Annotated in this window: 56 protein-coding genes (1 of these 56 running past the window's edge); 25 read left to right on the forward strand and 31 right to left on the reverse strand. The window is 63.6% G+C overall.

Annotated features, from left to right (window positions below; all coding sequences use genetic code 11):
* Positions 1–414: the end of a tyrosyl-DNA phosphodiesterase gene (locus tag EAO78_RS09475; RefSeq protein ID WP_203227858.1), read on the forward strand. It extends 1890 nt beyond the left edge of the window; only the last 414 of its 2304 coding nucleotides appear in the window; its start codon lies off the left edge, out of view; the stop codon is at positions 412–414.
* A 174-nt stretch (positions 415–588) separates the two neighbouring features.
* A complete protein-coding gene (locus EAO78_RS09480) occupies positions 589–1587 on the forward strand; it encodes a tyrosine-type recombinase/integrase (RefSeq protein ID WP_122105605.1) in 999 nt (332 codons plus the stop codon).
* Between the two features lie 30 nt (positions 1588–1617).
* Here the strand turns inward: EAO78_RS09480 and EAO78_RS09485 are convergent, their stop codons facing one another.
* Together EAO78_RS09485 and EAO78_RS09490 are read right to left on the reverse strand one after the other, a co-directional pair.
* Positions 1618–2055, reverse strand: a complete 438-nt coding sequence (locus tag EAO78_RS09485; RefSeq protein ID WP_004594159.1) for a hypothetical protein — start codon at positions 2053–2055, stop codon at positions 1618–1620.
* Entirely contained in the window at positions 2048–2623 is a 576-nt protein-coding gene (locus EAO78_RS09490; protein ID WP_004594158.1) for a DUF7342 family protein, read from the reverse strand. Before EAO78_RS09490 ends, EAO78_RS09485 begins: the two co-directional genes overlap by 8 nt.
* A 156-nt stretch (positions 2624–2779) precedes the next feature.
* Here EAO78_RS09490 and EAO78_RS09495 point away from each other — a divergent pair, with 156 nt between their 5' ends.
* Together EAO78_RS09495 and EAO78_RS09500 are read left to right on the forward strand one after the other, a co-directional pair.
* The gene (locus tag EAO78_RS09495) at positions 2780–3730 is read left to right on the forward strand and encodes a helix-turn-helix transcriptional regulator (RefSeq protein WP_122105606.1); all 951 of its coding nucleotides are present in this window, start codon (positions 2780–2782) and stop codon (positions 3728–3730) included.
* A complete protein-coding gene (locus EAO78_RS09500) occupies positions 3727–4563 on the forward strand; it encodes a DUF6036 family nucleotidyltransferase (protein ID WP_122105607.1) in 837 nt (278 codons plus the stop codon). The genes EAO78_RS09495 and EAO78_RS09500 overlap by 4 nt, the downstream gene beginning before the upstream one ends.
* A gap of 2 nt (positions 4564–4565) precedes the next feature.
* Here the strand turns inward: EAO78_RS09500 and EAO78_RS09505 are convergent, their stop codons facing one another.
* Together EAO78_RS09505 and EAO78_RS09510 are read right to left on the reverse strand one after the other, a co-directional pair.
* Positions 4566–4913 carry a hypothetical protein gene (locus EAO78_RS09505; RefSeq protein WP_122105608.1) on the reverse strand — a complete coding sequence of 116 codons (348 nt, stop codon included), beginning with the start codon at positions 4911–4913 and terminating at the stop codon, positions 4566–4568.
* Between the two features lie 26 nt (positions 4914–4939).
* A complete protein-coding gene (locus EAO78_RS09510) occupies positions 4940–5557 on the reverse strand; it encodes a tyrosine-type recombinase/integrase (RefSeq protein ID WP_122105609.1) in 618 nt (205 codons plus the stop codon).
* 965 nt (positions 5558–6522) lie between these two features.
* Here EAO78_RS09510 and EAO78_RS09515 point away from each other — a divergent pair.
* Positions 6523–7797 carry an IS4 family transposase gene (locus EAO78_RS09515; RefSeq protein ID WP_122105738.1) on the forward strand — a complete coding sequence of 425 codons (1275 nt, stop codon included), beginning with the start codon at positions 6523–6525 and terminating at the stop codon, positions 7795–7797.
* On the opposite strand, the gene EAO78_RS09520 is transcribed toward EAO78_RS09515, so the two are convergent.
* The 4 genes from EAO78_RS09520 to EAO78_RS09535 all read right to left on the reverse strand — a co-directional run bounded on the left by EAO78_RS09520 (position 7750) and on the right by EAO78_RS09535 (position 11169).
* Positions 7750–8445, reverse strand: coding sequence for a GNAT family N-acetyltransferase (locus EAO78_RS09520; RefSeq protein ID WP_162498060.1), 696 nt, complete (start codon positions 8443–8445; stop codon positions 7750–7752). The two genes, EAO78_RS09515 and EAO78_RS09520, sit on opposite strands and share 48 nt — an antisense overlap.
* A gap of 212 nt (positions 8446–8657) precedes the next feature.
* Positions 8658–9401, reverse strand: a complete 744-nt coding sequence (locus EAO78_RS09525; RefSeq protein WP_161607607.1) for a site-specific integrase — start codon at positions 9399–9401, stop codon at positions 8658–8660.
* A gap of 47 nt (positions 9402–9448) precedes the next feature.
* A complete protein-coding gene (locus EAO78_RS09530) occupies positions 9449–9655 on the reverse strand; it encodes a hypothetical protein (protein WP_004594151.1) in 207 nt (68 codons plus the stop codon).
* A 176-nt stretch (positions 9656–9831) separates the two neighbouring features.
* Complete coding sequence (locus EAO78_RS09535; protein ID WP_122105611.1) at positions 9832–11169, reverse strand: IS4 family transposase; 1338 nt, start codon at positions 11167–11169, stop codon at positions 9832–9834.
* A gap of 200 nt (positions 11170–11369) precedes the next feature.
* Here EAO78_RS09535 and EAO78_RS17715 point away from each other — a divergent pair, with 200 nt between their 5' ends.
* The 5 genes from EAO78_RS17715 to EAO78_RS17890 all read left to right on the forward strand — a co-directional run bounded on the left by EAO78_RS17715 (position 11370) and on the right by EAO78_RS17890 (position 15021).
* Positions 11370–11741, forward strand: coding sequence for a hypothetical protein (locus tag EAO78_RS17715; RefSeq protein ID WP_136516503.1), 372 nt, complete (start codon positions 11370–11372; stop codon positions 11739–11741).
* A 180-nt stretch (positions 11742–11921) separates the two neighbouring features.
* On the forward strand, positions 11922–12575 hold the full coding sequence (locus EAO78_RS18730) for a site-specific integrase (protein WP_162498061.1): 654 nt from the start codon (positions 11922–11924) through the stop codon (positions 12573–12575).
* 325 nt (positions 12576–12900) lie between these two features.
* Complete coding sequence (locus tag EAO78_RS09545; protein WP_122105613.1) at positions 12901–13545, forward strand: DNA-directed RNA polymerase subunit epsilon; 645 nt, start codon at positions 12901–12903, stop codon at positions 13543–13545.
* Positions 13546–14452: 907 nt separating this feature from the next.
* Positions 14453–14755 carry a hypothetical protein gene (locus tag EAO78_RS09550; RefSeq protein WP_122105614.1) on the forward strand — a complete coding sequence of 101 codons (303 nt, stop codon included), beginning with the start codon at positions 14453–14455 and terminating at the stop codon, positions 14753–14755.
* A 95-nt stretch (positions 14756–14850) separates the two neighbouring features.
* On the forward strand, positions 14851–15021 hold the full coding sequence (locus EAO78_RS17890; protein ID WP_162498062.1) for a hypothetical protein: 171 nt from the start codon (positions 14851–14853) through the stop codon (positions 15019–15021).
* Between the two features lie 6 nt (positions 15022–15027).
* Here EAO78_RS17890 and EAO78_RS09560 read toward each other — a convergent pair whose 3' ends face one another.
* The 4 genes from EAO78_RS09560 to EAO78_RS09575 all read right to left on the reverse strand — a co-directional run bounded on the left by EAO78_RS09560 (position 15028) and on the right by EAO78_RS09575 (position 22568).
* Positions 15028–16332, reverse strand: coding sequence for a tyrosine-type recombinase/integrase (locus EAO78_RS09560; RefSeq protein WP_122105616.1), 1305 nt, complete (start codon positions 16330–16332; stop codon positions 15028–15030).
* 269 nt (positions 16333–16601) lie between these two features.
* Positions 16602–19490 (reverse strand): UvrD-helicase domain-containing protein, encoded by a 2889-nt coding sequence (locus tag EAO78_RS09565; protein ID WP_122105617.1) that lies wholly within the window; start codon positions 19488–19490, stop codon positions 16602–16604.
* On the reverse strand, positions 19483–22071 hold the full coding sequence (locus tag EAO78_RS09570; protein ID WP_122105618.1) for a PD-(D/E)XK nuclease family protein: 2589 nt from the start codon (positions 22069–22071) through the stop codon (positions 19483–19485). The genes EAO78_RS09565 and EAO78_RS09570 overlap by 8 nt, the downstream gene beginning before the upstream one ends.
* A gap of 140 nt (positions 22072–22211) precedes the next feature.
* Entirely contained in the window at positions 22212–22568 is a 357-nt protein-coding gene (locus EAO78_RS09575; protein ID WP_122105619.1) for a DsrE family protein, read from the reverse strand.
* Positions 22569–22727: 159 nt separating this feature from the next.
* Between EAO78_RS09575 and EAO78_RS18610 the strand changes: the two genes are divergently transcribed.
* The 4 genes from EAO78_RS18610 to EAO78_RS09590 all read left to right on the forward strand — a co-directional run bounded on the left by EAO78_RS18610 (position 22728) and on the right by EAO78_RS09590 (position 24939).
* Complete coding sequence (locus tag EAO78_RS18610; RefSeq protein WP_275263161.1) at positions 22728–22862, forward strand: hypothetical protein; 135 nt, start codon at positions 22728–22730, stop codon at positions 22860–22862.
* Complete coding sequence (locus EAO78_RS09580; RefSeq protein WP_122105620.1) at positions 22859–23698, forward strand: cobalt-precorrin-7 (C(5))-methyltransferase; 840 nt, start codon at positions 22859–22861, stop codon at positions 23696–23698. Before EAO78_RS18610 ends, EAO78_RS09580 begins: the two co-directional genes overlap by 4 nt.
* A 119-nt stretch (positions 23699–23817) precedes the next feature.
* Positions 23818–24645: a hypothetical protein gene (locus tag EAO78_RS09585; RefSeq protein WP_122105621.1), complete on the forward strand. Its 828-nt coding sequence runs from the start codon at positions 23818–23820 to the stop codon at positions 24643–24645.
* 87 nt (positions 24646–24732) lie between these two features.
* Positions 24733–24939, forward strand: a complete 207-nt coding sequence (locus EAO78_RS09590) for a hypothetical protein (RefSeq protein WP_122105622.1) — start codon at positions 24733–24735, stop codon at positions 24937–24939.
* Between the two features lie 59 nt (positions 24940–24998).
* Here the strand turns inward: EAO78_RS09590 and EAO78_RS18165 are convergent, their stop codons facing one another.
* Positions 24999–25157: a hypothetical protein gene (locus EAO78_RS18165; protein WP_203227859.1), complete on the reverse strand. Its 159-nt coding sequence runs from the start codon at positions 25155–25157 to the stop codon at positions 24999–25001.
* 146 nt (positions 25158–25303) lie between these two features.
* Here EAO78_RS18165 and EAO78_RS09595 point away from each other — a divergent pair, with 146 nt between their 5' ends.
* From EAO78_RS09595 to EAO78_RS09605, 3 genes are all read left to right on the forward strand, one after another.
* Entirely contained in the window at positions 25304–25918 is a 615-nt protein-coding gene (locus tag EAO78_RS09595; protein WP_122105623.1) for a VOC family protein, read from the forward strand.
* A complete protein-coding gene (locus tag EAO78_RS09600; RefSeq protein ID WP_122105624.1) occupies positions 25915–26595 on the forward strand; it encodes an alpha/beta hydrolase in 681 nt (226 codons plus the stop codon). The genes EAO78_RS09595 and EAO78_RS09600 overlap by 4 nt, the downstream gene beginning before the upstream one ends.
* An 81-nt stretch (positions 26596–26676) precedes the next feature.
* Positions 26677–27366, forward strand: a complete 690-nt coding sequence (locus EAO78_RS09605) for a DUF1028 domain-containing protein (protein ID WP_122105625.1) — start codon at positions 26677–26679, stop codon at positions 27364–27366.
* A 42-nt stretch (positions 27367–27408) separates the two neighbouring features.
* Here the strand turns inward: EAO78_RS09605 and EAO78_RS09610 are convergent, their stop codons facing one another.
* Positions 27409–28374 carry an endonuclease/exonuclease/phosphatase family protein gene (locus EAO78_RS09610; protein ID WP_122105626.1) on the reverse strand — a complete coding sequence of 322 codons (966 nt, stop codon included), beginning with the start codon at positions 28372–28374 and terminating at the stop codon, positions 27409–27411.
* A 103-nt stretch (positions 28375–28477) separates the two neighbouring features.
* Positions 28478–30172: an HVO_2922 family protein gene (locus EAO78_RS09615; RefSeq protein WP_122105627.1), complete on the reverse strand. Its 1695-nt coding sequence runs from the start codon at positions 30170–30172 to the stop codon at positions 28478–28480.
* Between the two features lie 205 nt (positions 30173–30377).
* Between EAO78_RS09615 and ligA the strand changes: the two genes are divergently transcribed.
* The 4 genes from ligA (at position 30378) to EAO78_RS09635 (ending at position 35720) form a co-directional block, all read left to right on the forward strand.
* The gene (gene ligA / locus EAO78_RS09620; RefSeq protein WP_122105628.1) at positions 30378–32531 is read left to right on the forward strand and encodes an NAD-dependent DNA ligase LigA; all 2154 of its coding nucleotides are present in this window, start codon (positions 30378–30380) and stop codon (positions 32529–32531) included.
* A 78-nt stretch (positions 32532–32609) separates the two neighbouring features.
* Positions 32610–33590, forward strand: coding sequence for an ABC transporter ATP-binding protein (locus EAO78_RS09625; RefSeq protein ID WP_122105629.1), 981 nt, complete (start codon positions 32610–32612; stop codon positions 33588–33590).
* A complete protein-coding gene (locus EAO78_RS09630) occupies positions 33587–34402 on the forward strand; it encodes an ABC transporter permease subunit (RefSeq protein WP_122105630.1) in 816 nt (271 codons plus the stop codon). The genes EAO78_RS09625 and EAO78_RS09630 overlap by 4 nt, the downstream gene beginning before the upstream one ends.
* Positions 34403–34541: 139 nt before the next feature.
* The gene (locus EAO78_RS09635; protein WP_122105631.1) at positions 34542–35720 is read left to right on the forward strand and encodes a PQQ-dependent sugar dehydrogenase; all 1179 of its coding nucleotides are present in this window, start codon (positions 34542–34544) and stop codon (positions 35718–35720) included.
* A 25-nt stretch (positions 35721–35745) separates the two neighbouring features.
* Here EAO78_RS09635 and EAO78_RS09640 read toward each other — a convergent pair whose 3' ends face one another.
* Complete coding sequence (locus EAO78_RS09640) at positions 35746–37050, reverse strand: O-acetylhomoserine aminocarboxypropyltransferase/cysteine synthase family protein (protein WP_122105632.1); 1305 nt, start codon at positions 37048–37050, stop codon at positions 35746–35748.
* A gap of 117 nt (positions 37051–37167) precedes the next feature.
* Positions 37168–37929, reverse strand: coding sequence for a hypothetical protein (locus tag EAO78_RS09645; RefSeq protein ID WP_122105633.1), 762 nt, complete (start codon positions 37927–37929; stop codon positions 37168–37170).
* A 210-nt stretch (positions 37930–38139) separates the two neighbouring features.
* Between EAO78_RS09645 and EAO78_RS09650 the strand changes: the two genes are divergently transcribed.
* The gene (locus EAO78_RS09650; RefSeq protein ID WP_122105634.1) at positions 38140–39384 is read left to right on the forward strand and encodes an SPFH domain-containing protein; all 1245 of its coding nucleotides are present in this window, start codon (positions 38140–38142) and stop codon (positions 39382–39384) included.
* A 45-nt stretch (positions 39385–39429) separates the two neighbouring features.
* Here the strand turns inward: EAO78_RS09650 and EAO78_RS09655 are convergent, their stop codons facing one another.
* The 7 genes from EAO78_RS09655 to EAO78_RS09685 form a co-directional block, all read right to left on the reverse strand.
* Positions 39430–40422 carry a ribonucleotide-diphosphate reductase subunit beta gene (locus tag EAO78_RS09655; RefSeq protein ID WP_122105635.1) on the reverse strand — a complete coding sequence of 331 codons (993 nt, stop codon included), beginning with the start codon at positions 40420–40422 and terminating at the stop codon, positions 39430–39432.
* Positions 40423–40479: 57 nt separating this feature from the next.
* Positions 40480–43068: a ribonucleoside-diphosphate reductase subunit alpha gene (locus EAO78_RS09660; RefSeq protein WP_122105636.1), complete on the reverse strand. Its 2589-nt coding sequence runs from the start codon at positions 43066–43068 to the stop codon at positions 40480–40482.
* Positions 43069–43348: 280 nt separating this feature from the next.
* Positions 43349–43930 (reverse strand): hypothetical protein, encoded by a 582-nt coding sequence (locus EAO78_RS09665; protein WP_122105637.1) that lies wholly within the window; start codon positions 43928–43930, stop codon positions 43349–43351.
* 83 nt (positions 43931–44013) lie between these two features.
* Positions 44014–44541, reverse strand: a complete 528-nt coding sequence (locus tag EAO78_RS09670; protein ID WP_122105638.1) for a hypothetical protein — start codon at positions 44539–44541, stop codon at positions 44014–44016.
* A gap of 96 nt (positions 44542–44637) precedes the next feature.
* Positions 44638–44877 carry a DUF2061 domain-containing protein gene (locus EAO78_RS09675; protein WP_122105639.1) on the reverse strand — a complete coding sequence of 80 codons (240 nt, stop codon included), beginning with the start codon at positions 44875–44877 and terminating at the stop codon, positions 44638–44640.
* Positions 44878–45032: 155 nt separating this feature from the next.
* Positions 45033–47087 carry an excinuclease ABC subunit UvrB gene (uvrB, locus tag EAO78_RS09680; RefSeq protein ID WP_122105640.1) on the reverse strand — a complete coding sequence of 685 codons (2055 nt, stop codon included), beginning with the start codon at positions 47085–47087 and terminating at the stop codon, positions 45033–45035.
* 75 nt (positions 47088–47162) lie between these two features.
* Positions 47163–47390: a hypothetical protein gene (locus EAO78_RS09685; protein ID WP_122105641.1), complete on the reverse strand. Its 228-nt coding sequence runs from the start codon at positions 47388–47390 to the stop codon at positions 47163–47165.
* Between the two features lie 125 nt (positions 47391–47515).
* Here EAO78_RS09685 and EAO78_RS09690 point away from each other — a divergent pair, with 125 nt between their 5' ends.
* Positions 47516–47923, forward strand: a complete 408-nt coding sequence (locus EAO78_RS09690) for a hypothetical protein (RefSeq protein WP_122105642.1) — start codon at positions 47516–47518, stop codon at positions 47921–47923.
* A 66-nt stretch (positions 47924–47989) separates the two neighbouring features.
* On the opposite strand, the gene EAO78_RS17895 is transcribed toward EAO78_RS09690, so the two are convergent.
* Entirely contained in the window at positions 47990–48130 is a 141-nt protein-coding gene (locus EAO78_RS17895; protein ID WP_162498063.1) for a hypothetical protein, read from the reverse strand.
* Positions 48131–48216: 86 nt separating this feature from the next.
* Here EAO78_RS17895 and hisG point away from each other — a divergent pair, with 86 nt between their 5' ends.
* Complete coding sequence (gene hisG, locus EAO78_RS09695) at positions 48217–49107, forward strand: ATP phosphoribosyltransferase (protein WP_122105643.1); 891 nt, start codon at positions 48217–48219, stop codon at positions 49105–49107.
* 8 nt (positions 49108–49115) lie between these two features.
* On the opposite strand, the gene EAO78_RS09700 is transcribed toward hisG, so the two are convergent.
* The gene (locus EAO78_RS09700; RefSeq protein WP_122105644.1) at positions 49116–49364 is read right to left on the reverse strand and encodes a GIY-YIG nuclease family protein; all 249 of its coding nucleotides are present in this window, start codon (positions 49362–49364) and stop codon (positions 49116–49118) included.
* A 6-nt stretch (positions 49365–49370) separates the two neighbouring features.
* Positions 49371–50252: a nickel pincer cofactor biosynthesis protein LarB gene (larB, locus tag EAO78_RS09705; RefSeq protein ID WP_122105645.1), complete on the reverse strand. Its 882-nt coding sequence runs from the start codon at positions 50250–50252 to the stop codon at positions 49371–49373.
* A 182-nt stretch (positions 50253–50434) separates the two neighbouring features.
* Between larB and EAO78_RS09710 the strand changes: the two genes are divergently transcribed.
* Positions 50435–50602, forward strand: coding sequence for a DUF1931 family protein (locus EAO78_RS09710; protein WP_004267503.1), 168 nt, complete (start codon positions 50435–50437; stop codon positions 50600–50602).
* A gap of 93 nt (positions 50603–50695) precedes the next feature.
* Here EAO78_RS09710 and rpiA read toward each other — a convergent pair whose 3' ends face one another.
* The 4 genes from rpiA to EAO78_RS09730 form a co-directional block, all read right to left on the reverse strand.
* A complete protein-coding gene (gene rpiA / locus EAO78_RS09715) occupies positions 50696–51397 on the reverse strand; it encodes a ribose-5-phosphate isomerase RpiA (protein ID WP_122105646.1) in 702 nt (233 codons plus the stop codon).
* Between the two features lie 54 nt (positions 51398–51451).
* A complete protein-coding gene (locus EAO78_RS09720; RefSeq protein WP_122105647.1) occupies positions 51452–52573 on the reverse strand; it encodes an ORC1-type DNA replication protein in 1122 nt (373 codons plus the stop codon).
* 143 nt (positions 52574–52716) lie between these two features.
* Positions 52717–53796: a TIGR01177 family methyltransferase gene (locus EAO78_RS09725; RefSeq protein WP_379747648.1), complete on the reverse strand. Its 1080-nt coding sequence runs from the start codon at positions 53794–53796 to the stop codon at positions 52717–52719.
* Positions 53797–54422: 626 nt separating this feature from the next.
* The gene (locus EAO78_RS09730) at positions 54423–55202 is read right to left on the reverse strand and encodes a fumarylacetoacetate hydrolase family protein (protein ID WP_122105648.1); all 780 of its coding nucleotides are present in this window, start codon (positions 55200–55202) and stop codon (positions 54423–54425) included.
* Between the last annotated feature and the right edge of the window lie 311 nt (positions 55203–55513).

The raw sequence follows: 55513 nt of genomic DNA on the forward strand, positions 1-55513 counted from the left end.
GCACGTGCCGTGATGCTGGAGTTCTACGAGTATGCTGGTCGTGACGTACCGGAGTGGTTCCCACGACGCCCCGCCGAACAAGAGCATGATGCGGGTCGTGACCGCTGGTTCGATCTGCTCAAGCGAGAGGATATTACGACGGAAGACCAAGGCGATCGGCTTCGTGTATCGTTCCCTGAAGAGATGTCGACGGATACCTACACGTATGCGCGGGATCCGCCCACCGTTGCGCGTGTTGAACGCCGTGGACGCGATCTGCTGATCAAATCACCTGCCGAGTTCCTCGACTGGTTGGGAGAGCCGCCAGCTGGCGCTGAATTGGATGGACGGGTGAGTGAAGGAACAGGAGCGGAAACAAGTGAGTCAGAGAGTAGTGGCGGGGTGATTGGCCGCGTCCGAGGATTGTTCAGCTGATACTCCTACAATGACGGATTGCTCCCTCTTTGAGACGGTTATCGCTGTAGGTCGACGTTGAGAATCAGTTTCGCCTATATCTGGGGAAGAATTCGATTGTAGCGCCCTGAACTGTCGAACACGAGAAAGGTATTCACCGCGCGCGTTATCTCCATAGATACCTTCACGAGCGGTATGCCTACGATGGATTATGAGGCAGCGGTGAATCGAACATTAGCGTATATCGAGTCGGCCACCCACATCCACCCCGAAAATAAGCAGCTCATAGCCGAGTATCACCGGGATATGGTTCTTGCAGATATTAGTTCGGCGCAACAGCAGAAGGTGCTTGCCCATTTCAAGATCATCACAGATCACGTGGGGCAAACACGGTTCGTGGATCTGGACAAAGAGGCGATCGTTGATTTAGTCGCGTGGTTGTACACACGTGGAACGTCTTCCTCTACTGTCGTTGATTACAAGCAAGCGATCAAGCAGTTCTGGAAGTGGTTGAATGATGGAGAAGACCCTGAGGAGACGAAGTGGATTCGACGGGGCCCCGTAGAACAAAAACGGATTTTGCCCCAGAGTCTGCTCACTCCAGCAGATGTTCAAGCCCTATTGGAAGCGTGTCATAACGACCGTGATCGTGCATTTGTAGCCGTCTTATGGGAAACCGGAGCGCGGATCGGAGAACTCATCGACCTAGAAGTTGGGCATATCGAACAGACGGGACTCGGAAAACAGATGGTTGTCTCGGGGAAAACCGGGTCGCGCCGACTCTTGCTCCTCGAATCTGAATCGTATCTTGAGTCATGGCTAACAGCACACCCGAACCAACGCCCTGACGCGCCACTCTGGTGTAAAATCGACACGAAGCAAGGGTCTCCAGATGAGACAATCAGTTACCAGTACATTCGTTTGCGGATTTTAGATCGTGCTAGCGAACAAGCCGGGATTCAGAAACCGGTGAATCCGCATCACTTCAGACATAGCCGAGCGACGTACCTGGCGAATTACCTCACTGAAGCGCAGATGTGCGCGTGGTTCGGATGGGTTCCAGGCTCCCGAGTCCCAGGACGATATGTACACCTGTCTGGCCGGGATATTGACCAGGCGTATGTATCGATGCTTGAGAACCCTGGCTATACGCGTCTTCCAGAAGCAGACGGGTCAATAGCGCCGAGTGCTTGATGCGCTGTAGGCGTTTCCCCCGTCGGATCGTCACTCGTCCCAGAAGGCTTTGATTCGGTCATCGAGATCGGTAAGAACGGTTGCGAGTATATCTCGCCAGTCGTCGGGATAGTCGGCATCCTCTCCGGGTGTCGACGCATCTGGGGGTTGATGGAAGTGCTCGCGGGTGTTATGGTCATTGGGGTGCCGATCCCATCGGCACTCCCACTCGTTACCGGTCTGGTATTGCTCCGAATAATGGATGCTGAAGTCGTCGGTCTCGAACCAGCGGATTCGTAGATACGCACGGGTGACGCCGCCTGGAAAGTATCCGAGATCGTAGTCAGCGACGACTGCGTTCGGCGCGTATTCCGGTCGTGTCTGGATGTCGTCGAACCGATCACTACGGGCGAGGTGGGCAGCAATCCGATCGAGGATTTCTGCATCGATGGGGCCGCGACTGGGTGGGTCTGCCGTGTCCTCAGGCATCGACTGGACCGGGCTTGCTACCGGCGACTGGATTGTTTCCGCGTGCTTCGTCGAGGAGCGCGGCTCGCTGTTCGAGTGTCTCCCACTCGGAGAGCGCTTCCCAAGCTGCTTCGGTGGATAGATTCTGCTCCTGGGTGGCGTCGACGAGGGACACATCGTCCGGGTGCGTTGCATCGAACTGCGCTCTGTAGTCTTCGATCTGGGTGAGCGTGTCGTCGAGGGCGTCAACGATCTCCTGCTCGGAGTATTCCTCGCGGATCCGGTCGATGCGTCGCCACTGGAAGTACGCGTCGTTGCGTTCGTACCGGACTGGACGACCGTCGTGTCGCTGTACCATCCCCATCTCGTCGAACCACTCTAGGTAGTCCCGGGCTGTCTCGGTGTCACAATCGGCACGATCGGCGATCGTCGAGACCTTCGTCGGCGTCCGCAGTCCGATGACAACGTCGAGGAGCCGCTCTCGGATTGATCCACCTTTGAGAAGCGAGTCAGGCGATTCTAATGCGTCGAGATCAGGCGGTGACTCCTCGCCGTCGTATGCATCACCGGGGATGTCTGTGAGATCCATGTGTGGGGGTCCGTTGCTGTAGCTACTTGCTCTGGCGATATATATCTATGGAACGCTGAATTATTTCTGCTTTAGCTGGGTTCACGACATCGCTGGATAGACCGTATCTCAAAACAAGCAAGATATTTATATATAGGTTTCGTGATTTGAGACAAGATGATCTCTGAACCGGAACTCACCGTCCTCTCATACCTCAGTACCGAGGGAGTGGATGGCGTGGTACAGCGGGAGTTAGCTGATGCGCTTGAGTGGGATCCGAGTCACACGTCTCGCGTGGTCTCGACCCTTGCCGAGCTCGGGCTGATTACCAGAGAGCAGCAACACGGTCGATACCGCGTTTCGTTGTCGAACGCTGAACCGGCTGAACGGTTTGCAGACCTCGCACGTGAATTCCCGCACGTCGATTTCGCTGGCCTGATTGCTGGGTCGACCATCCAACTCCTGTACCATTTGGATACTGAACGAACGGCTGCGGAACTCACGGATTGGACTGATGTGAGTCGTGCAACGGTCTACCGGCGACTCAAACAGTTACGAAACGTCGGTATTGTCACGAAACGCGATAGCCGATTTGCACTGACGAGTCAGTTCCAGGGATTGGCTGCGTTTGCACGGTCGCTGGTACGCCATATGCATCGACAGGAAGCACGCGACCACGCTACTGGTGTCCGTCTCATCTGGATGGATGTTGATGAGTACCTGTTCAGTTGCCGGACGGACGTGACTGCGTCACTCTTTCATCGGACTGGTCCGGATGCACTCGAACAATACGGAATCCCGCTGTTAACGCGGGAAGAGCAGTACTATTTCCGCTCCGAGGATCGAACCGAACTCACTCCGGAAGACCTTGTCTGTCACTTGCTCCTCATTGATGATGGCGCACGGTACAGATCATACTGTCTATTACTGATCACAGCCAGTGAGATTGGTGCAGAGGCACTCACGGAGACTGCAGCCCGGTACGATCGAGAATCCGACCTCAACCTCACTGAAACCGTTCAGGCGCTCTGTACGTACCTCGAAACCAGCGGTGATGTGGCTGGGGAGAAGCTTCCTGAATGGGACACGTTCAAATCGAACGCGGCTGATTACGACATATCTGTATGACGCCTCGCCCCCAGTTCGATGCCGCGTATATCGAGGCCGAACTGCAGGAACTTGGAGCGGCTCTGAACACCGAGGTTACAGCCTTTCTCATCGGTGGCGGGGCGATGGCGTTCCGAGGACTGAAGGACACGACCAAGGACATCGACTTGGTCGTCACGACCGAGGTGGAGTTCGACCGATTACTCGCCGCATTAGATAACCAGGGATACGAGGAAGTCTCAGACCTTGACGAAACGTACCAGCAGTTGGGGGCGAGGTTGTGTGTCGAGAACGACGATGGGTGTCGGATAGATGTGTTCAATCGGCAGGTTGCCAACAAACTCATCTTCAGCGATGGGATGCAACACCGGAGCGAGGACCATCTCTCATCTGGGCAGTTGTCCGTCCGGTTAACGGCGCTGGAAGACATCTTCCTATTCAAAGCAGTCGCAAAGCGCCCTGACGACATCGATGACATGAATACACTGGTACAAACGAATCTCGACTTCGACGCCATCGAGCATGAAACCGCAGCACAGATCGAGTTGCTGAATGGGAAGCAATTTACGACCCATATCCGTGAATCGCTGGATGAATTATACGACCAGTACGAGGTTCAAACACCGCTTGAAGAGGTCATTGATGAGTACTACGCGCAGTATATGGATGAGTTAGAAGTCAGACTCGTGTTGAGTGAAGACGAGCCGATGTCCGTTGAGGCGATTGCAGAGGAACGTGGCCTCGATCTGGATCACGTCGTCGAGCAGTTGGATCAACTCGAAGCCTACGGGTATGTCGAGCAGAGTGATTCAGGCTTTGTTGATACGGGCAAGCGAGATGCGTTCACCGAATGACGTTATGAATTGTCAGATGACCCTTTCTCTTGGTGGAGTTCTCTGAGATAGGCGATTGCGGCGACACCGACGTTGATCCCCCAGACGTAGTCATCCTCACCGAAGGCGGCCGTCCCGGCCATGCGGTGCGTGTAGCCGTCGACGAGGGTATGCCGGATACAGCTCGCCACGTCGTCCTCTCCGAATTGGGTGATGGCGTTGGAGATGTACTGGTCGAAATGAGCGTCTGGATGGTTGCGGGGCCGTGGATCAGCAGCTCGTTCGACCGCGAGGTCGATGACTGCGTCAATCGATGGATGCGATGTCTTTCCGGTGTTTTCTCGAACCTGGTATTCCCCGTCTGTACACATATGTCTACGTTGATTTCGTAGGTGAATCAGACTTTCAGTAGGTGGTCGTAGATTCGCTCAGTCGTTTGAATGCTTCCGTGGCGCAGTCGGTTCCGAACATCATAGAGCGTGTTCCCCTTTTCGTCGTTCATCATTCGATATGCCACGCTGTGTCGCAGAGCGTGTGGGGTTACGTCACTGGCGTCGCCCCGACTACCATCGACCTTGTAGGGTTGGACACCGGCCTCGTCAGCAACCTTGTGTAGCATATTCCGCACGCCTTGTTCGGAGATCCGATCCGCAGAACGGGACGGGAAGAGACCCGGTGAATCCTTCCACCGGGTATTGAGGTAAGCTGAAAGGAGTCTCGTGGTATCGTTTGAGAGGGTGAGTGTTACTGGTGGGGGCGAGTTCTCGTTCGGGTAGTCTTTCTGAATCTCCGTAGGAAGATAGAGCTCCTTATTTCCGTTCCGTAGCAGGCTCACGTCGACTTGAACGAGTTCCCCGACCCGCAGCCCAGTATCGTACATAAACGCGATGATGGCCTCGTTCCGTTGCTGTAGATATTCTGCTCCAGTCCGATAGGATGCCGAGCGGAGTGTCTCGACTTGGTCTGGTGTCATCCAGACTTTGGCCCGAACTTTGGAGTTTGCAGATTCACTCATTCTGGTAGCACCTCTTTATATACTGTTATGCGTCTCGACCACCTTAACTTTGGAGTCCATAAATAAACTCCAAAGTTCATATGACTGGTGTGAACTGAACGGTGTCTCCCACCCTTTACGAATGACTATTTCACCGGTCGACTGTGGAATTGACCGGCCGTCCATCCAGCGCAATCCGTAGCGCTTTGGACGATTCGGAATAGATAATCAGCACTCAATCTATCTGCTGGTGGCCTATCATTAGACCAATAAACTATACAAAACCCTTCTTCGAATATATATTGGTTATTTGATTAATCCCGTGTTGTCTACAAGAGAGAAAAATGAATAATTTGGGAGATAGCGCCCCTATTGTTGTTTATAATTCGATAATATAGGAGAATACAAAACTGATTTGGGTCGGCCTCTTCGGGCAGTTTTTGCATTTCTCTATATTATGAGTGACCACGTAAACACGTCATTCGGCCGGTTGCAATATATGACAGAATGTCCTAATGTATTCTTATTTTAACTTCCGCTAATCCATTCGTATTAAACTCTGAGCGTTCCTGATGATGACCCACTTTCTCTGCTACTGGACAGCCTGATGGTGAGGGTGCCATAGAGATCTTTCAACGGTTTGGGTTCAATAGTTCAGTCTGTACTAGGTGACTGATTTTTCCATTCATCAGGCACATCAAACCAGTGGCCTGTAATGTCGCATCTATGGAACTCCATTCCTTCCTCGGTGACCTCAATTGCGCCGATGCTTCGTAGCAGCCGGAACATATTGGCATTCGGATTATTGACGTTGAACCGTGCATCCGAATTGGCGATGTCGTCCAGCCACGCTTCAACGAATGCAGATCCGACATCCGTCTTCAGTTAAGCAAGAAACCCCGTGACTGCGACGACTTATCGAGACATCTTTCGGAAGGAATGAGGAAGCCGAGTCTGTGCACGACAACGGCTCCTCATCTCGAATTATGCGTCGGCTCACTACACTGTTTCCCTCCGAGTTCCTCGAAGAGCACGCCGAGGAACTCGGCGTGGTCGAACGTGATCGGAAGCTTCAGATCCCTGCCTTCGTCTGGACGTTCGTGTTCGGCTTCGCCGCAGGCGAAAGCCGAACACTCGCCGGCTTCAGACGATCTTACAACTCTACTGCCGATGAGACCATCTCGCCGAGCGGGTTCTATCAGCGGTTGACTCCGACGCTTGCGAAGTACCTCCGCGACCTCGTCGAGCATGGTCTCGACGAGGTCGCTGTTCCTGACACGACAGCTGCTGATATCGACCGGTTCAGAGATGTGATGATCGCTGATGGAACGGTGTTGCGGTTACACGAATTTCTTTCAGATCAGTTCGAAGCCCGCCACGAGGAGCAGGCTGGAGCGAAGCTCCACCTGCTCCACAATGCCACAGAGCAGACGATTGAACGGATCGATACTGCTGACGAGAAAGCACACGACAGCACGCTGTTCAAGACAGGATCGTGGCTTGAAAACCGCCTCGTGTTGTTCGATCTTGCGTACTTCAAGTACCGCCGGTTTGCGCGGATCGACGAGAACGGCGGTTACTTCGTGAGCCGGCTGAAACAGAACGCAAATCCGGTGATTACGGCCGAATTACGGGAATGGCGCGGCCGCGCCATTCCCTTAGAGGGCAAGCAGCTCCGAGCTGTTCTCGACGATCTTGACCGGAAGTACCTCGATGTGGAGGTCGAAGTCGAGTTCAAACGGGGGCCGTACAATGGGACGCGGTCGCTGGATACGAAGCGATTTCGCGTCGTCGGCGTCCGCAACGAGGACGCCGACGACTACCATCTGTACGTGACGAATTTGGCGAGGAAGGAGTTCTTCCCGGCGGATTTAGCGCAGATCTACCGATGTCGGTGGGAAGTTGAGTTGTTGTTCCGTGAGTTGAAGACGCAGTACAACTTGGATGAGTTCGACACGAGCGACGAACACGTGGTGAAGATCTTACTGTACGCAGCGCTGCTTTCGCTACTTGTAAGCCGCGATTTATTGGATCTGGTCACTGAGCAGGCGGATGAGGAGCTCGTGTTTCCGACAGAGCGCTGGGCGGCGACCTTCCGGTCGCACGCCCAGCTTTTCCTCCATAAACTCGGTGAGTACCTCGGCTATTCACCACCGCCGCTGCTTGAACGACTGATCGAAGACGCTCAAAAGATCCACAAGCAGCGACCGGTCTTACAAGAGACGCTCGTTACCGCTACACAACCGAGGTGTGAGTCTTAACTGAAGACGGATGGCAGATCCGATACCCTGTCCACGGAACTCCGGTAAGATGTATAACTGCCCGAGTTCCGGTTGGTCGCTATCGTAGTTCCATGTGATGTAGCCGATACAGTATTCCCCATTGAAACACAAATGTGCGTTTGTCTCCCCAGGGACGTAGGCGTGAAAGCTGGAATCGTTCGCCTTCGCTTCGGCATTCAGGACTTTCGTTGCAAATTCCTCTCGTGCAGTTCGGGGGCGCGTCATCCACACCCCGTCGGTGACATCTGTTCCTGGATCATCCGGCAGCTGGCCAGTCAACACCCAGTCTGTTTGTAATAATTGCTCTGGTGGCTGTGGCCCGTTGTCGGTTTCGATGGCGATGTTTTTCGTACAGTGGTGGCAATGATACGCGTCCCACTCGCCAATGGTGCATCGATGTTCTTGGATAAACGAGATTACTTCCCCGCAATCTGCACACTCTACCGCTGAGCACGTTTCCGAACGATGATCGGTGGCATAGAACGCGGCGTCACAGGCATCGCACGTCACATCGCCGACCGTTTGCGCAAAGACGGTTTCGCCACAGTTTGAGCAGGTGACGGCAGCATCCTGAACAGTTGTCGGTTCGCCAGAGCCCCAGCGCGTCGCTCCTTCCAGTATAGTCATCATTCTAGAGGCCTGCGGGACCGGCGGTAAACCTTCCGCCCACACGGTTTCTAACGCCAGATCGCGGTGTTGAGTAGTTCCTAACCTGGTAACAAGATCCGGTCGTTCTGTTCCCACTTCTGTGCGGTCATTCTGAGTTTGATCTACGGAGACAAGTCTGTCGGGGTTTTGTTGGGAGTAGATTCCCGGTGACGTTACTCAGGAAAAGGAAATCAGAGGAACTCTTCCAACGAGTGGTCCCCATCGCTTTCTTCCGTCTCCAGCTCTTCAGATCCGACCTCTATAGTGTCTGCTGCTAAGGTTCGGTCAAGAGTATCAATTCGATTTTCCAGCTCGTTCATCTTGCTGAGTACTTTTTCGAAGTCAGACTGATGGTCAGTCTCGATGTCGAGCACTCCTTTCTGGGCCAGGTGTCGTTCGATAACGTCATCGAAGTAGGGGTCCAGATACTCTTCTTTCATATAATCTGGATCTTCCCACCCGCCGAGTGCTGCGATGAATTCGATATTGATCCCCTTTCTGTAGAAAAGGTTGGTTGCAAAGTATCGCCGGAAGTCATGGAACGTCACTTCGAGGAAATCATCATCACCGGTTTTGTTGGCTGCCAGTTCCCGTGCATCCACCATATCGTTTTGAAGAGTTCCTTTGGAGTTCGGATAGAGAGGAGATGACGGTCTAATGTTTTTCCGTTTGCTGTACCGTTCGATGTCCCCACGTAATGAGTTGGGGACCCAGGGTTTCCGTGGCTTCTTGCTATTTTCTTTCCGTGTTTCCTTTCCCCATACGCGCATAAAGAAAATCTCTACACCGGGGCTTCGGGATTTCTGAATCTTATCAAGCGTTACCTCAAGAACCTCTTTCTTTCTCAGGGAGCATTCTCCACCTAGTCGAAAGGCGATCTCCGCTCGATCACGGGATGCGCATTCGATGATTGTCTCATATTCATGCGGCTCCATAAAGACTCGATAGCCGTCTGAGTTGGAGTGGGGGGCCAACCTCATCTTTACTGAACCTCTTCCAACTCTTTGATTCGCTCCAAATCTTTCGTGATGGACTCTACTGATGCATCCTCTCCGTATTCGACGAATGCCGCTATCGCTAACGCCCGAACGAAATCGTTGTTACTGTGTTTGATCAACCGTTCGAGTTGTTCTTTGTTTTCTCGTACGTATTCACCCGGTGAGAGGCTGCTGTCCTCGTATTCGGTCATACTCTAATTAGGAGAGGTGTAGTATTCTGAGTTATCAGAAAGAAGTGACTTCACCAAAGTAATGTATTTATGTTTGAGATAAAAACACGACAGAGAACCTCTCTAACCACAGAATATGCCCCGGTGAATTTATGATATTCCCAAGTATTTCTAGGGGCCGTACCATCCGTTCTAGTTTAGTGACGGTCAAAGGCGAACTCACCCGATTGAACCTGTTCGCGTAACCGTTCCCTGTGTGGATTTGGTTTCTGCGACACCCACAGCAACAGCTCATCCAAATCCGGCAGTTCGTAGCCCAACTCGATCATCAGATACAACTGAATCAGATGCGCGTGGCGTTCGACCGCCAGTGAACAGCGACGACGGGAAAGCCGCGACGCCGACGAGTCGGCGTCTGCGGCGTCTTCCTCACGTCGGTTCGCTTCGAGCATCCGCAACTCGTCAACGATGACGCGGCTCATCAGCAACGAAATCGCCGCCATGATAATCAGCGCCTCGATGATGTAGGCGTCGGTCGTGTTGATCTCGTCCAAGCCGAACCGCGATTTCAGTTCCTTGAACAGCAGTTCCACCTCCCAGCGCGCCCGATAGAGCTGTGCGATATCGGGCGCGCGGTACTCCTCACGCGACAGATTCGTCAGGTACAGATGGTACTCGCCGGTCTCTGCGTTACGGAGCCCTACCAGTCGAAACGTCCGGGTCGCGCTAGCGCCCGACCCTCGCTTGCGCTCGAACGAGAGCGTGATGCGCACATCGATTTCCTGTCGCTGCAGGTCGTCGAGGACGTCCTGCAGCGACTCCCCCTCCAGCGGAATACTGTTTCCCCGCCATGTCCGCAACTCTTCGACGATCTCGAAGTTCGCGTTCTCCTTGACGCGGGAGACGAACCAGCCACCGTTCTGGTCGATGCGGTCGAACAACCAAAAGTCGTAGAAGCCTAAATCCAGCAGGATGAGGGCGTCAGCTACCCACTCGCCGGTGGGTAGCTGACTCCGGTCGTGGGTCGTCCCGTCGGTTGTTCGGAATCGTGTCGGGAGGCCAGTTGAGAGTGATTCGGTGAGGTGGAGCTTCAGTTCGGCTTGGTCGTCGCCGGTTGCTGCGTAGACATCAGCGGCGTCTTGATAGAGCGAGACGATGGTTGCGTCGGCAATGAGGACGTCTCGAAAGCGTTCGAGACGGCCGTTCAAGTCGGCTCGGCCGGTGTCGAGATTCTCGATGGCGTCATCGAGAATCTCTCGAAGGAGCGCAACGAAGCCCGGTTCGAACCAATCGTGGAAGGATGCGTAGGTGAGTTCGTCACAGTCAGCCATCTCGACGTAGCGTTCGAGAAACGCCTGAAGAGAGCGGTCTGACCCGGCAGCAAAGCCAAAGGTGAGTGTGTAGAACAGTGCGACGATGTCGAACTTCCGCTCTCGCTCAACGAGATTCGTTGCGCGAGCGCGCTCGCGCAACTCATCGGAGGGAAACGCTCTTTGAATCCGGTCAACAACTACCGAGTCCGGTGGAGAGTACACACTTCCCCACCGGGTTCCTCAACCAGGTAGTTGCGACGATATCGAATCAACAGATAGCGGTCGATTGTCGCGTTAAACTAGAACGTATGGGGGCCGTACAGGATCGTCTTTGGACTCACCAATCCCACATCTGGCTAGCTTATTTACGTATAGACTTGATAAATTGAATTATAATGGACAATAGTGGGTTCGAGAAAGTAATGGAGTACAAATACGCACAGGTCGTGCTGAAAGTATTGCTGAATGCAGAAGATCACAGTTGCGCGTTTAATCAACTACGAGACGAAGTCAATGCGATCACTGCAGATGACTCATACGGTGCCGAGGAAATAATTGAAGGCGGAGAGTATTCTACTGCATCCTTGAGTTCGCTACTTTCAGCAGCAGAAGATGCAGGCATCGTTAATCACAAGCTCGATAATGAGGGAAATAAACGATGGGAACTGTGTACTTCATCGCTGTCTCAATTTCAGAAAAATAGAATCCGAGACAGAAACAGTCCAGATGTATCACATGCCGATACAGCAAATGTTGACCATTACGTGCCAAATACCGATTCTAAGTCCTCATAATGTCCATTACCTGGCGAATGACTCGTATATTGATGCTTTTTATCACTGAAAGATGACACGGCGACCCGTGTGTTTTTAATTGTTTTGTTGCTGAAGTGATTTCACTCACGAATTGGGAATTATCCCCCGGGTCGAATGATAGGGTGCGTTATGACAGAACCGAATGACGACCAGGGGACTATGGTCCGCTGGGAAGACCACATCGCACCGATCCTCGAACATCCGGACATCCACATCCGGAATAAAGCGCTCGTAGCAGTCGCGTGGGAGTCGCACGCACGACCATCTGAGCTTCACCGGCTCACCTTCGGTGACGTGGAAGACAGAGGCGACCACGTTGCCATATTGATTACTCGTCGAGATGGTCAGAAACGATTACTCACTCTCGACGAATCGATGCCGTACTTCAAACAGTGGGTACAAGCAGAACATCCAGTAACTGAATGGCTTGCTCCGGATGCCGACCCACTAGAGGATGCTTCCTCGGAGATGCCAATCTGGACACAAATCGATTCAAACAAACGTATTCCCTATATGATGTTATATGACATTACGAATCGTGCCTGTGAACGCTCTGATGTCCCGACAAAGTTCACGTTGCATGATATTCGTCGATCACGAGCGAAACTGCTGATCGCCCAATCGGGTCTGAGAGCTCACCGCCTTCGGGAGCTATTCGGATGGGGACCCCAGGTGCCAAAGGAGCTCATAGAAACAGCCGAAGATGGTGACCTCGATGAAGACAGTAGACCCCAACTCTGTATCAGGTGTCCAAATTGTGGAGTATGGACTCTACGAAACCGACCCTGTATCTGGTGTGGGCTTAGTCGCTGATAAGCCGTTTTCTGCAGCGAACTGGCGAACCAAGTTTCAGTTTCTCTATATTTCGATGCCTAACAGCAAGCAGTAGTCAATCGCGTTCCGGACCAGAGTGATCGTTGTCGATTACTCAGTCGCTTCTACAACAGGGCCAATTTCTCCAAGACCCTCGAATCACAAGCATCTGTGATAGAGTAGATGATTAACATCCCTTCTGCAGTCCTGAAGTCCTTGCAAGGTAGCTAACCGGTTGAAGCACTCAAATATACCATTTATATAATAGCTATGGCCAAAATTAAGCTGACTGCCTTAGTTCCCAACAGAAAGTACGGAAATTCCGATGACTCGTGAACACGTACAGGCTAATGAACAGACGAGCGAGACTGACCAAGAGATCGATGAAAAACCGGAGATGGTTCCGTCAGCACAGCAACTGCGTGACCATCAACCCGATGCCTACACGACTGGATATGATCCCTTTGGGGAAACACGAGTCGGAATCGGCACAGCCAACGGAGACATTGAACGACTCGTCAGACTGAACGAGGGTCGACACCACAGTGATGGAGACCACAGTGCGCGTGAAGCCGCACGTGATAAGAAACGCATCACCGAATCACTCAGTTCAACCCTTGATGTTCCAACCTATCAGAAACGTCGGGCTGTCTCTGCGATGAGCCAGATGAATCTCGACCGCTTCGGCCAGCAGAAGCAGATTGAGAAAGTGGCCCTCTGTACAATCGGGATCGTCGTTGATCGTGAGCGTAGGCGCTACTTCTTGCAAGGAAACGACCCAACCGAAGTCGATCTCTCCGAGGTGGGCCAGCAGGAGTTTCCGAAAAGATTCAGCCAGGAGAAAGACTTCCAAGACCTTTGCACACAGTATGGGGTCTCCGGTGACGACCACTACAGTGTGACCCAACTTGTGAAAGCGGAACTCAAGCGAATCGGGTATTTCGAACGGGAGAACCAGCCCCTTCGGTAGTTCTCATATGATTGCTCGACCTGTCCTTTTCGAGGGGGTGTTGGTATTTCTTTAAGTATTTCTTGCGACAATATGCGTGATTGAGGCGGTTCGGTCAGAGTGGTTCCCCGATAGGGGAAGTCTCTGGCCGGCCTTTATCGCGGCCGAAATGGCCAACCCCTTTGAAGCCTTACGGCTTCAAGAAATTCACCTGTTGAGTCTACCACTTAACACGGTTGAATACGCCCGCACGAAAGTCCTGTTCAAGGGGGTTCGGCGAGTCAGCAACTATCCGCGAATTGTACTTGTGAACACGCGCGCCTGATTCCCGCGCGATGTACCCCCTAAGTGTTCAACGGTCGATACTCAGCACCGTCCTCATCCCGAAGAGCCGTGACTAACCTGACGACCAACAGTCGTCGATAGCGATTGTTCTCTCCGACTTTAGTCTTCACGCCCAGTGGCGACGCTGTCCAGCGATCCCGCGATAACTGGCTGAGTACCCCCGTTGAAGCACAGGGAATCTTCATCCACCGATGTTTGACCCAAACCACTACGTACACGACCAGTCGTACGTACCGCCTATCAATCGCCCGCACGCCATCGACCAGTGGAACGACCGTACGCCCGCTGAACTCCCGCTTGTGGAAGCCTGGAAGTCGGCTGTCCCGGTACATGCTCCCGAGTGCGACGCCGATAGCACACGTCTGTATGTCCCTTACGATGCGCTCCTCGTTGAACGAGCAGGAGTCCTTCGAACCGTGCTGCACAATGACGGCCGTATCGATCTGAACGGCCTCTCGACCTGTCCGAGCTGTGAGGGACTCTACGACCCGCTCCGTTCGAGCGGCACCTGCCGATGGTGCGACGCACCGCTCCCGACTCGACAAACAACAGGTGGGGTGACGCTGGTCAGAGGTGGAGAGCGATGAGTGGGCCCCCGTTCGTAGAACTTGGTGACCTCGACGGCACGAACGGTTGGGTGACGACGAAAGGGTTCGTCAACTGGTTCGAAGATGTCGCGTCCCATCAGCCGTACCAGCGTGTGAGGCTTAGTGACGATACAACACGGGAACCAGTAGTCTGCACGGTCTGGACTGCAGACATTGAGCTTGAGAAGGGTGTCGGCTACTACTTCGGTGGGATTGACGAGACCTACGAGAAGCGCGAGGAGATCCAACTCAAACTGGTCGAGAAGTCTTGGGCGAACGAGTTTTGGCGGCCAGAGTAAGCGACCAACATCAACTAGACACTATGCATCACGACAATACGGATGCGAACGGCTGGGGATACCGAGGCGGCGACGGACACATCATCGGTGAGTCGATGCCCGGAACGTTCGGGGATGCAGAACGGGCCTTGCACGACCGACAGGGGCAGACACCTGTCGTGAACGAAGATGTCGAGGTTCCGGGAACCGAGATGGAAAGAGGAACTGAGTCGGTCGACACCGGTGATGTTGAGGTGGGGGACCTCGTAAAGCGACTGAAAGAGTAGATCGACTTAGCTTCCCTCAGTTGCTTCGACGAATTGTCTGGCAGTATCGATGACCTGTGCATCTCCACCTAAGGACTCTATCAGGGGCTCAAGCTCCTCTACCGCCTCTAACAGCTCGGGGTTCTCTTTGGCGATTCGGAGTAACTCCCGGCGTTGCTCGGATTCTTCCTTTTCGAGTTCCTCTACGGCCTCGGGTTCCATCGCTTGGTGGCACCAGACGCAGAACGGCTCATCGCGGGGAGTCTCCTTGTCGCACCGGGGGCAGGTGATCGGTGTCCGGTCTTCCGTCTTTTCCGTCTCGACATCAAGCCCTTGGAGCTCCGCGTACTGGTTGTTCTCGTTTTCGGGGCCGAACTCTGCGATGTATCGTCGCGCGTGATCGGAAGTCGGCTTTCGGCCTTGGCGATCGTTGATGAATGACTCGTTCGCTCCTTGCTTGGCGAGCCAATACGTATTCGACTTCCTGAAGTTCGTTGGCGTGACAGGTTTGTCGATGTCTGCCCGTCGTCCCGCTTCTTTGAACCGTTCGAGGAAGGTCTGATAACTCGCGTTATCGTACGGATCGTTGAGGTTGCACCAGAGGTAGGCTTCGTCGTCATCTGGAGCAGGATGATCGTTGAGCCACTGTTGCAGGTAGGGGACGCTGTTGATTAGGGTAACCGAGTGTTCCCCTTGTTTCCCGTCGAGACTGATTTGTATCCCATGGTCTGCATCGGTCACTTGCCCAATCCGGACCCCGTGCATCTCTTCCCCTCTGGGGCCGAGTTCGTGGGAAACCGTTATGAGTGCCTTGTCCCGCGAGTTCTCTGTGCCCTCAATAGACATCCCCTTTGCTTCATCCCAGTCAAGCATATCCGATCGACTGGGTGAGGGATCGTACGAACTGCTCGTGCCTGTCGGGACCCACGCTAACGAGTCCGGCACCTCGTCGTCGGCCATCTTGAGGGTTCGCTTCCCGAAGATTCGTAGTGCGACACGGTAATCTTGATTCGTCTCTTCGCTGTATTCCGGAACACCTCGTTCTCTATTGATCCACACGACGACTTCTTCGGCAGCGTCTCGACTTTCTAATGCGTCCGCCAGTCCACCCACTTGTTCTGCCATGATGACGCAGTGGCGGAGAAGTTTGAGATGCCGGTAATCGGTGTACTTCGAACTGAGCAGGTCGAGCTGTCGACTGAATTCGAGAAGCACTTCTGCGTCGTCCTCTGAGATCGATGGTGCGTTCTCGTCATCAGGCTCCTCGTCGGACAGACCTGATCGTTTCTTGACTCGTTCTTGTAGGTTCTCGATTTGATCTCTTGTCCCCATCTGTGTTTATATAGTATATACGCAGGGCTTTAGGGCTTAGCCTTAAAGCCGGCCCTTGGCTTACTTCTGATCGTTTCACGGCCCGAGGCGACTGTCGCTTGGTGTTTTCTCGTCCCAACCGCTCGTATCCGTCTCAGGTGACGTTTCGCCTCTTCGTGTTTGTCACGTCGGGGTTCGAGTCGGTACTACCTGGGGGATTCCTCGTGATGGGACCGAGGTGGACCGTCGTTTGATTTGACGTTTTGCAGGCGGTGAACGAGGAGGGTAGTTCACCCGTCCGACTTCGGGGTTGAGCGTCGGACGAGTCGCTTCAACTCCTCTAAGGGAAGCGGATCGACTCGCTCGCGGCTTCCGTCGTTCGTATAGAACAGAGTCGCGGTGACGTCCTTGTCCCCGAACCACTCGGAGAGGACGTGATAGTACACGCTAAGCTGTTTTCGGTACTCCGGCTGTGCGTGTCGCGTACCGTCTGTCTTGTAGTCGATGATGTCAGCCCGGTCGGCCGTCACGTGAACGAGATCGACGATCCCGGAGATGGTAACTCGATGACCATCGACCTCTATCGGGAGCGTGACCGGCTCCTCGATGTGTAGCTCACCGGAGAGATCACCGACGAAGTCGACGATCCGTCTCTCGTGGGAGTTCGACGGCGTCACTTCCTCGCCGAGCACGTACGCCTCGGCGAAATCGTGGACTCGTGAACCGAAGTCCACTCCCCGGGTTTCCGGTTCCGTCTCGAGGGTCGATCCCGTCCGTGCGCCGATCTCTTCGAAGACGGTCTCGTCCATCAGCGAATGCGGCGTGTGACTGATCGGCCCCCGCGGAGTCGGTACTGTGAACGGTAGCTCCGCGTCAGCGAACTCCTCGCGACTGAGTGGCTCGACACTCGGGTCGATCGCCCGGGGATCGGCTGGGAGCTCTTCGAAGAACGTGTTCGGTTCCGCTCCGGCCGCGAAGACGAGGTGGCTCTCCGCGCGTGTGACGGCGACGTAGAGTAATCTGCGCTCCTCGTCGTACTCTCGTGGCAGGCAGCGCCGGAGTACGTCGGATCGCCAGTTGTCGTAGATATGGGGATGGAAACGTTCCTCCGAGTAGACCTTCCGCTGCCGGAGTCCTACCGGATCCTGATACTGAATCACGCTCGAACCGGTCGACCGTGGCGGGAAGCTCCCGTCGTTCATGTTCGCGAGAATGACGATCGGATATTCGAGTCCCTTCGCGGTGTGGATCGTCTGAACGGTCACGGAGTCGTCTCCCGCGCTCGCGCGGACGTCTACTGTCGTCCCGTTCTCGATGCCGCGTTCGATGAGTCGGATCAGTTCGCCCCGAGTGAGCGTCGTCGAATCGTAGACCGATCGGATCGTGTGGAGAAGCACGTCCGCTGTGTCGTCCGTGTATCCGTAGCGATCGAGAACCCGACGAGCGACCGCGCCGATCGACTCCAGCCCACGGAGCTCATCGCGGAACGCGGCCGGGTCGGGCGGATACGTGCCTGTCTCCAGAATGTGCTCGAGTTCGTCGTACGTGTACCCGATCCGTTCGAGGACGACCGCCCAGCCGCGATCGGCGTCCGAGTCGAGGATTCGGAGCCACGCGAGAAGCAGCTTCGCCGGATCGGTCCGGAAGAGTTCGATCCCGCCGTCGTACGTCATCGGGAAGTCGTACTCGTCGGCGACTTCGAGTAGCTCCCGACCGTAGTCTCGAGTCCGCGTGAACACCGCGACGTCGCGGTACTCCGGCGGGCGTGGGTCGCCACCGTCTCCTTTGACGGCGTAGTCGTCGTTACCGACGATCTCTTGAATCGTCGAGAGCACGGCCTCGTGTTCGTCTTCGTGCCGGATCCCCTCGATGGCCGTGTCGTCGAAGGCGGCGTTCGAGGAGAGTTCGACGACGTCGTCCAGGGGGGTATCGACCTCCTCACCGCTCGTGGCCGGCGTCACGATCGCCTGCTCGGAGAGATCGATGATAGACTCCGTCGAGCGGTAGTTCTCCTGCAGTTCGATCCGGGTGAGCTCGCTCGCGTCGAAGGCGACTCGCTCGACGTCGTCGTTGAGGTCCGTGGTGAACCGCGCCAGTCGCTCCTCGAAGTCGAGGATGTTCCGGACGTCCGCGTACTGGAAGGAGTAGATGCTCTGTTTCCAGTCTCCGACGGCACAGAAGTTGTCCGTGCCGGACGACAGCAGTGCGAGTTTGAACTGGATCTCGCTTGTGTCCTGGAACTCGTCGACCATCACGTACTCGAACTGCGCTAGCCGTCGGACGCGTCGATCCTCACGGAGCAGGACGAACGCGAACAGCTGGAGGAAGCCGAAGTTGAGATAGTTACGGCGCAACGCGAATCGGAGGTACTCGACGTAGACGTCGCGAACGAACGATTTGAGGTCCTCACGATCCTCGTAGAAGACGTCGGCAGCGACGTCGTCGCCCAACCGTTTCGTCCCACGCCCGCCGCGTAGTTCGGATCTCGACGGCGCGTCCGAGAGGTAGGTCTCGTTGCGGCCGAAGCGACTCAGATCATCGCGCAACACCGACTGCTTTCGACCGTCGTTTCGCGGTTCGTTCACCGCATCGAATCGTTCTTTGAACGCCCCGAAGTCGCCGTCGAGGTGTGATTCGCCGTCGCGATACCAGCCCTCGGTAGTGGGGAAGACGCCTTTCGCGGCGAGTTCCTTGATCAGACCGAGTAGCTCGCCCGGATTCGAGAGTACTCGATAGAACTCGGCGTACTCCGGACGGTCGTCACGGAACTCGCCGAAGAACTCGCGGAACAGTTCGGCTTCGATCAGTTCGTCGTCGATGAGCTGCGTCGAATCGGTGATCCGTTCGTCGAGCCCGAGATGCGTCGGGGCAGCGTAGCCGTGCTCTCGGAGGAGGTCGTGACAATGCGAATGGAACGTCCGGATCGGGGCATCGGCCAGCTCTCTGAGCCCGTACGTGCTGTGTTCGACGATCCGTTCTTTCATCTCCGTCGCGGCGCTCCGCGTAAAGGTCACAAGCAGGACGTCCTCGGGTTCGACGTCGGGCTGATCGACGATCGTTCCGTAGCGGCGAGTGATGGCGAACGTCTTTCCCGTCCCGGGTCCAGCGTCGACGAGGTACGGCCCGCGCGTGTTCTCGATGAGCTCGCGCTGTCCGTCGTTCGGCGTCGGGTCAGTCATCTCTCTCCTCCGCTAACAGCAGATCGCGGTTATCTACACGACGGTAGTTGGGCTCGCCGGCGAGGCCGTCGACGGGGAAGCGTTCCTCTCCAGCTCGCCTGTCGTTGAGCTCCTCGAGGCGCTCGTCCACGAACGTTTCGAACGCGTCCAGATCCTCGCGGAAGAACGTCCGCTTGCGGACGCCGTTGAGTTCGCGGATAGCCTGATCTGCGCCCTTTTCCGCGTCGACGTCATCGGACGTTCCGCCGTCGATGGCGGCCGTGAACTCCTCGGCGAACTCGGAGGCACGCAGCTCGTTCCGGTCCGTGGTCTCGGGGAACGTCAGTTGCCCCATAACGTCGCAATACGCCGAATAGCCGAGGTCGTCGAACGTCTCTCGGCAGTCGTTGTAGCCGTCGAGAAGCGTTTCGTACGCGTCTCGAGAGCCGACGTACTCGTCGAACGTGAACGGATAGTACGTGACGGTCGTGAGCGCGTCGCCGAGGTCGGCTTCGCCCGCGATGACGTCGTCCATCGGTTCGAGGAAGTGGAAGAAGGTGAACTCCAGTTGCTCGTTCGGCTGGACCGTTCGATAGTAGGTCAGATACAGCGCCGCCTGGAAGTTCGGTGTGTCCGCCGGCGGATCGATCGCCGCACGCTTGACGATCTGGGAGGTGCGCTTCTTCCCTCCACTCTTGTAATCGAGGAGGTGATCCGGGGCTTTCACGAGGTCTATCTTCCCCTTGACGCCGAGGCCGTGATCCTCGAACCATCGTTCGGTGAGCGGCGAATCGATCGCTTCGTCGAAGTACACTGCGAAGAAGTTGTCACCCCATCCGGACGTCCCCGTGAGGAAGGCGTCCGACTCCGGGCCGTCGTCGTCCAAGTACTCCGTGATCAGCCCCAGTCCGATCCGGTACTTTCGTCGACGGAGCGTCTCATCTGCACTCGAAACGAAGGGCTTCGCCTCCTCGAGCATCGCGTCGATCAGTTCTCCGATGTCCGTGTCCGCGATAACGTCGGGGTGGTCGACGTAGAACTCCGCGAAGTCGTGGAAGAGGTTCCCTTCGACGAACCGTTCCTGATCGGGTGCATCGAGGAGGTTTCCGAAGAGGTAGTCCCGCGGGCTGTTGACGTAGCTGTTGAGACCGGATTGGCTGATCGTCTCGACCGTCTCGGGATCGACGTCGGGCGGTCGCCGGTCGAAGCCGACGCCCGTCGATCGTGGTCGTCGTCGGTGTTGGACCGACTCGAGATCGCTGAACCGTTCGAACTCCTCGTCGATGAGGTCGCCGAAGTACAGACAGGGCGTAACCGGGTCGCCGCCGGCCGTGTCCTGGACGAGGTAGTACTGCCGATCACCGCTCTGAAGCAACCGTTGGAAGTTGCCGACGTAGCGCTCGAACTGCGCCTCAGTATCCACCCACGGCCGCTGTGGTGCCGAGTGCGTCCACTCCCGCCCCATCCCGAGGTGGAAAACCACGGGGCGGTCGACGTAGGCGGAGGACTTCGCATCGGCAAGGAGAACGCCCTCGTTGTCCCTGTCGACGGGGACCTCGTACGTTTGTACGTAGTATGAAAGGCGATCGACGCCGCCGCTGGTCACGGGTTCGTCGGCGATGCCGAGCGTTCGCAGTTCCTCATCGAAGCGTGCGAGTTCGACGCCGGCTTTCCTCGCGTACGTACCGAGCGCCTCCGAAAACGTCCGCTCCTCGACGGACAGACGGAACTCCCGTATCCATTCGAGCTCCGGTCTCTCTACCGCATCCAGTCGCTTTTGATGGTCGTCGATCGAGACGTCACTACCCATCCCCGCGAGTATCGGCCGACAGTCTCCGACCGTCGTCTCCGTGCCTCGGAACCCGATGCGAAGAAGACGGATGAACGCTCTATGGTGTGGATCGTCGATGAACCCCGGTCCGCCGTAAAACGGAATCCCTGCCGCTTCAAATGCGGATTCGACGAGCGAGGAATACCGGCTCCCGCCGTCGAGAACGACGGCGACACGCTCGGCGTTCCGGTCCGTGATCGTATCCAGGAGCGCGGAGACGATGTCGGTTGCCGACTCGAAGACGTGGAACCGTGGATACTCGAACTCTCCATCCGTGAATAACTCGACGCGGTCGAACGTCTCAGGGAGGATGCTACGCTCCAGCTCGGTCAACTGGTCGTATCCGACGACGGCGATGGATCGATCGTCGTCGATGACGGTCTCGGTGAGCCGTTTCGAGGTCGTCCGGATCGTTCGCATCATCTCGACGACGTCGCGGGTCGTCCCGTCGCTGTAGCCGTCGTACTCGAGGATCGCATCGAGACTGCCCCGGTGTTCCCAGCACTGGAGGGCGTTCCCGACCGCATGGGCGACGGCCCGCCAATCGTGATCCGACCGGTCGATGATCTCGAGGAACGCGAGGCGGTCTTCGGCCTGCTCACGTCGACCGGCGGCGAGACGCCGTGGCGTGACCGCGAAGCTTCCGAAACGGGGCCGATCGAGACGTCGATCGAGCGCACTCGCGAACGGAGCGTCGGGGACGACGACGAGGTCGTAGCCTGCTACCTCGTCGTAGAGGGAATCGAGGTCCTTCGTTCGTCGGATGGGCACGCCCCGACATGACTTGGCCGGTTACAAAAAGGTATAGCGCCCGATCCGGTTGCCGACATTCGATGCCACACGACTCGAGCAACCGTCGTCCCTCGTCGTGTGAGAACCGCCGACCGGGCCGTGATGAACGGCGTGTCCGATCAGAACGTGATGACCTCGTAGTCGTCGTCGACGAGCGAGCGGATGCTCGGGTGACCGTCGTGATCGTCGAGCGTGACGAGACCGGAATCGGCGACCGCATCGTCGACGCCGAACGCGCCGGAACAGTAGTCACAGACCGCGGCGTCGTCGCGGACCGTCCGGTACAGTTCGTGGTAGTCGCTCCCCTCGTCTTCCAGCTCCGGGATCCACTGGGTTCCCGCACCGTCGAAGATCAGCTCGAGTTCGTCGCCGTCGGTCTCGGCGAACTCCTTTGCGGCCTCCAACGCGTTCGCGAGGCGGCCGTAGTCGGCGTGTGATTCGTTGCCGGCGAGGATCACGATCGCTGCTTTCGTCATCGTCCCCGTCATAACTCGGCCTCGTACTAAACGCGTCCGCGGCTGTGTGTCGGCGGCGCCGATTCGTCGTGTGTTGACACACCGTCTCTGGCCCGAACGTTCACCCGCGGCTTCGATCGAACCGGAGCGATCTTATTGGGTCGACTCATCCCTTCGGCCATGAGCGAGACCACGGCGTCTCTCGCGGGCGTCTCCGGGATCGATCCGTTGAGCGCGTTGAGCGTGATGACGGCCCCGACCCGTCGCCCGCCACGCGCGATCGCCGCCGTCTCGGCCGGGGGCGTCGGGCGATGACCGACGAACCGGGATCCGGCCACGCCGACGCCGCTTCGTCCGGAGACGCGTCCGACGTCGATCCCGATCCGGCAGCGTATGCGGCCCGAGATCCGGAGACCTCGTCCGCGGACCCGTCGCTCGGCGAGGCGAGTTCCGTGGTCCACGCCGTCGGGATCGGGCCCGGGAACCTCGAGTACCTCGTTCCCCGTGGCGAGCGGGCGATCCGTGAGGCTGACGTCGTCGTCGGGTTCGAGACGGTCGTCGACTTCGTCCGCGACCGTACCGATGCGGACCTCCTGACGTGCGGCTATCGCGACGAGGCCGAGACGCTGACCGCGTTTGCCGATCGCGTCGCCGACGGCGACCGCGGCGTCGCGGTCCTGATGGGTGACCCGAACCACTCCGGCTATCAGTTCCTCGGCAAGGTCGAACGCGCCGTCGACGAGGCGGCAGCCGACGCCGCCGAGGGGGTCGACGTCCGCGTCGTCCCCGGCGTCTCCTCGATACAGATCGCGGCGAGCAGAGCGCGAACGCCGATGGAGGACGCGACGTTCGTCACGCTCCACAAGCGCGGCGACTTGACGGCCGACCTCGAGCGACTCCACCGGGACGCGGGTCGCCGGCACCTGCTCGTCCTGCCCCGGCCGTTCGACTGGATGCCCGGGGACGTCGCCGCCGACCTCCTCGACCACGGTGCTCGACCGGACGCGACCGCGCTCGTCTGTGAACGGCTCACCCACGACGACGAGACGATAACGCGGACGACGCTCGGTGATCTCTCCGCGCATGCGGGCGGGACCGATCGCGAGGACACGCCGTTCTCGGACCTCTCCGTCCTCGTCGTTCGGCGGTAGATCCCGTTCGTCCTTCGACGGTAGCTTCCGTTCGTCGTTCGGCCGTAGCCCCCGCCAGCCACCCGTCGGATCGCTACTCGTTAGTAACCGTTATACACGGGGTGACCCACATTCGAACCATGCAACGACGCGCTGTCGCGGTGTACGTCGCGTTCTTCTTGCTCGTCGGGAGCGCGACCGGGGTGATCGTGACGACGGCTCAGACGCCCGGGATATCCTTCGAGAACCCGGACCACGAGCTGTCGTCGGGTGACACGTTCGAAGTGGACGGGAACGAATACACCGTCGCGGAGATCGGTGAGGACGGCGACGGCAACCTCCTCGGTCAGGTCGAACGGAACCGTACCGCCGAGCAGTCGGAGTCGTGGTCGAACGGATCGACCGTCGAGGTCGACGGCGGCGAGTGGACCGTCCGGATCGAGGGCGACGACCCCAGCTCGTTCACGCTGGTCGAGGAACTCGACCGGACGGCGATACTCGAGGACGATCCGAACGCCGACAACGAGACCTATGAACGCAACGGCGAGGAACAGGTCGCCGTCACGGACGAGAACGGCGAGACGCGGCTCGTCCCGGCGGACGAGTACTTCCCCGCGCCGGAGGAGCGCTCGTACGCGGTCGGCGACGAGTTCGCGTACGGCGACCGGACGGCGGCCGTCGACGCGGTCTCGGCGGACGCGGCCACGCTCGTCTGGACCGCCACGGAGACCGTCTCGACCGAGATCGAACAGGACTCGCGGGTGACGCTCGGCGACACGGAGTTCGTCGCCCACTTCCAGGACAGCTCGACGCTCGTCCTCTCGACGAATTTCGAGTCGTACGAGGCACAGCTCGCCGAGATCGACCGCCACGAGACCAACAGCGACGGGCTGTGGCGCGTGATGATCGTCAGCCTGCTGTCGTCGGGGCTGTTCCTCGCGATGGCGTTCATGCCCTCGCGGTACTGAATCCCGGCGGGTCGTTTTCCCGTTCCTCCGCTCGCATCGCTCTCTCCGGACCGACATCCACTAGCGCTCCGAACCGGTAGCGGAACCGTGAACCATCTCGCCGAAACGGTGCGACAGCTCGCGCCCCACTGGGGCGTCATGTTCGTCGCGATGCTGGTCGCGCTCGCGGCCGCGGAGCGCCTCGTCGACGGCGTCCCGCTCTGGGGCTCGCTGCTGCTCGTGCTCGTCGTCGCCGTCGGCTACCCGCCGGTCGTCCGCGCGGTCGGCGTCGCTCCGGACGTGTGGGAACGATAGGAGGGGCGTTCGACTGCGATCGCGGTCGACGTGGTCGCGATCGCCCGCGACGCTTCGCGTTACTCCTCGTCGGGGCTCGTGTCGGCGCCCCGGTCGGCTCCGCGGACGCCGAGTCCGTACGCGCCGACGCCGATGCCGAGTACGAAGGAGGTGACGGCCGAGACGGCGATCCACAGCATTTCAGGGTGTTCGTGGCCGGTGTGTAACAGGATCTCCATGCCGGGTCCTCATCGTCACGACGCTAAAAGCCACCCATTCCGCGTGGCTCCGATCTCGTCCGTTTCACCCTCCCGATAACACTCGCGTCAGCCGATCACCGTTCGGTCTCTCCCGGCTTTATTCCGGTGGGACCCCAAGGAGGGGTATGGAAAACGACAGCGAGGCTCCGGTGACGCCGGAGCGACCCGACGCGCCGTTTCACACGACCGGTACCGACCACGTCACGGTCTGGGGGAGCAACGAGGCGGATACGATCGCGTTCTACCGCGACCTGCTCGGCATGCCGCTCGTCCTCCGTCAGCCCAACCTCGACGATCCCTCACAGACGCACCTGTTCTTCGACACCGGCGACGGCCGGATCCTCACCTTCTTCGTGAGCGACGACCGGCCGTCCGCGCGCGGCCAGCGGCCGGGCACCGGCGGCGTCCACCACCTCTGTTTCAGCGTCGATCCCGACGAGTACGAGGACATCATGCGCGCACTCGAAGAGGCGGGGAAGGGATACAACGTCTTCGACCGGGGGATCTTCCACTCCATCTACACCCAGGACAACAACGGGCTCGTGATCGAGCTCTCCTCGGACAAGTACGAGATCCCGGACGACCGTAAGGGCGAGGTGCTCGCGACCGCCCAGCGGCTCCGGGAGGAGGACGGCGCGGACTTCGCACAGGACCGCCACATGGAGGCGGCCTTGGAGGAGCTCGGGCTCCCCGTGAACAAGCACGACCTTCCGGACGCCGACGCCGGCGTGGGCGTATGAGCCGGCGGGATCCACACGCGGGAGCGGACCCCCACGGCGACGAGGAGCTGGTGACGGCCGGCACGCCCGTGGACGAAGCCGACGCCGCGGTCGTCCTCGTCCACGGGCGGGGCGCGACCGCCCGGAGCATCGTCGGGTTCGGCGAGGAGGTGTCGCCCGCGGACGGGAACGTCGCGCTCCTCGCCCCGCAGGCGGCCGCGAACACCTGGTACCCGAACTCGTTTCTCGCGCCCGTCGACGACAACGAGCCGGGGCGGAGCTCGGGACTTCGGGCGGTCGGAAACGCCGTCGAGACGGCGACCGACGCCGGGATCGCCCCCGATCGCGTCCTCCTGGCCGGGTTCTCACAGGGCGCGTGTCTCGCGAGCGAGTTCGTCGCGCGGACGCCGCGCGAGTACGGCGGGCTCGCGGTCCTGAGCGGCGGGTTGATCGGCGAGTCGATCGACGTCGACGACTACGCGGGCGGCGTTCCCGCCGACGCCCTCGGCGGAACTCCCGCGTTCCTCGGCTGTAGCGACGTCGACCCGCACATCCCCGAGGAGCGCGTCCACGCGACCGCCGAGGTGCTGGAGGCGCTCGGCGGCGACGTCGAGACGCGCATTTACGAGGGGATGGGTCACGGGATCAACGCCGACGAGACCGAACGCGTCTCGGCGATGGTCGCGGCGCTGGCGTAGTCGCTTCGGCGGAAGGGAAGGGGAAGAACCGTCGTCCCGACGTGCCGCAGGTTTTCCCATCGGCGGTTCGGAGTACGCGACGTGACCTTCAGCATCTGCGTTCGCGAGCGGTACACCGACGACGCGGGAGACGACCGGGTCCGGTTCGGCGTGGCCGTCACGACCCGACTGCCGGGCGTCGGCGCGCTGTGTCCGTTCGCCTCGGAACACGGCGCGGTGGCGACGCAGTCACACACCAACGTCAAGCTCGGTCGCGAGGGGATCACGTACCTCGCGGACGGGCTGGCGGTCGAGGACGCGCTCGACGCGTTGTTGGCGGCCGACGAGGGCCGCGAGCGGCGACAGCTCCACGGCGTCGACGCCGACGGGACCTTCGCCTTCTCCGGGGACGAGTGCGGGGAGTGGTACGGCCACCGCGTCGGGCAGAACTACACCGTCGCCGGCAACCTCCTCGTCGGGCCGGAGGTCGTCGAGGACGTCGCGGCCGCCTACGAGTCGACCGCACACGGGGAGGCCCCGCTCGCCGAGCGACTGATCGACGCGCTCGCGGCGGGTCACGAGGCGGGCGGCGACAAGCGCGAGGACCTCCCCGTCCAGTCGGCGGCGCTCCGGGTGACGAACACGGAGGAGGGCGACCGGGCCGAGCCCTCCTACGACGACCTCCGCGTCGACGCCACCGAGACGCCGATCGCCGACCTCCGGGAGACGTTCGAGACCGCCGTCCGCGGCTACGAGGACGCGCTGGCTCGGTACGCGGACGAGGAGGAATGAAACGGAGGGGACGGAGGTGATCCCCCGACCGCTATCCGAACGTCACAGTCGCAGGCGGGCGAGCACCGGCAGGTGATCGGACGGGTATCGACCCCGGTCGTCGCGGTCGGCGAGCGTCGCGAACGCCTCCGCGTCGACGTTCGACGAGACGAGTACGTGGTCGATCCGCCGGTCGTCGATCACCCGCGAGAAGTCGGTGAGGCTCGTCCGTGGCCCGTGTCGGACGTCGGCAGTCGCCGCCGCGTCCCGGAGCGTATCGTCCGCGCGCTCGTCCGGCGCGTCGGCCGTGGCGTCGCCGTGTTCGTCGGACGTCCCGTCGCCGGGCTCGTCGCCCGTATCATCGGCCGACTCGCGGTCCATCCGTGGCTCGGCTCCCGTCAGGATCCGGTGCGGATCCGACCCGGCCGTACAGTTGAAGTCGCCGACGAGGACCTGCGGGACTCGCCCGGCTCCCTCGCCCGGACCCGCGACGGCGTCCGTGGCTCGATCCGTTCCCCCCGCCGCGGCGAGTTCGGGGATCCGCTCACGGAGCAGTCGGGCGGACTCGCGGCGTGCGCGCGCGCTCACGTGATCGAAGTGCGTGTTGACGACGAGAAACGGCGAATCGGCGGGCGCGACCGAGCCGTCGGTTCCCTCTCGCGGTCGGATCCGGACCCAGCTGGCGATCCGCGGGTGTGCGGCGTCCCAGTCGGTCGAGGGCTCCGCCGGCGTCTCCGAGAGCCAGAAGGTCCCGTCGTCGATCACCCGCCAGCGGTCGGTTCGGACGCCGATCGGACAGCCCTCGCCGCCGTCGTCGCGCTTCCGCCCCCGCCCGAGGAGGTCGTACTCGGGAAGTCGTTCGCGGAGGTCGGCCCGCTGGTCGGGGAGCGGCTCCTGAAACGCGACCACGTCGGGACGATGAAACCGGACCACGTCGGCGACCCCGTCCCGGCGGGCGTACCAGGCGTCGTGGCCGTCGTGTCGGTTGTCGTACCGGACGTTGTAGCTCAGAACCCGGATCCGGTTCATGATCGATCCCTCGTAAGCGAACCGACGTAAATCGCGCGACGCGCGCGAGCGGGGTGACGAGCGGACGAGCAGGCGCGCGCTCCCGTCGGCCGGCGGCTCCGGCTCACTCGACGGTTCGCTCCTCGGCGCCCGGCGCGTTCCGCTTCACGCCCGTGACGGCCTCGACCGCGTTCGACCGGGAGGCGTAGCCCTCGCCGGAGTCGGCGACGATGTTCCCGTTGCGGTGGCGAAGTCGCCAGCGCCACTCCTCGGCGGCGTCCTCGTAGATCTCGAAGGCCGCGCTTCCGACCTCCAGTACGTCGGCGTCGGGAGCGTACTCGCGGATGCGCTCGATCGCCTCCTCCGCCCCGCCCTTCGAGGCGTAGCCCTCACCCGAATCGCCGATGATGTTTCCGTTGCGGTGGCGGAGCCGCCAGCGGAACTCCCCGGCGTTGTCCTCGTACAGCTCTATGGTCGCCTTCGATCCGCCGTCGCCGCCGGCTCCCTCGTCGTCGCCCGCCTCGGCGTCGAGGTCCTCGAGAACGGCGTCCCTGACGTTCGACCGGACGCTCTCGAGTCCCTGTCGGGCCTTCGACCGGCTGCTGTATCCCTGCCCGGAGTCGGCGAGGATGTTGCCGTTCTCGTGGATCAGCCGCCAACGCCACTTGCCGGCCTTGTCGCTGTACACCTCGAAGGCCGCGGGATCGACGCGGAGGTAGTCCGCGGCGGCGACGTGCTCGCGGACCCGCGAGAGCGCGCGCTTCGCGTTCGACTTCGAGGCGTAGCCCTCGCCCGAATCGCCGATGACGTTGCCGTTGTCGTGACGGAGGCTCCAGCGCCACTCGTCGGCGTCGTCCTCGAACAGCTCGAAGGTCGCCTCGCTCGGGATCTCCTCGTCCTCGCTCGGAACGGCCACGTCCGGCTCGTCGGCGTCCGCGGGCTCGGGTCCGTCGTCGTCGGCGATCGCCTCGGCCTCCTCGACGGCAGTCTCGATGCGCAACAGCCCGGCCCCGAGCGCGTTCCGCTTGACGCCGTGGAGTCCCTTCTGTGCCTTGCCCCGGCTGCTGTACCCCTGCCCGGAGGTCGCGATCACGTTGCCGTTGCGGTGGCGGAGCCGCCAGCGCGGTTTCCCGCCGGCGTCCTCGAACAGCTCGAACCGGGCCTTGCTCTCGTGGAGCGCGGCCGTCTCGGCCCGCGCGGTCTCGGTTTCGGTCGCACGCTCCGCCGTTTCGGCTTCGAGCTCCTCGATCCGCGTTTCGGCCGCGGCGAGTTCGTCACGGGTCGCCTCGAGCTCCTCGTGGGTCGCCTCGAGTTCGCGCTCGGTCTCCTCGCTCGCGGCCGTGCTGGCGGCCGTCTCCTTTTGCATCCGCTTGTAGTCCTCGTGGACGGGGTCCGTGATCAGCGGCACGATCGTTCCCGCCAACCCGATCACGACGATGCCCGCCGCGTACAGGAGGTTGACGGTCGAGTTCCCGGTCGCACGCGACCAGCCGTCGGGGAAGACGACGAAGAAGTAGACGACCGCGCCGAGCGTCAACAGCCCGCCGAGCGCCCCGAGCGTCGTCGCCGACCGTCGCAGCGGGAACCGAACGATCGCGCCGAGCATGACCACCGGCGGGGAGAGCGCGACGAACGCGTATCCGACCGCCCGGCTAGCCGTCCGCGGCGCGGTGACCGCGAAGACGACGACCCCGAGCACGCCCAGGAGCACACCGAACGAGAACAGCCAGTATCCCCGTACCTCGTCGTCGGTCGTCGGGGTGCCGATGCGGTTTTCATACAGGTTCGAGAACGGCCCGTCGGGTGTGTCCTTTGCCATGTTCGGGGTGTAACACGTCCGATGAGTTATATATGTGGGTAGATACCAATCCCAGCGGATGATACACCTGGCTTAACAGCACATTCGTCGGGTCACGTTTCCCGGAGCGACCGTCTCTTCTCGGCGTTTCTCTCCCGACCCGGTCGGGGTTTTCAGCGGTTCGACGTCGGTCGTTTTTAAGGGATACCGCCCCTACGACCGCTCGATGACGAGTTCGTCGACGCGACACGCGGACCCCGAGGAGAACCCCTACGTCGAGGAGCCGCCGCCGGAGTTCGAGCCGGTCGACGAACTGTCGCCCGAGACGGCGGAGCGGCAGGCCGATCTCCTCCGCTCGGCGATCCGCGAGCACGACCACCGCTACTACGTCGAGGCCGACCCGCTCGTCGCCGACGCGACGTACGACCGGCTGTTCGACCGACTCCGGGAACTCGAGGCGGCGTTCGACCTCGACGCCGAGGACTCCCCCACCCGCCGCGTCGGCGGCGAGCCGGTCGACGAGCTGGAGACGGTCGAACACGTCGCGCCCATGCGCTCCATCGACAGCGCGAAGGAGCCGGACGCGGTCCGCGAGTTCGACGGGCGCGTTCGATCCGGACTCCGGAAGGAGGGGCTCGATCCGGACGACCTCCGGTACGTCTGTGAACCGAAGTTCGACGGACTCTCCGTGGAAGTGGTCTACGAGGAGGGCGAGTACGCTCGGGCCGCGACCCGCGGCGACGGGGTCGAGGGCGACGACGTGACCGAACAGGTCCGGACGATCCGGTCGGTTCCCGGGAGACTTCGGGGCGATCCGCCCGCGCGACTCGCGGTCCGGGGTGAGGTGTACATGCCCCGGGAAGCTTTCGAGACGTACAACGAGGAGCTGATCGACCGCGGCGAGGAACCGTTCGCGAACCCGCGGAACGCGGCCGCCGGGACGCTCCGCCAGCTTGACCCCTCCGTCGTCGCCGAGCGGCCGCTCGACGTCTTCTTCTTCGACGTGTTGGGGTGGGAGACGTCCGAGGAGGACGGCGACTCCACTCGACCGGACACCCACTGGGGCGACCTGCTGGCGTTCGACGACTTCGGACTTCGGCGGACCGACCGCGTCGAGCGGGTCGACGGGATCGACGCCGCGATCGACTTCCGCGACCGGCTGGGCGAGGACCGCGACGACCTGAACTACGGGATCGACGGCGCCGTGATCACGGTGGACGACCACGCCGCCCGGGACGCGCTCGGGTCGACCTCGCGGGCCCCGCGCTGGGCGTTCGCCTACAAGTTCCCGCCCCGGACGGCGACGACGACAGTGGAGGGGATCACCGTCCAGGTGGGCCGCACGGGTCGGCTCACGCCCGTCGCCGAGCTCGATCCGGTCGACGTTGACGGCGTCACCGTCTCGCGGGCGACGCTCCACAACCCCGCGGAGATCGAGGCGCTCGGGGTGAACGTCGGCGATCGGGTCCGGATCTACCGCGCCGGCGACGTGATCCCATACGTCCCCGAAATCGTCGAGAAGCGCTCCGAGGGGACGTACGCGTTCCCCGAGACGTGTCCGGTCTGTGACGCGCCGGTCGAGCGGGACGGCCCCCTCGCCTTCTGTACCGGCGGGCTCGGCTGTCCGGCCCAGCTGGAGCGCGCGGTCGAACACTGGGCCCGCCGGGACGGTCTCGACGTCGAGGGGCTCGGTCCCGAGCGCGTCGAGACGCTCCGGGAGGCGGGGCTCGTCGAGTCGCTGCCGGACCTGTACGACCTGACGGTCGCGGACCTCGCCGACCTGGAGGGATGGGGCGAGACGAGCGCCGAGAACCTGATCGCGGAGCTGGAGGCGTCACGGGAGCCGCCGCTCGACCGGTTCCTCGCCGGACTCGGGATCCCCGACGTGGGATCGACGACCGCCCGGGCGCTGGCGGCGCACTTCGGCGACCTCGACTCGATCCCCGACGCCGACGAGGACGAACTCCGCGAGGTCGACGACGTGGGTCCGACGGTGGCCGAGTCGATCCGGACGTTCCTCGACCGCGAGGAGAACCGGGCGGCGATCGCCGCGCTCCGCGACCGCGGGGTCGATCCTGAGCCGGCCGAGGTTACCGGAGGGACCGCTCTCGGGGACGCCCCGCTCGACGGCCTCACCTTCGTCTTCACCGGGTCGCTGTCGGTGACGCGCGGCGAGGCGCAGGCGCTCGTCGAGGCGCACGGCGCGAACGCGACCTCGTCGGTGTCGGGGAACACCGACTACCTCGTCGCCGGGGAGGACCCCGGCCGGACGAAACGCGACGACGCCGAGGCGGAGGACGTGCCCGTCCTCGACGAGGCGGCGTTCGCGGACCTGCTCGACGAGCACGGCGTCGGCTGGCCGCCCGCGCCGGACGCGTAGCGGCCGGAGGTCTCGGGGACTCCCGTTGCGTCGGGTCGAGCCACAACCCTTTATCAGATGCCACGGGAACGGGAGTGTATGACCGCCATCGAGCTGCGTGGCGTGACCAAGGAGTTCCCGGGCGTCACGGCCGTGTCCGACCTCGACCTCACGGTCGAGGAGGGCGAGGTGTACGGCTTCCTCGGCCCGAACGGGGCCGGCAAGTCGACGACCATCGACATGGTGCTCGACTTCGTCCGCCCGACCGAGGGGACCGTGACCGTGCTCGGGCGCGACGCCACCGTCGACAGCGTCGAGATCCGCCGACGGACCGGCGTCCTCCCGGACGGGTTCTCCGTGTACGAGCGGCTCTCCGGCCGGAAACACGTCGAGTTCGCCATCGAGTCGAAGGAGGTCGACGTCGATCCCGACGCCGTCCTCGAACGGGTCGGGCTCCGCGAGGACGCCGACCGCAAGGCCGGCGACTACTCGAAGGGCATGCGCCAGCGGCTCGCGCTGGGAATGGCGCTGGTCGGCGAGCCCGACCTGCTCATCCTCGACGAGCCATCCTCCGGGCTCGACCCCGCGGGCGTGAAGGACATGCGCGAGATCGTCACGGCGGAGGCCGACCGCGGCGCGACCGTCTTCTTCTCCTCGCACGTGCTCGCGCAGGTAGAGGCGGTCTGTGACCGCGTCGGCATCCTCCGTGCGGGCGAACTCGTCGCCGAGGACTCCATCGAGGGGCTCCGCGAGGCCGTCGGCGACGGGGAGACGCTCGAGGTGACCGTCGACGCCGCGACCGACGACGTCCTCGACGCGGTCCGCGCGGTCGAGGGCGTCGACCGGGTGGACGCCGACGGCGACACTCTCCTCGTGAGCTGTGACCCCGGCGTGAAGACTCGGGTCATCGCCGCGGCCGAGGACGCCGGGGCCGTCGTCGACGACTTCCACACCTCGGAGGCGTCGCTCGAGGACCTCTTCTTAGCGTACACGGAGGGCGAGGGGGTACCGACCCGGCGGGAGGACGCGGGAACGACGACCGACGAGTCGGCCGTCCGCTCCGAGGGGGTGGACGGATGAGCCTCCTCGCGGTCGCGAACAAGGACTTCCAGGACACGGTCCGCTCGCGCGGGATGGCGCTTCTCGTCGCGCTGTTCTCGCTTCTCGTCGCCGTCTTCGCCTACGTCGTCCGCCCGCAGGGCCAGGCCGACCAGTTCGCGACGGAGCTCCTCCTGAGCGCGTTCGTCGGTCCGGTGCTCGTGACGGGGCTGGTCCCGCTCGTGGGCGTCGTCGTCGGCTACAACGCGGTGAGCGGCGAGCGCGAGTCCGGCTCGCTGAAGCTGCTTCTCTCCCTGCCGCACTCGCGGGCGGACGTGGTCTTCGGCAAGGTGCTCGGGCGCGGGGCGGCGCTGGCGCTCGCGACCTTCGCCGGCTTCCTGTTGCCCGCGCTCGTGTTGATCGTCGTTCCGGTGACCTTCAACGCGGGCTCGTTCCTCGGCTACACCGTCTTCGCCGCGGCGCTCGGGGTGGTGTTCGTCGCCATCGCGGTCGGCTGTTCGGCCGCGGTGGCGACCCGCCAGCGCGCGCTCATCGCCGGGATCGGCGTCTACGCCCTCTTCGTGCTGCTGTGGGGGTTGTTCACCGGCCGCGTGATCGGCGCGTTCTCCGGGCCCGTCGAGGCGCTTCCGGTCTCGATGGCACAGATCCGGACGTTCCTCGACGTCGCGAACCCGACGAGCGGGATCGAGGTACTCGCCAACGGTTTCCTCGCCGACCAACTGTTCTCGGGCGAGTCGGCGAACCAGCAGGTGTCCGCGGTCGCGATGTTGGTCTTCTGGACGCTCGCGCCGCCGCTTGCGGGACTGTTGAAGTTCGACCGCGACGACCTCTAAGGCGGGTCGATTGCCGTCCTCGTCGGCCGACGACGCCGTCCGCCCCGGACCCGTTCCGCCGCCAGAGACGCCCTCCCTCCCGGTCTCACGACCACCACCGTGTGGTTCATGCCCGTGCCGCCCCATCTCCCGGTATCCCATGGACCGGCGCCGATTCCTCTCGATCGCGGGTCTCGTCGGAACCGGAACGCTCGCCGGCTGCGCGGGTGGTGCTCCCGCCGGCGACGACGGAGGCGATCCCTCCGCCGACGCGTACGCGGTCGAGACCGTCGCTTCCGGGTTCGAGCACCCGTGGGCCATCGACTTCCTCCCCGACGGCGACCTCCTCGTCACCGAGCGCGCCGGGACGCTGGACCTCGTCGACCGCGAGTCGGGCGACGTGCGGACCGTCGAGGGGACCCTGTCGGTCGACGCCCGCGGGCAGGGCGGCCTCCTCGACGTCGCGCTCCACCCGGGCTTTCCGGAGCCGCGGTGGGCGTACCTCACGTACTCGGCGTCGAACGCCGACGGCGACACGACAACCCACCTCGGCCGCGGCCGGCTCGACCCCGAGGCCGCCCGCCTGGACGGGTTCGAGGTCCTCCACGCGGCCGAGCCGTTCGTCGACTCGACCGGCCACTACGGCTCGCGGGTCGCCTTCGACGCGGACGAGCGGCTGTACGTGACCGTCGGCGACCGCCAGTTCAAGGACTTCGGCCCGGACCACGTCGCGCAGGACCTCGGCGTCGAGCTGGGCAAGACGCTCCGCCTCACGGCGGACGGGTCGGTCCCCGACGACAACCCGTTCGTCGACGAGCCCGACGCGCGCGACGCGATCTTCAGCTACGGCCACCGTAACGCGCAGGGGTTGACGGTTCATCCCGAGACCGGAGCTATCTGGGAGAGCGAGTACGGCGAGCGGGACGGCGACGAGATCAACGTGCTTCGTGCGGGGGCGAACTACGGCTGGCCGGTCGCCGACGAGGGGTGTACCTACGACTCGGGCGACCCGATCGGCGTCTCCCACGACGACCGCGAGGACGTGACCGCCCCGGTCCATTCGTGGCCCTGCGGGAGCGGCGGCTTTCCGCCCGGCGGGATGACGTTCTGTACCGGAACGGCCTTCCCGGACTGGGAGGGGGACCTGTTCGTCGGCGGGCTCGCCGCGCGGGCGCTCGGGCGGCTCGCCGTCGAGGGGAGCGAGGTGACCGACGAGGAGCGGCTGCTCACCGACCGAGGGTGGCGGATCCGGACCGTCGCCGAGGCTCCCGACACGGGTCACCTCTATCTGGCGGTCGACGCCGGCGACGCACCGATAGTTCGGCTGACGCCGACGTGATCGGCGTCGTTCCGCCGCGGTCTCCTCACTCGGTCGCGGTCTCGATCGCCGCCTCCAGGTCCGCGACGATGTCCGCGGGGTCCTCGATGCCGACGGAGAGCCGCACCATGTCGCCGGTGACGCCCGCGGCCTCCTGTTCCTCCTCCGTCAGTTGCTGGTGGGTCGTCGAGGCGGGGTGGATCACGAGCGTCTTCGCGTCGCCGACGTTCGCGAGCAGCGAGGCGAGCTCCGTGTTCTCGACGGTCGCCTTCGCGGCCTCGAAGCCGGCCTCCAGCCCGAACGTGATCATTCCACCGTAGCCTCCCTCGAGGTACTCCGAGGCCTCCTCGTGGGTCTCGTGGCTCTCCAAGCCGGGGTAGTTCACCCACGCCACGTCGTCGTGCTCGTCGAGGTACTCCGCGACGATCCCGGCGTTCTCGCAGTGGCGCTCCATCCGCAGCGGGAGCGACTCGGTCTGTTGGAGCGTGTTCCACGCGTCGAAGGGGGCCTGCTGGTTGCCCAGGTCGCGTAGCCCGCGGGTGACGGCCGCGAGGGCGAACGCCGCGTCGCCGAACGCGTCGACGTAGTTGATCCCGTGGTAGGCGGGGTTGTCCTTCGCGATCTCCGGGAACTTCTCGGGGTACTCCGCCCACGGGAAGGAGCCGCCGTCGACGAGGATTCCGCCGATGGTGGTCCCGTTGCCGGTGAGCCACTTCGTCGTCGACTCCCAGACGAGGTCCGCGCCGTGGTCGAGCGGCCGGCAGAGCGCGGGCGTCGCGAACGTGTTGTCGACGAACAGCGGCACCCCGTGTTCGTGGGCGATCCCGGCGACTCGCTCGATGTCCGGGGTGACGAGCGACGGGTTCCCGATCGTTTCGAGGTGGACGTAGGCGGTGTCCTCGTCGATGGCGTCGGCGTATTCCTCGTAGTCGAGCGGATCGACGAACCGGGTCGAGACGCCGCGGCGCTCGACGGAGTGCGTGAGGTAGGTGTAGGTGCCGCCGTACAGCGCCGAGGAGGAGACGACGTTGTCGCCGGCCGAGGCCAGCATGAAGTTCGCCAGGTCGAACGCCGCCATTCCCGAGGCCGTGGCGATCGCGGCCACCCCGTTCTCGAGGGAGGCGATCCGCTCCTCCAACGCCGCGTTCGTCGGGTTCATGATCCGCGAGTAGACGTTGCCCGCCTCCTCGAGCGCGAACAGCCGCGCCGCGTGGTCGGCGTCGTCGAACTCGTAGGCGGTCGTCTGGTAGATGGGGGTCGCGCGTGCGCCCGTCGTCGGGTCCGGTTCGGACCCGGCGTGAACGCTTCGCGTGCGGAACTCGCGGCCGTCTCCGTCCTCGTCGCTTGGCATGTGCGTTCCTCGATCCGCCGGGCGGTTAAACCCGACTGACCGTCACGGATGCTACCGGTAGCTCGGACGTGTCGGGGACGCTCGCGGTGTCGTTTTCGTGAGTATCGGGCCGACGGTTCACTCCCGACCCCGTTCGGTTTTAGCCAAATAGTACTCGAGAATCAGGGTGTCGAACCATCGCTGCTTGTATGAGTTCTTCAAGTTTCCGAACACGAGAACCAACACTCCGGACGTGACCGTATACCCCGCCAATACGCCGACTCCACCCATGGGATCGTAAACCAGCCGTGCCAGCCCGATCAGCAGAAGATAGTATACCAGCAGTATCATGAAACACGACCAGAGTCCACGAAACATGCGATTCAGAGCATAGTAACGAATACCCAACGAGTATGACGAGGCGATGAGATACGACCGAACGTATCGCCACAGCTGTTTGGCGTCTTCTCCCTCGATGGACCCGTTATAGGAGTCGAACTCCGCCTCACACAATCTCCAGAACTCCTCTTCGAAGTGGGTGGATCGGTCCTCGCCGAGATCCTCGATCTCCCTTCTCATCGAGATACGGGCGAACGGGTTCGAGATCTCCTTTCCGCGAAGCCGGATCGCTTCCCTCTTCGCTTCAGGATCCAATGCGTGTTCCAGTTTCCGCCCGAAGAACTCGATCATTATTCCGACCGGCAACGAGATGACGATGAACAACGCGACTCCGACCACGTTCGCCAACCCGGTCAGGGTAGGCACTGAGACCGGCATAACCGATTCTCCGATCTCTGTGGAGAGCGATGCTCCGACCCCGACGAATAATATAATGCCCGGTATGAATCCGGAAAACGTCTGTATGATGCCAACTCGGGAGCGCACGCCGGCGTTCGACATGGGACGTACTTCTGATGACGTTCTAATGTACCTGTGGGTCGGCAACGCCGCCGGCTGTGGCACGTAGCGCCGTGGTACGTACGCTGTCCGTATCCTCCTTGCGACTTCCGGCCCGCTGCTTCCTCCGGTCGTGTCGGCGTCGATGGCTACGCTCTCTTCCAGCCTCGGCTTCGTGCGAACTGTTAACGTCGTCGAACCGTAACGTCGTGTATGGGAACACAAGGTCCGCAGGGTGGCCCTCCTGAGCTCGGCGACCTGGCCGGCGGGATACCCGACTCCGTCTGGCAGTACACGGCGCTGGCGTTCGCGCTGCTCGTCGGGTTCGCGGTGTTGAGCCAGAGCCTCGTCTACGGGGTCGGCGTGCTGGCGATCCTGCTGGCGTTGGTCACCGTCGCCAGCGCGGTCGAGGTGGTCGACGCCTACGACAAGGAGGCGTTGACGGTGTTCGGCGAGTACCGGAAGCTGCTCGAGCCCGGCGTCCACCTCATCCCGCCGTTCGTGTCGCGGACGTACGCGTTCGACATGCGGACGCAGACGCTGGACGTGCCGCGTCAGGAGGCGATCACGCGGGACAACTCGCCGGTGACCGCGGACGCGGTGGTCTACATCAAGGTGATGGACGCGAAGAAGGCGTTCCTCGAGGTCGACGACTACAAGAACGCGACCTCGAACCTCGCCCAGACCACGCTCCGGGCCGTCCTCGGCGACATGGAGCTCGACGACACGCTCTCGCGGCGCGACCAGATCAACGACCGGATCAACGAGGAGCTGGACGAGCCGACGGACGAGTGGGGGATCCGCGTCGAGGGCGTCGAGGTCCGTGAGGTGAGCCCCTCCTCGGAGGTCCAACGAGCGATGGAGCAACAGACGGGCGCGGAGCGTCGCCGCCGGGCGATGATCCTCGAGGCGCAGGGGGAACGCCGGTCGGCCGTCGAGCAGGCCGAGGGTGACAAGCAGGCGAACATCATCCGCGCGCAGGGGGAGAAGCAGAGCCAGATCCTCGAGGCGCAGGGTGACGCGATCTCGACCGTGTTGCGCGCGCGGTCGGCCGAGTCGATGGGCGAGCGGGCCATCATCGAGCGCGGCATGGAGACGTTGGAGGAGATCGGCAAGGGCGAGTCGACCACGTTCGTGCTACCCCAGGAGCTCACGAGCCTCGTCGGGCGCTACGGCAAGGCGCTCTCCGGCTCCGACGTCCAGCAGATGGACGGCCTCGAGGGCCTCGAGTTCGACGACGACACCCGCAAGATGCTCGGGCTCGACGACATCGAGAGCGCCCTCGAACAGCTCGAATCGGTCGCGGACGACGACCTCCGGACGGACGAGACCCGCGACGCCGACACCGCCGCGGGCGTCGCGGCCGGCATCGCGGACGACGTCGACGGCGGGGATCTCGACCGCGAGGCCGACCGCGACGTCGATCTGGAGTCGGAGACGGAGAGTCCGGGGCGGTAGGGTCGGCGCAGTCGGCGGGCGATCCGCCGGTTTCTCCCTCCGATCCTACCAGTCGAGCGAGCCGCCGGACTGGTACTCGGTCACCTGTCGCTCGAAGAAGTTCGCCTCGCGGTTGAGGTCGACCGCCTCGGACATCCACGGGAACGGGTTCTCCGTGCCGTACCGCTCGTCCATTCCGAGCTGGGTGAGCCGGCGGTCGGCGATGTACTCGACGTACTCGACGAACCCCTCCGCCGACATTCCGAGCAGGTCGGGTGGACACGCCTCCTCGGCGTAGGTCGACTCGAGCTCGACCGCCTCGCGGATCAGCTCGTCGACCTCCGCCTCGAACGCGTCGGTCCACACGCCGGGGTTCTCCTCGCGGATCGTGTTGATCAGCTCGACCCCGAAGTTGAGGTGGAGCGACTCGTCGCGCATGATGTACTCGAACTGCTCGCCGACGCCGACCATCTTCCCGCGCCGCTTCAACGCGAGCATCATCGCGAAGCCGGCGTAGAAGAAGATCCCCTCCATGATCACGTAGAAGCCGATCAGGTCGCGCAGGAACTCGCGAACGTCGTCGTCGGTCTCGATCGTGAAGTCCGGCCGGTCGATCGATCGGGTGAGGTCGACGACGAAGTCGTCCTTCGCCTCGATCGCGGGGATCCGGTCGTACATCCCGTAGAGGTACTCCGGCTCGAAGCCGAGCGAGTCACAGCAGTAGATGAACGTGTCCGTGTGGACCGCCTCCTCGTACGCCTGTCGGAGCAGGTACTGGCGGCACTCCGGCGCGGTGACGTAGTCGTAGACGGCGAGCACGAGGTTGTTCGCCGTCAGCGACTCGGCCGTCGAGAAGAACCCCAGGTTCCACTCGACCAGCCGGCGCTCGGCGTCGGTCAACTCGTCGCCCTCCCACTGGTGGACGTCGTCCGCCATCGGGATCTCCTCGGGCACCCAGTTGTTGTTGACGCCGTCGCGGTAGTACTCGCGGGCCCAGTCGTAGTCGATCGGGAGGATCTTGTTCGGGTCGTGCTGGCTGTCGGTGTTGATGAGCGGCATGTGTCGTGTGGGTGTCGGTCGGTGTCGATGGATTCGATCGGTTCTCGGTCGGCGGCGCTACTGACAGGACTCGCAGGTCGGGTCCTCGACGGTGGGCAGGTCGGAGCCGCCGGCGTCGACGTCGCAGGCGTCGCCCTCGGTGCGGGAATCGCGGGCATCGTCGTCCGCTCCCTCACCTGCCGACCCCGCGTCGCCGTCGAACCCGCCGCCGCGCGACTGCGTGTCGTCGTACTCGGCCATGTCCAGCGTCGACTGCTCGATGCTCGACGCGCCGAGGGTACGCAGGTAGTAGGTCGTCTTCAGCCCCAGCTCCCAGGCGGTCCGGTAGACGTCGTCGAGCAGCGAGCCGTCCGTCGACGGGAAGAAGACGTTGTGCGACTGGCTCTGGTCGATCCACGCGCCGCGGCGCGCGGTCAGCCGGAGCTGGTGGCGCGGGTCGATCTCGAAGGCCCCCCGGTAGAGGTCGGAGAGCTCGCCGGGCAGGTCGAGGTCGCCGACCGCGCCGTCGTGGTACTTCAACAGGTCGAGCGCCTCCGAGCCCCACTGACCCTCAGCTTTGAGGTCGGCGACGAGCCGCTCGTTGACGACGGTGAAGTCGCCGGACATGTTGGATTTCACGTAGAGGTTCGAGTACAGCGGCTCGATGGAGGGGGAGGTGCCGGCGATGGTGGAGATGGTCGCCGTGGGCGCGATCGCGGTGGTGTTGGAGTTTCGTATGCCGTGTTCCGCGATCCGCTCGCGGACCGCGTCCCAGTCGAGCGTCTCCTCGCGGTCGACGGGGACCTCCCGGCCGCGCTCCTCGGCGAGCAGGTCGAGGGTGTCCTGCGGGAGGAGGTCGCGGTCCCACTTCGAGCCCTCGAAGGAGTCGTACGCGCCGCGCTCGCCCGCCAGTTTCGCGGAGTTGTCGATCGCGTGGTAGCCCAACAGCTCGCCGGCCTTCCCCGCGAACCCGAGGGCGCGCTCGGAGTTCATCGGGACGCGCGCGAGCTGGAGCGCCTCGTGGAACCCCATCATCCCGAGCCCGATGGGACGATGGCGCATGTTGGAGCGCTCGGCCTTCTCCGTCGGGTAGAAGTTGAGGTCGACGACGTCGTCGAGCATCCGCATCGCGGTCTCGGCGGTGTCGGCGAACAGCTCGGCGTCGAGTTCGGCCGCGTCGCCGTCGACTCCCGAAACCGTTGACCCCTCCCCGTCGCTTCCCCGCGCCGCGACCGCGACGTCGTCGGGGGCGGGGTGCGCCTCGGCGTCGCCGCGGAACGTCATGTGGCGCGCGAGGTTGACCGAGCCGAGGTTGCAGACGGCGGTCTCCTCCTCGCTCGTGTTGAGCGTGATCTCCGTACAGAGGTTCGAGGAGTTGACGACGCCGGCGTGGTCCTGTGGCGACCGGACGTTACACGGGTCCTTGAACGTGATCCACGGGTGGCCGGTCTCGAAGAGTCGCGTCAGGGTCTCCCGCCAGAGCTCGCTCGCGTCGACCGTCTCGTACTGGCGGAGCTCGCCGTTCTCGGCGGCCGCCTCGTACTCCTCGTACAGCTCCTCGAACTCCTCGCCGTAGACCCCGTGGAGCTCGGGGACCTCGTCGGGCGAGAACAGCGTCCATCTCTGGTCGTTCTCGACCCGCTTCATGAACAGATCGGGCACCCACGCGGCGGTGTTCATGTCGTGGGTCCGGCGGCGTTCGTCGCCGGTGTTCCGGCGGAGGTCGATGAAGGCGGGGAAGTCCAGGTGCCACGCCTCGAGGTAGGCGGCCGCGGCCCCGCGGCGCTTCCCGGAGCGGTTGATCGCCCCGGTCACGTCGTTGGAGATCTTCAGGAACGGGACCGTCCCGGTCGACTCCACCCCCGTCGAGGAGACCAGCGCGCCGTCGGCACGGAGGGGCGTCCAGTCGTTGCCGAGGCCGCCGGACCACTTCGAGAGCTTGGCGTGCTCCTTGTACGCCTCGAAGATGCCCTCGAGGTCGTCGGGGACGGTGGTGAGGTAACACGAGGAGAGCTGCGGGTGGGCCGTCCCGGCGTGGAACAGCGTCGGCGTCGAGTGGACGAACCGCAGCGTCGAGAGGACCTCGTAGAACTCCTCGGCGCGTGTCTCGCGCTCCGCCTCGTCCTCCCGAAGCGCGACGCCCATCGCCACGCGCATCCAGAAGACCTGCGGCAGCTCGAACGGCTCCTCGTCCGGCTCCCGGAGGTAGTACCGCTGTTCCAGCGTATCGAGCGCGGTGTAATCGAACAGCCCGTCCCGGTTCGGCTCGATGGCGTCGGCCAGCCGGTCGAGGTCGTACTCGTCCATCCGCTCGTCGAGGAGGTCCGCCTCGAGCCCCCGGGCGATCGCCTCGTGGAAGGAGTCGCGGTACGCCGCCCCGACGGTCTCCGCGTCGTCGGACGGCCGTTCTCCGGTGACCCGCCGGAAGTAGTCGTTGCGAGCGACCCGGGCCGCCATCGCGTCGTAGGCCGGGTCCCGTTCGATCCGCGCCGTGAGCGCGTCGACGGTCGCCTCGGCGACCTCGTCGGCGTCGGCCCCGTCGTAGAGCGCGCGCTCGATCTCGGCGACCAGCCGGTCGCGTTCGTCGTCGTCCACTACGTCCTCGTATCCGTCCCGCGCGCGCTCCAGTCGATCGTGAACCGCGGTGTCGTGTGTCGTCGTGCTCATGTGTGCTCCGGGTCCCACGAGTCGATGCGCCGGACGGCGTCGCCACTGTCGACGTGTTCCGGATCCGGCACGAGCGCACGGCTACCGGTCGAGACCGGGTGACCCGTTCCGGATGAATCGCCCCGTGTGAACCGTGTCGAACCTCTCCGGCTCCATCGGCATAAACATTACCAACAACGTTTCAGTAATACAAGTGTAATTGTCCAACGCACAACTGAGCCCGCGCCGTCCTCGGTCGTTCGCGTCCCGGGTCGAACGGTCCACGGCCGATCGGGACGGGTCACGGTCGCCAGCTCTCGGCGTCGAGGACCCACAGCGCCCCGATCGCGCCGCCGCCGCCGAGGAATCCTGCGACCAGCGCGAGTGCCGGCGCGGGTGCGAGGCCGACGCCCACCAACAGGAGGATCGCCCCGGCGAGCAGCGCGACCGTGTCCTCGCGGGTCGCCCCGAGGACGACGGGCGCGAGCGAGCCGCCGATCGCGGCGCCGGCGACGACGAACGGCGTCAACCCGGAAACTACGACCGCCGAGACCGGGATCCCCGTCGTCGCCAGGGAGTCGGGATCGACGCCGACGCCGAGGGCGACCCCGACGGCGACGCAGACGATCGGGGCCGCGAGGCTCGCCCGCGCGCTCAGCGTTCGACCGCGAACGGCGGCGATGCCGGAGAGAAACGTCACCGCTCCGGCGGCCACGAGCGCGGGCGGGACCAGCCCGACCAACGAGGCCGAATCGGCGAGCGTCGGGACCCCGACGTCGGCGGCCGTCGACCGGAGGACCCACGGCTGGGCGAACAGTAGCGTCGCGATCCCGAGCAGGACGACCCCGAGCGCGCGGCGGGAGACGGAGGTGGTGGAGGCCATATCCATGCGACGGCGGCGGGGCGTTTATATCCGCTGGACCGATCGACGGAGTCGCCGACTCCGTCGGCTCGTCGGCTCCCGGTTCAGACCGTGACGCCGGTTCGGTCGTCCTCGACCGAGACGACGACGCGCTCCGGCGGCCCGCGCTCGTCGGCCAGCCGGACGAGGAGCGTGTGGACCGCGAGGTCGTCCTCGTCGCCCGGCCGGTGCCCGATCTCGTCGGCCGCGATCCGCAGCGCGTGGTCCCCGATCCGACTCACCGACCCGAGGCGGACGTCGAGCCCCGGCGGGGCCAGCCGCTGGACGACCACCAGCACGGCGTCGCCGCCGTCGTCGACGAACGGCGTCGCGTCGACGAACGACAGCGTCCGCTCCGCGCCCGCGCGAACCGTCCTTCTCGCCTCCGTTGCCGACCGAAACGAGACGGCGTGCGTCGGGAGCTCCGGCGGCCCCGCGTGCACGCTCTCCGCGGGAACGAGCGGGTCGTCGTCCACGTACCGGCTTCCGACCGCGAGGTCCCGCGGCGTCGACGCCGCGAGGTCGTGGAGCCGGTCCGTACACCCCGCGGTCGCGACGGCGAACGCGCCGGCGAGGACCGCGCGACGATGCATGTTCCCCGGTCGGTCGCTGGCCGATAAAAACCCCGTCGCCGCGGCTCGCCCGCGTGATAATCGGCGGTCACGTCGAGGTACGGACGATCGCGCCGGTCACGTCGACGTCGACACCCCCCACGAGATCCGGTCCCAGGTCCGCTCGTAGAGGTAGTACGTCCCGGTCTTCACGAGGTTCGCGACGATCCCGATGTTCACCGCGTCGCCGACGTCGCCGACGACCGCCCAGGCGACGATCACCGTGACGAGGACCATCACCAGCCGATAACAGAGCGTCTTCACGATCGCCCGCCGCCGCGCCTGGAGGGCCGGCCGCGAGAGGAGGTCCCCGAGCATACGTGTCCGTGTGAGCGCGCCCACTAAATAACTGATATCGGGTACGTTATTACCTTTTCATAACCGATTTCGATTTCTCCATCCCGACACCTCCCTCTCGAGGAAACCGATCGTGTCCCCTTGAGGCCCTGGTTCACCTCAAGACGATCCCCTTTCTACTCGTCGAGCATCGGCGCGGGCACGCCCTCCTCGTCGCCGTCGAGCTCGAACGCCCGGCGCAGCTCCGCGATCCGGTCGCGGATGTCCGCGGCCAGCTCGAACTCCAGGTTGCTCGCGGCCTCGTTCATCCGCTCCTCGAGCGCCTCGATCCGCGCTTTCGCCTCGTCCTCGCTCTCGACGTCGCCGACGCTGACGCCGCTCGTGTCCGTCTTCGAGCCCGGCAGGTTGGTCTCGCCCACCGGTTTGTCGATGGTCGTCGCCTCGTGGCCGTGCTCCTCGTTGTACGCCAGCTGGATCTCCCGGCGTCGCTGGGTCTCCTCGATCGCCTCGTCCATCGAGTCCGTGACGCGGTCGGCGTAGAGGACCACCTCGCCGTTGACGTTGCGCGCGGCCCGCCCCATCGTCTGGACGAGCGTCGTGGTCGAACGGAGGAACCCCTCCTGGTCGGCGTCGAGGATGGCGACGAGGCTCACTTCCGGGATGTCGAGGCCCTCCCGCAGCAGGTTGATCCCGACGAGCACGTCGATGTTGCCGAGCCGGAGGTCGCGGATGATCTCGTGTCGCTCGAGGGTGTCCGTCTCGTCGTGCATGTACGCCACGTCGATCCCGGCCTCCTCGAAGTACTCCGTGAGATCTTCGGCCATGCGCTTCGTGAGCGTGGTGACGAGGACGCGCTCGTCGCGGTCGATCCGCTCGTCGACGCGCCCGAGGAGGTCCTCGACCTGTCCCGTCGCGTCGGTCACCTCGACCTTCGGGTCGACGAGGTGCGTGGGCCGGACGATCTGTTCGACGACGTTCGCCGACTCCTCCCGTTCGTAGTCGCTGGGGGTCGCGGAGACGTACAGCGTCCGGTCGGTCTTCTCCTCGAACTCCTCGAACGTCAGCGGACGGTTGTCGTAGGCGGTCGGGAGCCGGAACCCGTTCTCGACGAGCGAGTCCTTCCGCGACTTGTCGCCCTCGTACTGCCCCTTGATCTGCGGGATCGTCTGGTGGGACTCGTCGATGACGACCAGGAAGTCGTCGGGGAAGTAGTCGAGGAGCGTGTAGGGGGCGTCGCCGGGGTCGCGGTCGTCCATGTGGACGGAGTAGTTCTCGATGCCCGAACAGTAGCCCGCCTCCCGGAGCATCTCGAGGTCGAAGGTGGTCCGCTCCTCGATGCGCTGGGCCGCGACGAGGTCGCCCTGCCGCTCGAAGTGGGCCACGCGTTTCTCCATCAGCTCCTCGATCTCCGCCATCGCCTGCTCCAGTTTGTCGTCGGGGATCGAGTAGTGCTCGGCGGGGTGGAGCATGACCGCGGGCTCCTCGCTCACGACCTCCCCCTTCATCGGGTCGACCTTGACCATCCGGTCGATCTCCTCGCCCCACAGCTCGACCCGGACCGCGTACCGGCCGTACATCGGATATATCTCGACGGTGTCGCCGCGTACGCGGAACGTGCCCTGCGTGAAGTCCACGTCGTTGCGCTCGTAGTTGAGGTCGACCAGGTCCGCGAGCAGTCGTTCGCGACCGATCTCCTCGCCGACCTCCAGTCGAAGCGCCATCTCGCGGTAGTTCTGCGGGTCGCCGAGCCCGTAGATGGCCGAAACCGAGGCGATGACGATGGTGTCGTTTCGGGTGAGAAGCGATCGCGTCGCGGAGTGACGCAGGCGGTCGATCTCCTCGTTTATCGACATCTCCTTGTCGATGAACGTGTCCGTCTGCTCGACGTACGCCTCCGGCTGGTAGTAGTCGTAGTAGGAGACGAAGTACTCCACCGCGTTGTCGGGGAACAGCTCGCGGAACTCCTCGTACAGTTGGGCGGCGAGCGTCTTGTTGTGTGCCAACACGAGCGTCGGTTGGTTCAGCTCCTCGGCGACCCACGAGACGGTGTTGGTCTTCCCCGAACCCGTCACGCCGAGCAGGGTCTGCCTGTCCGCGCCCGCCTCGAACCCCTCGACCAACGCCTCGATCGCCTCCGGCTGGTCGCCCGCGGGCTCGAACGGAGCGTCCACCCGAAGCGGTCGGTCGGCGGTCGGTCGGTCCTCCGAGAGTGGGGAGTCGGCGTCGCTCACGATACGCGTCGTTGGCGGCGGAACCACTTGAGCGGCGCGGCGGGGACTGTCGTCCCCACCGGGCGCGGCAGGCACTCAGTCGCTCGGCATCCCCCGCCGTCGCCAGTGGTCGACGAGCATCACGATCGAACCGAAAAGCGCCAGCGTCGTTCCGAAGACGCCGAACGCGTGGTACGGGTTCGCGAGTTCCGCGATCGGCAGCATCATCGCCAGCGTGAACGCGGACCCGAACAGACAGACCACCGTCGCTCGCGGATCGGGATCGTAGTAGTCGCCGAGACGAGAGAGGAGGGCGTTCGTCACACCGGTCCCTTTCGCGGCGCGGACGTATTTCTTCGGGTCGACCGCGGTGTCGACGAGACCCTCGCTCGGTACTGCCTCGCCTCACGCGGGAGAAGACTGACAACCGATCGGGCGGAACGCCAACCGTGTCCCTCCTACTCACACCCACCGTCGCGTTCGGCGCGGCCCTCGTGCTGTTCGTCTGGATCGCGCTCGGCGCTTGGGTGAACTTCGACGCCCGCGCTCGCGGGAGCCGCCATCCCGCTATCTGGGGCGTATTCGCACCGCTTTCGGGGATCGTGCTGTTCTACTACCTGTTCTGGTGGCGTCGCGGACGCCCCCGAGAGCGGCCGCCGGGACGGGTGGAAAGGGCCACCGCCGTCGTCGTCGTCGCCGGCCTCGGCGGACTGATCGTCGGCAGCCTCGTCTCGCCGCCCGATCCGACCTCACAGCTGACCGTGTGGCCGATCGCGTTCGCCTGCTGTCTCCCCCTCGCGTACTGGCTGGTTCGGGCGAGACTCGGCACGAAAGGTTCTGAATCCGCCGTTCAGTAGAATTCGTTGCGATCGACACGGTGACGAACAGCCCCGAATCCCACCCGACGGCGATCGCACAGCACCTCACGCCTCCCCAACCTCGGCCTCGACGACCCGCCAGAACCGCTGGCGGGTCGTCTCGCCCTCCCTCGCGCGTGCTCCTCGCGCCCTCCCGGGCGCTCGCAGGCGCGCGCCACCGCACTCGTGGTTTGTTATCGACCTCATGTTCGTCGTTTGTCATCGACCTCATATCGGCGGCCGCTTCGCTCGCCGGACGAAAACGTTTCCCCCTCGCCGCGTGACCCTCCGGTATGCGCATCGCCGTCCCCAACAAGGGCCGCCTACACGAGCCGACGCTCTCGCTTTTAGAGCGCGCCGGGCTCCACGTCGAGGAGACCGCCGACCGACAGCTGTACGCCGACACGGTCGACCCCGACGTGACGGTCCTCTACGTCCGGGCGGCGGACATCCCCGAGTACGTCCGCGACGGCGCGGCGGACCTCGGCGTCACCGGTCTCGACCAGGCCGCCGAGTCCGGCGGCGTCGTCGCGGACCCCGCGGACGCGTCCGAGGACGACCTCGTCGACCTGCTGGACCTTGAGTACGGCTCCTGTCGCCTCGTCCTCGCCGCGCCGGAGGACGGCGAGGTGGCGACGGTCGAGGACCTCGCGGGGAAGACGATCGCCACCGAGTTCCCGGCCGTCACCCGCGATTACCTCGACCGCGTGAGCGTCGACGCCGACGTGGTCACCGTCACCGGCGCGACGGAGCTGACCCCCCACGTCGAGATGGCCGACGCCATCGTCGACATCACCTCCACGGGGACGACCCTGAAGGTGAACCGCCTCGCCGTGATCGACGACGTCCTCGACTCCTCGGTCCGGCTGTTCGCCCGCCCGGACGTCGTGGACGACCCCAAGGTCGAACAGGTGACCACGGCCTTCGAGTCCGTGCTGGCCGCCGACGGCCGGCGCTACCTGATGATGAACGCGCCGAAGGATCGCTTAGACGAGGTCAAGGACGTGATCCCCGGTCTCGGCGGCCCGACCGTGATGGACGTCGAGGCCGACGAGGAGGGGAACGGCATGGTCGCGGTCCACGCCGTCGTCGAGGAGCGCGACGTGTTCGCGACCATCTCGGAGCTGAAGGCGGTCGGCGCGAGCGGGATCCTGGTCACCGAGATCGAACGGCTCGTCGAGTGAGCGCGGGGTCACCCGTCCCCGATCAGCGCCTCCTTCTCCGTACGCGACAGCGACTTGATCGCGTGCTCGCGCGACATCGCCGCCGACCGCGAGTCGAACGACTCGACGTATCGAAGCGTCACGGGGGTCCGTCCGCGGGTGTACTTGGCCCCCTCGCCGGCGTCGTGTTCGGCGACCCGCCGTTCCACGTCGGTGGTGTAGCCGGTGTAGAGGGTGCCGTCGGCGCATTCGATCACGTAGACGTGGTGGTCGGACACGGCCGGTCACTCGTCGCCGTCGACGCCTGCCCCGTCGACGCCTGCCCCGTCGACCTCGTCGCCATCGGCGTCACCGTCGTCGCCGGCGGTTCCGGCCCCGTCGATCGCGCGGGCGATGAGCCCCGCCTGCGCGCCCGCGACGAACCCGGCGTCGACGTTCACCGTCGTGAGGACGGTACACGACTGGAGCGCCCCGGCGAGCGCGGCTGCCCCCTCGCCACCCTCGCCGTATCCCGTCGAGACCGGGATCGCGATCACGGGCGCGGCGACCAACCCGGCGACCACCGTGGGGAGCGCTCCCTCGCGGCCGGCCGCGACGACGACGACGGCCGCCTCGCGGATCCGCTCGATCTGGTCGAGCAGACGGTCGATGTTCGCGACGCCCACGTCCTCGACCCGATCGATCGCCGCGCCGATCTCGCGGGCGACGACCTCCGCCTCGCCGGCCACCGGCGCGTCCGCGGTCCCGGCGGTCACGACCGCGACGGTCGCGGCGAGCGCGGGCGGCTCGTACCCGTCGGCGTGGACGACGACGGTGCGGGTCACCTCGTCGTGGTCGACCGAGGCGTCCGGCGCGACGTCCCCGACCCCCTCCCTGACCGCCGCCGCGTGGTCGGAGCTCGCGCGGGTCACGAGCGCCCGTCCCGTCGTCTCGAGGGCCGTCGTCGCCAGCGCCGCGGTCTCCGCGGGGCGTTTCCCCTCCGCGAGGACCGCCTCGGGGATCCCGCGGCGGTCCCCGCGAGCGGCGTCGAACCGCCCGGCGGTCGTCGTCGCGTATCCCGTGATCCGCGATTCGGCCTCCGCGACGCCGATCTCCCCGGCCGCAAGTGCCTCGAGTGCTCCGCGGACCGTCGACCCGTCCGTGCCGCGCTGGTTCTCCTCGCGCATGTTCGGCCTCTCGAGACGCACGGGTTCGTAGCCGTCGATCCGTGACGGCCCCGTTTCCGGCCCCGTACTCCAAAAGACATATATAAGGTCTCCCCGGCCTGCCGCCGTGAACCGCCCGCACGGCGTCCCTAGCGGGCGAATTCAGGAACTCTTATTAACTCCCGACGGGTACGCCCGATCGCATGGCAGACCTCATTGTCAAAGCGGCAGTCAAGGAAGCCCTGGACGACAAGAACGTCGCTTCGGACTTCTACGACGCACTGGACGAAGAAGTGGACGAGCTGCTCGAAGACGCTGCACGCCGCGCCGAGGCCAACGACCGGAAGACGGTCCAGCCTCGCGACCTGTAAGGCGTCCGACCCTGCCGTTTTTTTGACGCGCTCGCCGCGAGAAGCGGCCGCTATCGACCGATCGCGCCACCGTGTGGTCCACCTCCCGTACGGTCACACCTCCCGTACCCGTACTCCTTCGGCCGTCCCCACGTGGATCTCGTCGGCGAGGCCGACGAACAGTCCGTGCTCGACGACGCCCGGCGTGTCCGCGAGTTCCGCCGCCAGCGTCCCCGGATCCGGGATCTCCCCGAACGCACAGTCCAGGAGGAGGTTCCCGTTGTCGGTGACGACCGGGCCGTCCTTCCGCTCGGCCCGCCGGAGGGACGCCTCGCCGCCGGCCTCCCGCACCGCGTCGGCGACGACGCCCCGACCGCTCGGGAGGACCTCCACCGGGACCGGTCGGTCGAGGGCCGCGGTCTCCTTCGAGGGGTCGGCGACGACGAGGAACCGGTCGGCGGCCGCGTCGACGAGCTTCTCGCGGGCGTGTGCGCCGCCGCCGCCCTTGATCAGGTCGCCGTCCGCGACGCGGTCGGCCCCGTCGACGGCGACGTCGATCCCGGCCGAGTCGGGTCCCGTGACCTCGTCGAGGTCGACGAGGTGGATCCCGCACTCGATCGCGAGCTCGCGGCTCGCGAAGGAGGTCGCCACGCCCCGGACGTCGAGCCCGCCGTCGACGCGCTCGCCGATCGCACGGATCGCGTGGGCTGCCGTCGACCCGGTTCCCAGGCCGACCACGTCGCCGTCGTCGACCGTCGAGGCGGCCGACTCGCCCGCCCGTCGCTTCATCGCGTCCGTGCCGCCGCTCGTCTTCATGTCCCCGGGTGCGTGCCGCGGTCTCTTAAATCCGGGAGCGTCGCGGAGGGGCGGCTACTCCAACCGGTCGAGCACCGCCTCCGCGTCGTACGCGAGCGTGAGCTCGCGCGAGCGTCCGCGCCCCTCCACGTCGGCGTATTCGGCGTCGATCACGCCGAGCTGGTCGAGCTTGTTGATGATCTCCGAGTAGCGGGTGTATCCGAGCCCCGTCTCCTCGTGAAACGCCTCGTACACCGCCCCGGCCTGCTCGCCGTCGAAGTCCGCGAGCACGCGGACGAGCGCCTGCTCGGACTCCGAGAGCCCCCGAAGCGACCGCGAGAGGTGGACGTGTTTCGACTTGTCGTAGGCGGACTCGACGTCCTCGATCGCGATCGCCTTCGAGGCACGCATCTCGGCGTTGAGCCCCGCGCGACGCAGGAGGTCGATCCCGACGCGGAGGTCGCCGCTCTCGGCGGTCAGATCGGCCACTCGATCGAGTTCGACGTCGCCGATGACGCCCTCGTGGAACCCCCGCTTGGCGCGCTCGCCGAGGATGTCGTAGATCTCCGTCGCGTCGTACACCGGAAAGTACACCTCCTCGGGACGGAACACCGACTGGACCCGACCGTCGAGGTCGTCGATGACGTCGAGGGAGAGGTCCGATGAGACGACGATCACGCCGATCTTCGCGCCGGAGTGTGCCTCGTGGGCCCGCAAAAGCGAGTAGAGCGTGTCAGAGGCCTCGTTCTCGTAGAACAGGTAGTTCACGTCGTCGAGCGCCACCACGAGCACCTCGTCCTCCTCGACGAGCCGGTCCGTGATCTGGCCGAACAGCTTCTTGAAGGAGATCCCGGAGGAGGGCGGCTCGTACTCGAAGATCCCCTCGAAGAGCCGGGAGAAGACGGCGTACCGGGTCGAGTCGACCTGGCAGTTCACTCGGACGGTCCGGACCTCGGTGCGCGCGCGAAGCTCGGTGAAGAGCTTCTGGACCGCGGTGGTCTTCCCCGTCCCCGGCGGTCCCCGGACGATCGTGTTGAGCGGTCGGGAGCCCCGGACCGCGGGACGGAGCGCGTACTTGAGACTCTCGAGCTGGCTCTCGCGGTGGCGGAACGTCTCGGGGACGTGGTCGATCTCGAACACCGACTCGTCGCGGAACACCGACTCGTCCCACGAGAGCATGTCGTCGTCCCCGGGCATGGAGGAACCACTCCACGCCGATCACTTAACGGTTGCCCGGCCGCAGCGAAACTGAAAGACGTCCGGACGGCCACCGAACCGCGCGGAAACCCGGCCTTCGGTTTCACTCTCACGTCGCTCCCGGATCGGACTCGGCGTTCGGCTCACTCCCGGTCGAGCACCAGCACGTGCCGGGTCAGGGACCGGTGGACCCGTCGCTCGAAGGCGGCGGCGACGTCCCACCCGGCCTCGCGGGCGGGACGTCGCCAGTCGCGGTCGGCGACGAGGACGGCACGGGGGGCGACGCGGGCGGCCTCTGCGAGCGCGCCGGCGACGAGTTCGGCGAGCTCGTGGCGAGCGATCTTGGACTGTCTCCCGTACGGCGCGTCGAAGGCGACGCAGTCGACCGCGTCGTCGACGAGCGGGAGGTCGGTGGCGTCGCCGCGGGCGACGTGCCACTCCGGCGAGCCGCGGTCGTCTCCCACGTACGCCCGGAGGTTCTCCCTCGTCCCGCGGACCATCTTCGCCTGGGCGTCGCAGGCGATCGAGTTCGCTCCGACGAGCCCCGACTCGAGCGGGAGCCCGCCCGTCCCGCACATCGGGTCGAGCAGGGTTCGACCGGGGGCCGCCCCGGCGACGTTAACGTACGCGCGGGCGTCCGCGGGAGCCATGCTCCCCGGCTGGAAGAAGGGGCGGTCGGTCGGATCGGGCGCGAACTCGCGGGCGGCTTCCCGAGCGACCCAGCCGAGCGCACACGTCGAGGCGTCCCCGCCGTCCGCGCCCGCGACCGCGTCGTGGTCGGCGCGCTCGCCCGCGGCGAACAGCGCGCGCAGGACGTGGTCGGGGTCGTCGAGATCGACCGTGAACCCGCGGTCGACGAGGACGCTCCCGAGCGCCCGCTCGGCGTCGGTCGTGGAAACCGATGTCGTGTTCCGTACGTTGCGGGCGCGGACCGCGATGCTCCCCTCCCGGTCGATCGGTGCGGCCTCGAGGGCGGCGACCGCCGAGGCGACCGTCGCGTCGCTCCGGGCGACCGCCTCGTGGGCGGCGCGGGTGTACGCCAGCCGGCCGATCCCCTCGCCGACGCTCCCGGCGCGTGCGACGCCGGGGGCGAGGAGTTCCACGCCGGTCGCGGCCGCCGTCGCCTCGTAGGCCGCGAACGCGTCCGTCTCGCCCGCGAGTTCGAGCCAGTACACGCCCGACCCTCCGCGACCGCCCTGCATGAGAGTGACGGATCCAGGCATTGATCCGGTGGTGAATTAATATACTAATCCTTATATAACATCGATATTATCTGATATTATATTTATCGTCCTCTTTCGCGGACATCCGTGAGAACCGTTCGAACGATCTCGTTTCACTCGGCGTATTCGACCGTCTATGCGCCGCTAACTCACGTTTCTATGCCATCCAGCTTCGGATTCGTCTGAGGGCCGAAACATCGACCGTCCGTTTTCATCCACGATCGAAACGCGGGAATATCGGCTCGAAACGCATCTCATCGGCGAATCACCCGATCTGATCGGTGGTAAACGAGTGGTTCGGATCCCACGCCTGCTGAAAAACAACCAGAAATAATTGATATACTGAAAATTGACAGCTTTGCGGCGGCCCGAACGCCGTCAGTCGTTGGGACGTCGCGTCGATCGTTGGGACGCCGGGGGGATCGAACGCGTGATCGCCGTTTCGATCCGGGATCCATGCGCGCTCGGGTCCCTCCCGGCTCGTGTGCCTCCGTGTCGTCGGTCTCGTTCCCGTCGGTTCGGTCCCGATCCGTGCCGTTCTCGCTTCGCGTTCCAGTCGTTCTCGCCCTATACGCCCGTCGCTTCCGTCGGTCCTCGACGTCGGCTGCGTGTTCGGTCGTCGTCAGTCACTGGTTGGGCATGAACCGATGGTCGACGTCGCCGGAGAACTCCTCGGCTCCCACGATGTCGTGTTCCAGCCGGCCCACCCCCTCGATCTCGATCGCGACGCTGTCGCCGTCGCTGAGCGGACTGATGCCCGAGGGCGTGCCGGTCGCGACGACGTCCCCGCGTTCGAGCGTGATCAGTTTCGTGATCTCGCTTATCAGCTCCGGTACGGAGAAGATCAGGTCGTCGATCGAGGAGTTCTGTTTCTCCTCGCCGTTGACCGTCAGCCTGATCGTCGCGTCGTCGGGCACGTGTTCCGGGTCGGCGACGACCGGCCCGATCGGCGCGGAGTTGTCGAAGGCCTTCCCGCGGACCCAGTTCTGTTCTTCCCGCTGGTCGTCGCGGTTCGAGAGGTCGTTCACACAGGTGTAGCCCGCGATGACCTCGTCGACGCGGTCCTCGGGGACGTTCCGGCACTGCTCGCCGATGACGACGCCGAACTCGGCCTCGTGGTCGACCCGCTCTTTCCCCTCGGGAAGCGAGACGGTGTCGCCGTGGCCCGCGAGAGTGTTCGGTCCCTTCAGGAACAACAGCGGCCGCTCGGGGATGTCCGAGTCGGTCTCCTCGGCGTGAGCGGAGTAGTTGAGACCGACGCAGACGATCTTGCTCGGTTCGGTCGGCGGGAGGACGTCGACCTCCGAGGGGTCGAACTTCTCCTCGCCGAACCGGATCTCGTCGTCGTCGGTCCATTCACCGGTACGGACGGATCCAGCCGGATCACGGAATCTAACCTTTCGCATGGCGAGTTACTGTGTGGGTCTCTACTTAAAAAAGGTTCGGGCCTCATAGAGTGATATCCGGATATACTGGAAAGTAATATATTCTAGAAAAGCGTCTCTATCGGAAGGATCCAGACGATGGCCGTAGTCTGATAAGTAGAAGTGAAATCGATCGAGGACACATCGGTATTCAAAAGTTCGCCTCACCCCGCCGATCGAGCAGAGTACCTCCTGTAATTCTCAAACAAATTTGATAAATTTATGGATGATTTTAATATAAATTCTACTAAGATCAATTCTAACGCAAATACATTGAGTGGAACCATTCATGT

The sequence above is a fragment of the Halobellus captivus genome, from assembly GCF_003697845.1.
In the GTDB taxonomy this organism is placed as follows: Archaea; Halobacteriota; Halobacteria; order Halobacteriales; family Haloferacaceae; genus Halorubrum; species Halorubrum glutamatedens.

Excerpts from the sequence above, each read along its gene's own strand:
- EAO78_RS09480 (WP_122105605.1), top strand. The coding sequence starts at position 589 with ATGCCTACGATGGATTATGAGGCAGCGGTGAATCGAACATTAGCGTAT.
- EAO78_RS09485 (WP_004594159.1), bottom strand. The coding sequence starts at position 2,055 with ATGCCTGAGGACACGGCAGACCCACCCAGTCGCGGCCCCATCGATGCA.
- EAO78_RS09490 (WP_004594158.1), bottom strand. The coding sequence starts at position 2,623 with ATGGATCTCACAGACATCCCCGGTGATGCATACGACGGCGAGGAGTCA.
- EAO78_RS09495 (WP_122105606.1), top strand. The coding sequence starts at position 2,780 with ATGATCTCTGAACCGGAACTCACCGTCCTCTCATACCTCAGTACCGAG.
- EAO78_RS09500 (WP_122105607.1), top strand. The coding sequence starts at position 3,727 with ATGACGCCTCGCCCCCAGTTCGATGCCGCGTATATCGAGGCCGAACTG.
- EAO78_RS09505 (WP_122105608.1), bottom strand. The coding sequence starts at position 4,913 with ATGTGTACAGACGGGGAATACCAGGTTCGAGAAAACACCGGAAAGACA.
- EAO78_RS09510 (WP_122105609.1), bottom strand. The coding sequence starts at position 5,557 with ATGAGTGAATCTGCAAACTCCAAAGTTCGGGCCAAAGTCTGGATGACA.
- EAO78_RS09515 (WP_122105738.1), top strand. The coding sequence starts at position 6,523 with ATGCGTCGGCTCACTACACTGTTTCCCTCCGAGTTCCTCGAAGAGCAC.
- EAO78_RS09520 (WP_162498060.1), bottom strand. The coding sequence starts at position 8,445 with ATGACTATACTGGAAGGAGCGACGCGCTGGGGCTCTGGCGAACCGACA.
- EAO78_RS09525 (WP_161607607.1), bottom strand. The coding sequence starts at position 9,401 with ATGGAGCCGCATGAATATGAGACAATCATCGAATGCGCATCCCGTGAT.
- EAO78_RS09530 (WP_004594151.1), bottom strand. The coding sequence starts at position 9,655 with ATGACCGAATACGAGGACAGCAGCCTCTCACCGGGTGAATACGTACGA.
- EAO78_RS17715 (WP_136516503.1), top strand. The coding sequence starts at position 11,370 with ATGGAGTACAAATACGCACAGGTCGTGCTGAAAGTATTGCTGAATGCA.
- EAO78_RS18730 (WP_162498061.1), top strand. The coding sequence starts at position 11,922 with ATGGTCCGCTGGGAAGACCACATCGCACCGATCCTCGAACATCCGGAC.
- EAO78_RS09545 (WP_122105613.1), top strand. The coding sequence starts at position 12,901 with ATGACTCGTGAACACGTACAGGCTAATGAACAGACGAGCGAGACTGAC.
- EAO78_RS09550 (WP_122105614.1), top strand. The coding sequence starts at position 14,453 with ATGAGTGGGCCCCCGTTCGTAGAACTTGGTGACCTCGACGGCACGAAC.
- EAO78_RS17890 (WP_162498062.1), top strand. The coding sequence starts at position 14,851 with ATGCCCGGAACGTTCGGGGATGCAGAACGGGCCTTGCACGACCGACAG.
- EAO78_RS09560 (WP_122105616.1), bottom strand. The coding sequence starts at position 16,332 with ATGGGGACAAGAGATCAAATCGAGAACCTACAAGAACGAGTCAAGAAA.
- EAO78_RS09565 (WP_122105617.1), bottom strand. The coding sequence starts at position 19,490 with ATGACTGACCCGACGCCGAACGACGGACAGCGCGAGCTCATCGAGAAC.
- EAO78_RS09575 (WP_122105619.1), bottom strand. The coding sequence starts at position 22,568 with ATGACGAAAGCAGCGATCGTGATCCTCGCCGGCAACGAATCACACGCC.
- EAO78_RS18610 (WP_275263161.1), top strand. The coding sequence starts at position 22,728 with ATGAGCGAGACCACGGCGTCTCTCGCGGGCGTCTCCGGGATCGATCCG.
- EAO78_RS09580 (WP_122105620.1), top strand. The coding sequence starts at position 22,859 with ATGACCGACGAACCGGGATCCGGCCACGCCGACGCCGCTTCGTCCGGA.
- EAO78_RS09585 (WP_122105621.1), top strand. The coding sequence starts at position 23,818 with ATGCAACGACGCGCTGTCGCGGTGTACGTCGCGTTCTTCTTGCTCGTC.
- EAO78_RS18165 (WP_203227859.1), bottom strand. The coding sequence starts at position 25,157 with ATGGAGATCCTGTTACACACCGGCCACGAACACCCTGAAATGCTGTGG.
- EAO78_RS09595 (WP_122105623.1), top strand. The coding sequence starts at position 25,304 with ATGGAAAACGACAGCGAGGCTCCGGTGACGCCGGAGCGACCCGACGCG.
- EAO78_RS09600 (WP_122105624.1), top strand. The coding sequence starts at position 25,915 with ATGAGCCGGCGGGATCCACACGCGGGAGCGGACCCCCACGGCGACGAG.
- EAO78_RS09610 (WP_122105626.1), bottom strand. The coding sequence starts at position 28,374 with ATGAACCGGATCCGGGTTCTGAGCTACAACGTCCGGTACGACAACCGA.
- EAO78_RS09615 (WP_122105627.1), bottom strand. The coding sequence starts at position 30,172 with ATGGCAAAGGACACACCCGACGGGCCGTTCTCGAACCTGTATGAAAAC.
- ligA (WP_122105628.1), top strand. The coding sequence starts at position 30,378 with ATGACGAGTTCGTCGACGCGACACGCGGACCCCGAGGAGAACCCCTAC.
- EAO78_RS09625 (WP_122105629.1), top strand. The coding sequence starts at position 32,610 with ATGACCGCCATCGAGCTGCGTGGCGTGACCAAGGAGTTCCCGGGCGTC.
- EAO78_RS09630 (WP_122105630.1), top strand. The coding sequence starts at position 33,587 with ATGAGCCTCCTCGCGGTCGCGAACAAGGACTTCCAGGACACGGTCCGC.
- EAO78_RS09635 (WP_122105631.1), top strand. The coding sequence starts at position 34,542 with ATGGACCGGCGCCGATTCCTCTCGATCGCGGGTCTCGTCGGAACCGGA.
- EAO78_RS09640 (WP_122105632.1), bottom strand. The coding sequence starts at position 37,050 with ATGCCAAGCGACGAGGACGGAGACGGCCGCGAGTTCCGCACGCGAAGC.
- EAO78_RS09645 (WP_122105633.1), bottom strand. The coding sequence starts at position 37,929 with ATGTCGAACGCCGGCGTGCGCTCCCGAGTTGGCATCATACAGACGTTT.
- EAO78_RS09650 (WP_122105634.1), top strand. The coding sequence starts at position 38,140 with ATGGGAACACAAGGTCCGCAGGGTGGCCCTCCTGAGCTCGGCGACCTG.
- EAO78_RS09655 (WP_122105635.1), bottom strand. The coding sequence starts at position 40,422 with ATGCCGCTCATCAACACCGACAGCCAGCACGACCCGAACAAGATCCTC.
- EAO78_RS09660 (WP_122105636.1), bottom strand. The coding sequence starts at position 43,068 with ATGAGCACGACGACACACGACACCGCGGTTCACGATCGACTGGAGCGC.
- EAO78_RS09665 (WP_122105637.1), bottom strand. The coding sequence starts at position 43,930 with ATGGCCTCCACCACCTCCGTCTCCCGCCGCGCGCTCGGGGTCGTCCTG.
- EAO78_RS09670 (WP_122105638.1), bottom strand. The coding sequence starts at position 44,541 with ATGCATCGTCGCGCGGTCCTCGCCGGCGCGTTCGCCGTCGCGACCGCG.
- EAO78_RS09675 (WP_122105639.1), bottom strand. The coding sequence starts at position 44,877 with ATGCTCGGGGACCTCCTCTCGCGGCCGGCCCTCCAGGCGCGGCGGCGG.
- EAO78_RS17895 (WP_162498063.1), bottom strand. The coding sequence starts at position 48,130 with ATGAGGTCGATAACAAACCACGAGTGCGGTGGCGCGCGCCTGCGAGCG.
- hisG (WP_122105643.1), top strand. The coding sequence starts at position 48,217 with ATGCGCATCGCCGTCCCCAACAAGGGCCGCCTACACGAGCCGACGCTC.
- larB (WP_122105645.1), bottom strand. The coding sequence starts at position 50,252 with ATGCGCGAGGAGAACCAGCGCGGCACGGACGGGTCGACGGTCCGCGGA.
- EAO78_RS09710 (WP_004267503.1), top strand. The coding sequence starts at position 50,435 with ATGGCAGACCTCATTGTCAAAGCGGCAGTCAAGGAAGCCCTGGACGAC.
- rpiA (WP_122105646.1), bottom strand. The coding sequence starts at position 51,397 with ATGAAGACGAGCGGCGGCACGGACGCGATGAAGCGACGGGCGGGCGAG.
- EAO78_RS09720 (WP_122105647.1), bottom strand. The coding sequence starts at position 52,573 with ATGCCCGGGGACGACGACATGCTCTCGTGGGACGAGTCGGTGTTCCGC.
- EAO78_RS09725 (WP_379747648.1), bottom strand. The coding sequence starts at position 53,796 with ATGCCTGGATCCGTCACTCTCATGCAGGGCGGTCGCGGAGGGTCGGGC.
- EAO78_RS09730 (WP_122105648.1), bottom strand. The coding sequence starts at position 55,202 with ATGCGAAAGGTTAGATTCCGTGATCCGGCTGGATCCGTCCGTACCGGT.